This is a genomic window from Pseudomonas sp. PKS, assembly GCF_051913525.1.
GTDB lineage: Bacteria > Pseudomonadota > Gammaproteobacteria > Pseudomonadales > Pseudomonadaceae > Aquipseudomonas > Aquipseudomonas guariconensis_D.
Map to the genome: position 1 here is coordinate 1 of NZ_JBEGDO010000012.1, position 57,487 is coordinate 57,487.

Below are 57,487 nucleotides of genomic sequence, written 5' to 3' on the forward strand. Positions count from 1 at the left end.
ACCTTAAAAGCGACTGAAAAGCAAAGCGGGGAGGCCTGACGGCCTCCCCGCTTCTATAGAGCTTCTTCCAAATAGATAGAAGGCGCCCTTACTCGGTTTTCAAGGTAATGCGTGCGAAAGCTTTCTTACCTGCCTGGCAAACATGGGTCGCGCCGATGGCAAAGACGAAGCCACGATCGACTACCACACCATCCACCTTCACCCCACCGGCATTGAGCAGATCGCGAGCTGCGGCAGAGTTCTTCACCAGGCCTGCCTTGTTCAACACCGCCGCGATCGGCATGTCTTCCGGTGCGACCACCTCGATCTCTGGCAGATCCTCCGGCAGCTCGCCATCCTTCATGCGGTTGCCCGCGGCACGGTGGGCATTGACCGCAGCTTCTTCACCATGGAAGCGAGCCACGATCTCTTCGGCCAGCTTGATCTTGATGTCGCGCGGGTTGGCGCCCTTCTCGACATCGACCCGGAACTGGTTGATCTCTTCCATGGAGCGGAAGCTCAGCAGCTCGAAATAACGCCACATCAAGGTGTCCGGAATGGAGACCAGCTTGCTGTACATCACCCCAGGAGCCTCCTGGATGCCGACATAGTTGCCCAGCGACTTGGACATCTTCTTGACGCCATCAAGCCCTTCGAGCAGCGGCATGGTGACAATGTTCTGCGCCTCCTGACCATAGGCACGCTGCAACTCGCGCCCCATCAGCAAGTTGAACTTCTGGTCGGTACCACCGAGCTCGACGTCCGCTTTGAGCGCAACCGAGTCATACCCCTGCACCAGCGGATACAGGAACTCGTGGATCGCGATCGGCTGGTTGCTGCTATAGCGCTTATCGAAGTCATCGCGCTCGAGCATGCGAGCAACGGTGTACTGGGAGGCCAGACGAATGAAGTCGGCCGGTGTCAGCTTGTCCATCCAGGTGGAGTTGAACGCGACTTCGGTCTTGGCCGGATCAAGGATCTTGAATACCTGCTGCTTGTAGGTCTCGGCGTTATCCAGCACCTGCTCTCGGGTTAGCGGCGGGCGGGTGGCGCTCTTGCCGCTCGGGTCGCCGATCATGCCGGTGAAGTCACCGATCAGGAAAATGACCTGGTGCCCAAGGTCCTGGAACTGCCGCAGCTTGTTGATCAGCACGGTGTGACCAAGGTGCAGGTCCGGCGCAGTCGGGTCGAAGCCCGCTTTGATACGCAGGGGCTGGCCGCGCTTGAGCTTCTCCACCAGTTCCGACTCGACCAATACCTCTTCCGCACCGCGCTTGATAAGCGCCAGCTGCTCTTCAACCGACTTCATAGACAGACCCGCAAGGCTCAGATTCAAGGGGAGCCAACCATACAAGATCGGCCATCAATTACAAGTTTCGCAAAGGAATGTGACCCGGATGACGCATTGCGGCGTCTACGCGCCCTTGCGCGAAACCGGATTTGGTTATATTTTATACAGTTATTTCATCTTCATCATGTCATTCATCTTTTCCATTTCACCTTTTTCAAAGTCACCTCACCTATGACCAACGAGACGCCTAAAGCGCCCCCGCTTTATCCGAAAAGCCATTTGTTGGCCGCCAGCGGCATCGCCGCCTTGCTCAGCCTGGCTTTGCTGGTATTTCCCTCCAGCGAAGTCGAAGCCAAGAAGACCACCCTCAGTCTGGAGCTGGAAACACCGGCTGAGCAGTTGAAGGACGAGTCCAAGGCCGCCCCGCTGGTTCAAGCCGAAAACGACCAAAGCTCTCCTTTTGCCCAGGTGGACGAGGCCGAACCTGCCACCAAGCAGGCTGAGCAACAAGCGCCAGCTGCCGAGGAAAAAGCCAAGGAAACCGCCGAGGCCAAGCTGCCCGGCCATCGTGAAGTCGCGGTCGCGCGCGGCGATACCCTCTCCACACTGTTCGCCAAGGTTGGCTTGCCAGCCAATGTGGTCCATGACGTCCTGGCAAGCGGCAAGCAGGCCAAGCAGTTCAGCCAGCTAAAGCATGGTCAGATCCTGCAGTTCGAACTCGACAAGGACGGCCAACTGGCCAGCCTGCACAGCAAGATCAGCAACCTCGAGACCATTCGCCTGACCAAGACCGCCAAGGGCTACAGCTTCAACCGGGAAATCAGCAAACCGGTGGTGCGTACTGCCTATGCCCATGGCGTGATCAAAAGCTCGCTGTCGGCCTCGGCCAAGCGCGCCGGCCTGTCCCACAGCATGACCATGGACATGGCCCGTGTCCTTGGCTACGACATCGACTTCGCCCAGGACATCCGCCCTGGCGATGAATTCGACGTGGTCTACGAGCAAAAGGTCATGGACGGCAAGGTGGTCGGCACCGGCAACATCCTGTCCGCGCGCTTCACCAACCGTGGCAAGACCTATACCGCTGTGCGCTACACCAACAAGCAGGGCAACACCAGCTACTACACTGCCGACGGCAACAGCCTGCGCAAGGCGTTCATCCGTACGCCGGTGGATTACGCCCGCATCAGCTCGCGCTTCTCCGCCGGCCGCAAACACCCGATCCTCAACAAGATCCGCGCCCACAAGGGTGTGGACTACGCCGCACCACGAGGCACGCCGATCAAGGCCGCCGGCGATGGCAAGGTGCTCCTGGCAGGTCGTCGCGGTGGTTACGGCAATACCGTGATCATCGCCCACGGCAACTCCTACAAGACCCTCTATGGTCACATGCAGGGCTTTGCCAAGGGCATCAAGACCGGAAGCTCAGTCAAGCAAGGCCAGGTGATCGGCTACATCGGCACCACCGGCCTGTCCACTGGCCCACACCTGCACTATGAGTTCCAGGTCAATGGCGTTCACGTCGACCCGTTGAGCCAGAAGGTGCCCATGGCCGACCCGATTGCCCGCTCCGAGCGCCAGCGCTTCCTGCAGCAGAGCCAACCCCTGATCGCCCGCATGGATCAGGAAAAGGCCACTCTGCTCGCCGCCAATAAGCGCTGAACCATGGCGCTTTATCTGGGTGTGATGTCCGGGACCAGCCTCGATGGTTTGGACATCGCACTGATCGAACAAGGCGAGCAGCCCCATCTGCTCGCCACTCACTACACCCCCATGCCTTCTGATCTTCGTCAGGCGCTGCTCGCCCTCTGTGCCAGCGGCCCTGACGAGATCGCGCGTGCCGCCTTGGCGGAGAACTGCTGGGCTAGCCTGGCCGCGGAAGGTGTAAGGCAGCTCTTGGCAAGCCAAGGCCTGGACGCCAGCGCCATCCGTGCAATCGGCAGCCACGGTCAGACCATCCGCCACGAGCCGGCCCGCGGATTCACTGTACAGATTGGCAACCCGGCGTTGCTGGCCGAGCTGACGGGCATCTGCGTTGTCGGTGACTTCCGCCGTCGCGACGTGGCCGCGGGAGGCCAGGGCGCCCCGCTGGTGCCTGCATTCCATGAAGCGCTGTTCAGCCACCTGGGACAACGCGTGGCCATCCTGAACGTGGGCGGGTTCAGCAACCTCAGCCTGATCGAGCAAGACCAACCGGTCCATGGTTTCGACTGCGGCCCAGGCAACGTGCTGCTGGACGCCTGGATCGAACGCAAGCGCGGCCAAACCTATGACGCCGATGGCGCCTGGGCCGCCAGCGGCCAGATCATCGATACGTTGTTGGACAAGCTTCTGGCGGACCCCTTCTTTGCAGGCAGCGGCCCCAAGAGCACCGGCCGTGAAGTGTTCAACCTTCCCTGGCTGGACGCCCACCTGGCAGCGCTGCCGGCCTATCGGGACGAAGATGTACAGGCCACGCTACTGGAACTGACCGCCCGCAGCATCATTGACTCGCTGCTTGGCGCCCAATCAGGCACCGAGGCTTTGCTGGTCTGTGGTGGCGGCGCTCGCAACGGCGCATTGATGGGTCGCCTGGCAGCGCTGCTGCCTTGCGCTCAGGTCAGCAGCACAGCCGCCCATGGAGTGGATCCGGACTGGGTCGAAGCCATGGCCTTCGCATGGCTGGCTCATTGCTGCCTCGAACGCATCCCGGCCAACCGCCCCAGCGTGACCGCCGCCCGGGGACTGCGCGTTCTCGGGGCGATCTATCCAGCCTGACGACTCGGCAGAATGCAAAACGCCGCGCAATTGCGCGGCGTTTTCGTTGCGGGGCTCGGTCTCAGATCGAGAACGAGGAACCGCAACCGCAGGTGGTGGTGGCGTTGGGGTTCTTGATCACGAAACGCGAACCTTCAAGACCTTCCTGGTAGTCCACTTCGGCGCCTGCCAGGTACTGGAAGCTCATCGGGTCCACTACTAGGGATACACCCTCGCGCTCGACAATAGTGTCGTCCTCGGCCACTTCTTCATCGAAGGTGAAGCCGTACTGGAAGCCCGAGCAACCGCCGCCAGTCACGAACACACGCAGCTTCAGGCGATCATTGCCTTCCTCGCTGACCAGGGTCTTCACCTTGTGCGCAGCACCTTGGGTGAACTCCAAAGCCGTGGGGGTGAAGGTTTCGACGCTCATGTTGACTCTCCCGGCGCAGTGTCGCCATAAAACTCGATGACGCGCATTATCCGCTTCTCCGAGAAAATTGGTCAACAATACGAAAGCTGCAAGTGACAAGCTACAAGCTGCAAGCCAATCCCGGCACGCTCATTTGCAGCTTGAGGCTTGCAGCCCACCGCTGCGCTTAGGGCAGCAGACCCGCATGGGAAAGCCCCATGCGCTCGTCCAGGCCGAACAGGATATTCAGGTTCTGTACCGCCTGGCCGGAAGCCCCCTTGACCAGGTTGTCGATGACCGACAGCACCACCACCAGGTCGCCACCTTGAGGACGATGCACAGCGATGCGGCAGACGTTGGCACCACGTACACTGCGGGTCTCAGGATGGCTGCCAGCCGGCATCACATCGACGAACGGCTCATCGGCATAGCGCTTCTCGAACAGCGCCTGCAGATCGACAGAAGTGTCGGCGACGGTCGCGTAAAGGGTCGCGTGAATACCGCGAATCATCGGCGTCAGGTGCGGTACGAAGGTCAACCCGACGTCCTTGCCAGCGGCTTGACGCAGGCCCTGGCTAATCTCAGGCAGATGGCGATGCCCCTTGACCGCATAAGCCTTCATGCTTTCGCCTGCTTCACAGAACAGCGACCCCACGGCTGCACCACGCCCAGCCCCGCTCACCCCGGACTTGCAGTCGGCAATCAGTCGCGATGAATCAGCCAAACCTGCCTCGAGCAGCGGCAAGAAGCCCAGCTGAGTGGCGGTTGGGTAGCAACCGGGCACTGCGATCAGGCGGGCCTGGCGGATCTTCTCGCGGTTGACCTCTGGCAGGCCATACACCGCATCCTTGAGCAGCTCCGGCGCACCGTGGGGCTGGCCGTACCATTTGCCCCACTCCACGGCATCCTGCAGGCGGAAATCCGCGGACAGGTCGATGACCTTGGTCCCGGCAGCCAGCAATTCGCCGGCCAGGGCGTGGGCAACCCCGTGGGGCGTGGCGAAGAACACCACGTCACAGGCGCCCAAGGCCTTGCTGTCCGGCATGCTGAAGGCCAGGCCATCATAATGACCGCGCAGGTTCGGATACATGTCGGCGACCGCGACGCCCGCCTCGGAGCGCGACGTGATGACCGCGACCTCGGCCTGTGGGTGCTGCGCCAGCAGACGCAACAGTTCGACACCGGTGTAACCCGTGCCGCCGACGATACCGACCTTGATCATAACGCTTGCCCCTTATCAACGAGCCCACTGGAAAGCGCACGATAATAGGGGCGCGGGGCCTCTGTAACAACTCTTCGGATGCCCCATTGGACGCTTGACCGTTACTATCTGACGATCGTGAATCCTGAAGGAACTCCCCCATGCTTTATCTATGGATCAAGGCCCTGCATATCGTCAGCGTGGTCTGCTGGTTCGCCGGGCTGTTCTACCTCCCGCGCCTGTTCGTCTACCACGCCCAAAGCCAGGACAGCCTCAGCCTGGACCGCTTCGTCACCATGGAGCGCAAGCTATACCGCGGCATCATGAATCCAGCGATGATCGCCACCTATGTCTTCGGCGTATGGATGCTCTATCTCAATCCTGGCTGGCTGAGCCAGGGCTGGCTGCATGCCAAGCTCACCCTAGTGGCCCTGCTGACCGTCTACCACCACATGTGCGGAGCCCAGCGCAAACGCTTCGCCGCCGGAACCAATACCCGTGGGCACGTGTTCTACCGCTGGTTCAACGAAGTGCCGGTGCTGTTTCTACTGGGCATCGTGATCCTGGTGGTGGTCAAGCCGTTCTGAGCCCGAGGCATCACGCGCTGACAGGCACCCCTGGGGAGCGGGGCTGAGCCGGTAGCAAAAGGCAACACCTTCTCCGACCACGCTGTACACTAGGCGCCCTTTTTCGGCCCCAGGAGCCTTGCATGACCCGTTACGCCATGATTACCGGTGCTTCCAGCGGCCTAGGGCTTGCCCTGGCGGAAGCCCTGGCGCGGCGCGGGCGCAACCTGATCCTGGTGGCACGCCACCGCGAGACCCTGGAGCCGGTCGCCATCGAGCTGACCCAGCGCTTCGGCGTCGAAGTGCTGTTCCGGGCTTGCGACCTGAACCAACCCCTACGCCTGTCGGGCTTCGTGCTGGAGCTCGAAGAGGGCGAGCGGCACATCGACCTTTTGGTCAACTGTGCCGGCCAGCGGACCTATGGGCCGTTCCTCGCCCATGAATGGGCCGACGAACAAGATCTACTGGAAGTCAACGTCCTGGCCCTGAGCCGCCTGTGTCATGCCATTGGCAACCTGATGGCTTTGCACGGAGGCGGACAGATCCTCAATGTCGCAGCCCTGGCCAGCGCCGCGCCCGGCCCCTGGATGGCCACCTACGCAGCCAGCAAGGCCTATGTGGTGAGTTTCTCCGAGGCGCTTCGCGAGGAGCTCAAGCGCACCGGGATCAAGGTCTCGGTCCTGTGCCCCGGGCCAGTGCGATCCTCGCGCCGACGCATCCCTCGACTGGACAACAGCGCACGCTGCCTGAGCCCGGAAGAAGTGGCGCTCTACACCGTACGCGCGCTGGACAAGAATCGCGCCCTGATCATGCCTGGGCGACGCAACCGCTGGCTGGCGGCGATGCCTCGCCTGATGCCGCGCTGGATCACGCGCAAGCTGGCCGGCCTCATCCATCGGCGCTACTGCCCGGTCGGTGTCGAATAGCCACTGGGCGAGCGCCGTCGTGCTGGGTACACTCGGCCCGGACACTCACCATGGAGTACGAGCTGTGGAGACTATCTTCACCAAGATCATCAACCGGGAGATCCCGGCGAAGATCATCTACGAGGACGACCAGGTTCTGGCCTTCCACGATATCGCCCCGCAGGCACCTGTGCATTTTCTGGTCATCCCGAAAAAGCCCATCCGCACCCTCAACGACCTGACCGAGCAAGACAAAGGCCTGGCCGGCCATATCCTGTTTACGGCCCAGCGCCTGGCCAAGGAACTCGGCTGCGAGGATGGCTTCCGTGTGGTCATGAACTGCAATGAGCTGGGTGGTCAGACGGTCTACCACATCCACATGCACGTGCTCGGTCAGCGCCAGATGCACTGGCCGCCGGGCTGATCCAGGGCAACCGCCCCCTTCTCGATTGCGGTAAACTGTCGGGCACACTCTAGCGGAGGTGCCCGATGGCTACCGAACGTCACTACTCGCCGCTCGACCGCTTGTTGCTGCAGGCTGATACTGCCATGCGCACCTTGCTGCCCTTCAGCGGCCAACCTGCCCGTCCATCCCCGGCCATCGTCCAACCCGATGCCGAACTGGACGAAAGCCAAACCCGCCATATTGCCGGCCTCATGCGGATCAACCATACCGGCGAGGTCTGCGCTCAGGCGCTGTACCAGGGCCAAGCCTTGACCGCCAAGTTGCCTCAGGTGCGCAAGGCCATGGAGCATGCCGCCGAGGAAGAGGTCGACCACCTGGCCTGGTGCGAGCAACGCATCCGCCAGCTAGGCAGCCATCCGAGCGTGCTTAACCCGCTGTTCTACGGCATGTCCTTCGGCATCGGCGCCCTTGCGGGCCTGGTCAGCGACAAGGTCAGCCTCGGCTTCGTCGCGGCGACCGAACACCAGGTGTGCAAGCACTTGGACGAGCACCTTGAGCAACTGCCCGAGGCAGATGAAAAGTCCCGGGCGATTCTCGAACAGATGCGTGTCGATGAAGAACAGCACGCCGAGTCTGCACTCGAAGCCGGCGGCTACCGCTTCCCAGCTCCTGTGCGCTTCGGCATGAGCCTGATGGCCAAGGTGATGACCAAGAGCACCTACCGCATCTGAAGGGCACGAACATGACGGAACGTTTCGACGCCAAGGACCTGGCTCGCGCCGTGGACGCAGGTGTTCTCCAACCGGGCCAGGACCAGGCCCTGCTGGCCTTTCTGCGCCAGCAACCGCAAACCCGCGGTACTTTCCAGCTTGCCCATGTGGCGTTCTACTTCGGCGCATTGCTGATCATGGGCGCCATGGGCTGGCTTCTCACCGAAGCCTGGATGAGCATCGGCGACTCAGCGCTGCTGGGCATTTGCTCGCTCTACATCACCCTGCTGACGCTGCTCGCCCTGAAGCTGCAACGCCAGGCGCAACCCATTGCCGCTGGCGTGTTGGCCGCAGTCGCCGTGAGCATCGTGCCCTTGGCGGTGTTCGCCATCGAGCGACTCGCCGGCTGGTGGCCACTCGACGATACCCAGAGCGACTATCACCAGTACTACACCTACGTGCAGGGCGGCTGGGTACTGATGGAGGCGGCCACGGTGGTGGCGGGCCTGTTGATGCTGCGCCTGGTCCCCTTCCCCTTCATCGTGATGCCGATGGCCGTGGCTCTGTGGTTCATGTCCATGGACCTCAGCGAATGGTTCTTCGGCTCACCGTTCAGCTGGGAACAGCGCCGCACGGTCTCGTTGTGGTTCGGTCTGGCGCTACTGGTAGTCTTCATCGTGATCGATGGGCGGACCCGCCGAGACTATGCAGGCTGGGGCTATCTGGCGGGGCTGGCGGCATTCTGGGGCGGTTTGACGCTGATGGACAGCGGCAGCGAGCTGGGCAAGGCGATGTACTGTGTGGTCAATCTTGCCCTGATGGGCTTGGCGGTGCTGTTGCGTCGGCCGGTGTTCATGGTCTTTGGTTCCATGGGCGTGGCAGCCTACCTGGGCTATCTCTCCTACGACGTGTTCGCTGAGTCGCTGCTCTTTCCGCTGGTGCTGACCGTGATCGGCCTGGGCGTGATCGGGCTGGGTTTGCTGTACCAGAAAAAGCGTGAGCAACTGAGCCAGTCACTACGGGCACACCTACCAGGCTGGTTGCAGCACGCGCTGCCCGCACTTCGTAACTGAACAATCTTGGGGCTGCAGAGCAGCCCCCGACCGGCCCTTCAACCCAGCTCGACGATCTCGTAGCCGTGGGTGATTTCCACACCGGCGCGATCGAGCATGATCGAAGCCGAGCAGTACTTCTCCGCCGACAGCTCCACCGCGCGCTTGACCTGGGCTTCCTTCAGCCCGCGCCCCTTGACCACGAAGTTCAGGTGGATCTTGGTGAACACCTTCGGGTCTTCGCTGGCGCGCTCGGCTTCCAGGAAGGCTTCGCAGCTCTCCACGGCCTGGCGAGACTTTTTGAGGATGCTCACCACATCGAAGCTGCTGCAGCCGCCCAGGCCGAGCAGCAGCATTTCCATGGGGCGCACGCCCAGGTTACGACCACCTGCCTCGGGCGGGCCATCCATGACCACGACATGGCCGCTCCCCGATTCGCCGAGGAACATCGCTTCACCGGCCCACTGGATGCGTGCCTTCATGTATCTGGACTCCAAGATGCTTGAGAAAGGTCGTCAGCTTAGTCCTTGTGGCGCTCTCGGAAAAGCGCAATGCGAGCGCCTTTAATGCCATTGCAAGCGGCAGTGTCTGATAAGCTGACGCCAAATGACTGGCGCTTGTCGCCAACGTCCTATAAAAAGTGCAATGCCTCGCCCCGAACAGGATTTCGTGATGGTTGCCTCCGCTCTACCTGCCAAGATCAAGAATATCGACAAGCTGCTCGCCCACTGCCAGCGCCGCCGCTACACCGCCAAAAGCAACATCATCTGCGCCGGTGATCGGGCTGAAACGTTGTCCTTCATCATCAAGGGCTCGGTGACCATCTTGATCGAGGATGACGATGGCCATGAAATGATCATCGCCTACCTCAACAGCGGGGACTTCTTCGGTGAGCTAGGCCTGTTCGAGTCCGCAGGACAAGAGCAACAGCGCAGCGCCTGGGTCCGTGCCAAGACCGAGTGCGAGGTCGCGGAAATCAGCTACGACAAGTTCCGTGAACTGGCCCGCCAGGACCCGGACATCCTCTACGCCCTGGGCAGCCAGATGGCCCAGCGCCTGCGAAATACCACGCGCAAGGTGGGTGATCTGGCCTTCTTCGATGTCACTGGACGCGTGGCCCGATGCCTGCTCGACCTGTGCAAGCAGCCCGATGCCATGACCCACCCGGACGGCATGCAGATCAAGATCACCCGTCAGGAGATCGGTCGCATTGTCGGCTGCTCACGGGAGATGGTCGGCCGCGTGCTCAAGGACCTTGAGGAGCGCAGCCTGGTGCAGGTCAAGGGCAAGACCATGGTGGTCCACGGCACCCGTTAGTCGCGAGGGATCGCCGCGATCACCTCGTTGTAGGCCTGGTTCAGGCGCTCGAACCACGGTGCCTCGGGCACCACTTCGTGCAGGGCGATGTGGCTGTCGGCCCGGCAACGCTGCTCCAGATCGCAGCATTCATTGAAGCGGTTGACCGCCGCGACCATCGACGCTCGCTCGTTGTCCAGCAACAGCGCGCCATGCACCAGCACGACCGCACGCTTGCCGCCCAAGCCCTGGCGCCAGCGCTGGGCAGTGCCGACCAGCTTGCGGCCATTGAGGTTGACGTTGTACCGACCGTCGCAGAACGCGCCATCGATCTCGCCGACCGAAGCCACACCGCCCCACTCGCGCAACACTTCACACAGCGGCAGGCACAGGCGTTCGTAGGCATTTTCGATACGTCCATGATCCCCTTCGCTGCGCGGCGCAACGTAGACCAACGCCACGTTCACCGTCGAATGGGACTGAGGCACCGGCTCACCGCCCGTTTCGCGCAACAGCACAGGCCAACCGGCAATGGCCAGCTCAGAGCAGGCAGCCTCGAAATTGTCCAGGCGGCTCATGCGTCGAGGCATCACCAGAGCGTGGTCAGTCGGGCGCCAGAACAGCACACCCGCGTCACGCTCGCCGCGGCATACCGCAGCCAGCAGCTCCTGCTCGGCGTGTAGGCCTTGTTCGACGGTCAGCGCCAGGGGTTGGTCGGTCATTGATCCACCTAAAGATGTTGTTTGCACAAACCCTGTCACGGGTAAACCCGCTCCCATGGGATTTTCGTTGCGCTCAGACGGCGAAGAGCAGGCACACAAAAAAGCCGGCAAACGCCGGCTTCGATCGATCAGTCCAATTCCTGAATCACGGTTTTCACCGCACGCTCGGGGAAGAACAGTCGCTGCAACTCCAGCCCCGGCTGCTCGGCACGCATGAACGCCTCACCGACCAGGAACGAATAGACCTCGTTGATTTCCATCAACTCCACATCGGCACGGTTGAGAATGCCGCTCTCGGTAATGGCCAGGCGGTCACGCGGAATGCGTGGCAGCAGGTCCAGCGTGGTCTCCAGGCTGACCTCGAAAGTATGCAGGTTGCGGTTGTTGACCCCCACCAGCGGGGTGTCGAGGGTTTTCAGCGCTCGCTCCAGCTCAGCACCATCATGCACCTCGACCAGGACATCGAGCCCGACAGACTTGGCGGTAGCGGCCAGTTCAGCCATGCGCACGTCATCCAGCGCGGCGACGATCAGCAAGACGCAATCGGCGCCCAGTGCGCGAGCCTCGACCACTTGGTAGGGATCGATGAGAAAATCCTTGCGGATCACAGGTAGCTTGCAGGCCGCGCGGGCCTGCTGCAGGTAGGCATCCCCGCCCTGGAAGTAATCCACATCGGTCAGTACCGAAAGGCAGGTGGCCCCGCCCTTTTCATAGCTGACGGCGATGTCGGCCGGCACGAAATGTTCGCGGATCACACCCTTGCTGGGCGAGGCCTTCTTGATCTCGGCGATCACCGCCGGCTGCTTGCGCTTGGCCTGTTCGAGCAAAGCGTTGGCAAAGCCTCGCGGGGCGTCGGCCGCCTTGGCCAGGAGCTCCAGTTCGGCCAGGCTGACCCGGGCACTGCGCTCGGCCACTTCCTCGACCTTGCGAGCGAGGATCTTCTCCAGCACCGTCGGTACGCTCATGCTTCGTTCTCCTGCTTGAATACCGCGGTAAAGGCGCCCAGCTCTTGCAGCTTCTCCCAGGCAAGGCCGGTGTGCAGCACATCATGAGCGAGTTCCACACCGCTCTTGAGGCTCATGGCATGGTCGGCAGCGTACAGCGCGGCGCCAGCATTGAGCACGATCATCTCGGCGGCCTTCTGGCCATTCTCGGTCTTGCGCCGGCCAAGAGCGTCGCGGATCAGCTCCAGCGAGGCCTGCGGGCCTTCGACGGCCAGACCATGCAGGCTCTGGCTCTTCATGCCAAGGTCTTCGGGCTCGACCCAATATTCGGTGATCTGATCATTCTTCAGTTCGGCCACGAAGGTCGGTGCGGCCAGGCTGAACTCGTCCAGACCGTCCTTGGAATGCACCACCAGCACATGCTTGCTGCCTAGGCGTTGCAGCACTTCGGCGAGCGGACGGCACAGGGCCTGGGTGAACACCCCGACCACCTGATGTTTCACACCGGCCGGATTCGTAAGCGGGCCCAGCATGTTGAACAGGGTGCGCAGCCCCAGGTCACGGCGCGGGCCGGCAGCATGCTTCATGGCACTGTGGTGGGTCTGGGCGAACATGAAACCGATCCCCAGGCTGTCGATGCAGCGGGCGACCTGCACGGGCGTCAGGTTGAGGTAGATGCCAGCTGCCTCCAGCAGGTCGGCACTGCCACTCTTGCCGGATACCGCGCGATTGCCATGCTTGGCCACCGGGCAACCCGCAGCCGCGAGGACAAACGCCGACGCGGTGGACACGTTGAAAATGTTCGCACCATCGCCGCCGGTGCCGACGATGTCGACCACGCCGTCGAGGGTTTGCAGCTCTACCTTGTTGCACAGCTCACGCATCACCGATACGGCACCGACGATCTCATCGATGCTCTCGCTCTTCATGCGCATGCCCATCAGGAAGGCACCGATCTGCGCCTCGCTGCACTGGCCCGTCATGATCTGGCGCATGACATCGCGCATTTCTTCGGTGGACAGGTCCAGGTGGCCGACGATACGGCTCAACGCGCTCTTGATATCCATGTTCGCTCCTTAGCGATGGCCGCCGGTCTGCTTGAGGAAGTTGGCGAACAGTTCGTGGCCCTGCTCGGTGAGGATCGACTCGGGGTGGAACTGCACCCCTTCGATGTTCAGCGTCTTGTGGCGCAGGCCCATGATCTCGTCGACAGAGCCATCGGCATGAGCCGTCCAGGCGGTGACTTCCAGGCACTCGGGCAGGGTCTCACGCTTGACCACCAGCGAGTGGTAACGGGTCACGGTGAGCGGGTTGTTCAGGCCGGCGAACACGCCTAGGTCGCGATGGTGAACCGGGCTGGTCTTGCCGTGCATCACCTGGCGGGCGCGGACCACGTCACCGCCGAAGGCCTGGCCGATGGACTGATGACCCAGGCAGACGCCGAGAATCGGCAACTTGCCGGCGAAATGCAGGATAGCCTCGATGGAGACCCCGGCCTCGCTCGGCGTGCAAGGACCAGGGGAGACGACGATGCGCTCGGGGTTGAGGGCTTCGATCTGGGCGATGGTCATTTCATCGTTGCGAATGACCTTGACCTCGGCGCCCAACTCGCCCAGGTACTGGACGACGTTATAGGTAAAGGAGTCGTAATTGTCGATCATCAGTAACATCGGGCTGAACCTCTTGAATCTACTGACTTTGAATTCGAACCTTCCAATGCCGGTGCAAGCGCGGGCTGTCCCGCAGCGAGCGGTGGATGAAGCAACTGGAAGGCAAACGGGGGGGCCGGACGGGCCGGCAGGAGATAAAGTCAGGCGCGCCAACGCCAACGGGCGTGGGCCTTGATTACGCGCATCAAGAGTTTGCTGACGATCAACACAGGATAGGTCTCGCTTATACGTCTCGGCACAGTAGCCTACCGGGGCGACGGGTGCAATATGCCCGTAAATATGGAGAATCGAATCGACGGGCGTTGAATTCCCCTCGCTTCGTCAAGGTCAATCGGGTTGCTCCGAAAAAACAATGGAAAGGATCTTACCCCCCGCGAAAACCCCACTGGGCTCCGCCAACCTTCTCGGCGCGGGCTTGCCTCGCGATGGACTGCAAAACAGCCTCAAAGAGAAACGGCGCCACGTTCGGCGCCGTCCATCCATCGTCCATCAGGCTTGTGGCGTCTGCTCCGCCAGGGCCACCGCGCGGAACATGGCTCGACGCTTGTTGATGGTTTCTTCCCACTCCAGCGCCGGTACCGAGTCAGCGACGATGCCGCCGCCTGCCTGCACATGCAGCTCGCCGTCCTTGATCACCGCGGTGCGGATGGCGATGGCGGTGTCCATGTTGCCGTTCCAGGCCAGGTAACCCACGGCGCCGCCGTAGACACCACGCTTGACCGGTTCCAGCTCGTCGATGATTTCCATGGCACGGATCTTGGGCGCGCCCGACAGGGTGCCAGCCGGCAGGATCGCGCGCAGGGCGTCCATCGCAGTCAGGCCTTCACGCAGTTGGCCAGTGACGTTGGAGACGATGTGCATGACGTTGGAGTAGCGCTCGATGACCATCTTCTCGGTCAGGCGCACGCTGCCGGTGGACGATACCCGTCCCACATCGTTACGGCCCAGGTCAATCAGCATCAGGTGCTCGGCGATTTCCTTGTCGTCAGACAGCAGGTCGTCTTCCAATGCCCGGTCGGCTTCCTCGGTGGCGCCGCGTGGACGGGTCCCGGCGATCGGTCGCACGGTGACCAGGTTGTCCTCGACACGCACCAGCACTTCCGGCGAGCTGCCCACCACATGGAAGTCGCCGAAGTTGAAGAAGTACATGTAAGGCGTCGGGTTGAAGCAGCGAAGCGCCCGGTACAGGTCGATTGGCGCGGCCTTGAAGTCGATGGACATGCGCTGGGACGGCACCACCTGCATGCAGTCACCGGCCAGGATGTATTCCTTGATGCGCCCGACCGCGTTCTCGTAGTCCTCGCGGGTATAGCTGGAGCGGAATGCGGGCTCGGCGGCGAGCGGGCCGCTCAGGTCCAGGCCGCGACGCGGGGTGATCGGCTCGCGCAGCTTGGCCAGCAGATCCTGCAGCCGCGCCTGGCCTTGCTCGTAGGCCTGCTCCTCGGCCGGGTCCACCAGCACGATCGCGTGCATCTTGCCGGCGAGGTTATCGAACACCACCACGGCATCGGAGACCATCAGCAGGATGTCCGGTACACCCAGCGGGTCCGGGTTCGGGCAGGCGCCCAGGCGCTTTTCCACATAACGCACGCAGTCATAGCCGAAGTAGCCGACCAGGCCACCGTTGAAGCGCGGCAGGCCCGGGATGTCAGCGACCTTGTAGCGATCCTTGAACGTTTCGACGAACGCCAGTGGGTCTTCCACGTCGTGGCTTTCCACCTGCACGCCGTCCTGCAGGATGCTGGCGTGGTAGCCATGCACACGCAGCACGGTGCGCGATGGCAGGCCGATCATCGAGTAACGCCCCCACTTCTCACCGCCCTGAACGGACTCGAGCAGGTAGGAGTTGGGTTGGTCGGCAAGCTTCAGATAGATCGACAGCGGCGTGTCGAAGTCGGCCAGGGTTTCGCAGGCCAGGGGGATGCGGTTGTAGCCGGCAGCGGCCAGGCGCAGGAATTCTTCGCGGGTCATGGGTAGCCTCGTGGCAAGCAGCAATGGGGTCGGGCAAGCGGACGGGCCGGCAGGCGCCGGCGGGCAGAAGTCAGGCGCGCCAGCGCCAGCGGGCCAGGGCCTTGATGACTTTCATCCAGAATTTGCCGGTAACCGCCACGGTGGACTCTCTGTCTTGTGAGGCTTGAAGGTCCGCCAACGTTATCCCAGTGGCCGGGACTAAGCAACCTGGCAGCAAGGCACGCAGATCGTCGATGACCAGGCTGGGCGACTCCTCGTCTATCGGCCGGCCATGGTTGTAGCCATAGCTCAGTCCTACGCACTTGACTCCTGCCGCCTTGGCCGCCAGCACATCGCTGCGCGAGTCGCCCACGAACAGTGCCTGTTCGGGGCGCACGCCGGCCATCTTCATGACAAACAGCAACGCGGCCGGATCGGGTTTTTTCTGAGGCAGGGTGTCGCCGCCGATGATCCAGCGGAAATAACGACCGATCTTCATCTGATCGAGCAGTGGCCCGACGAAGCGCTCGGGCTTGTTGGTGATCAGCGCCATTTCCACGCCGCGCTTGCGCAGCCAACGCAGGGTGTCGCGCACACCGGGGTAGATCACCGTCAGGTCATGGCTTTGCCCATAGGCCTCCATGAACAGGGCCAGGCCCTGTTCGGCCAACGCATCGTCGACGGCATCGTGGTCCAGGCCACCGGCCAGGGCGCGGCGGACCAGGACCTGGGCGCCATTGCCGACCCAGTGGCGTACGGCCTCCAGGCCTGCGGGTGGGCGCCCCATCTGGAGCAGCATGCGATCCACGGCGGCGGCAAGGTCAGGGACCGAATCGATCAGCGTGCCATCCAGATCGAACATCACCAGCCTTGGCAGCGCTCCCGGGAACAGCTGCTCGAAGCCGCTCATGGGCGCGCCTGGGCCAGTTCGGCGCGCATTTTGCCGATGACTTCCTGGTAGTCCGGCGCATTGAAGATCGCCGAACCAGCCACGAAGGTATCGGCACCGGCGGCGGCGATCTCGCGGATATTGTTGACGTTGACGCCACCGTCGATCTCCAGGCGGATATCACGGCCGCTGGCGTCGATCAGCGCGCGGGCTTCGCGCAGTTTGTCGAGGGTGCCGGGAATGAACTTCTGGCCACCGAAGCCTGGGTTGACGCTCATCAAGAGCACCATATCGACCTTGTCCATCACGTATTTGAGCGCATCCAGGCTGGTGGCCGGGTTGAACACCAGGCCGGCCTTGCAGCCGCCGTCGCGGATCAGTTGCAGGGAGCGGTCGATGTGCAGGGACGCTTCAGGATGGAAGGTGATGTAGGTGGCGCCCGCTTCGATGAAGTCGCCAATGATGCGATCGACCGGGCTGACCATCAGGTGCACGTCGATCGGCGCGGTCACACCGTACTTGCGCAGGGCGCTGCAGACCATCGGGCCGATGGTCAGGTTGGGCACGTAGTGGTTGTCCATCACATCGAAGTGAACGATGTCGGCCCCGGCGGCCAGCACCTTGTCGACGTCCTCGCCCAGGCGGGCGAAATCGGCGGAGAGGATGGAGGGGGCAATAGCGTAGGGCTGCATGGCGCACCTGTTGGCAGAAATCACGGTGGCGCGCATTGTAACTCAGGCAAGCGAATGAAGGCTGATTGGTATCAATGGGTATCGACCAATTGCTTCAACGCGGTGCAAAACGCTTCGCGGGTCAACCCGCCCCCACAGATTCAGCGTAGCCCTGTGAGAGCGAGTATTGATCCGGGGCGATCAGGTCGGCTGCTGAGTCCGCAACTTCTCGCTGCGCCCGCGCAGCCACTCAAGGGTGAGCAACAGCACCACAGAGAAGGCAATCAGCAAGGTCGCGGCCGCGGCGATGGTCGGGCTGAGGTTCTCGCGAATGCCGCTGAACATCTGCCGTGGCAAGGTCGCTTGCTCAGGGCCGGCCAAAAACAGCGTCACCACCACTTCGTCGAAGGAGGTGGCGAAGGCGAACAGCGCGCCGGAGATCACGCCTGGAGCAATCAACGGCAGGGTCACCCGACGGAAGGTCAGCAGCGGCGAGGCACCGAGACTGGCGGCAGCCCGCACCAGGTTCTGGTTGAAGCCCTGCAGCGTGGCCGACACCGTGATGATGACAAAGGGCACGCCCAGCACCGCGTGCACCAGGATCAACGAAACGAAACTGTTGCCCATGCCCAGTGGCGCGAAGAACAGGTAGCTGGCCACACCGATGATCACCACCGGCACCACCATCGGCGAAATCACCAGGGCCATGACCAACGACTTGCCCGGGAAGTCCCCGCGGGTCAGGCCGATGGCGGCGAGGGTGCCGAATACCATCGCCAGCACGGTGGCGGCCGGGGCGACGATGATGCTGTTCTTGAGTGACCGCATCCATTCGGCCGAGGCGAAGAAGTCCTGGTACCAGTGCAGCGAAAAGCCTTGCAATGGGTACACCAGGAAGCTGCCGCTGTTGAATGACAACGGCACGATCACCAGCACCGGCAACACCAAGAACAGCAGAATCAAACCGCAGAGAATACGCAGGCTGTAGAACCAGACCCGCTCGACGGGCGACATGTAAGGGCTCAGCATGACAGGGCTCCTCAGCTCAGGCGCAGGCGGCTGGCGCCAACCAGCCAGCTATAGATCAGGTACAGCACCACAGTGGCCAGCAGCAACAGTCCGCCCAGGGCGGTAGCCATGCCCCAGTTGATACTGGTGTTGGTATAGAAGGCCACGAAGTAGCTGACCATCTGGTCATTCGGGCTGCCCAGCAGCGCCGGGGTGATGTAGTAGCCGATGGAGATGATGAACACCAACAGGCAACCGGCCCCCACACCCGCATAGGTCTGTGGGAAGTACACGCGCCAGAAGCTGGCGAACGGGTGGCAACCCAGGGAGATCGCCGCACGCATATAGCTGGGCGAGATGCCCTTCATCACGCTGTACAGCGGCAGGATCATGAACGGCAGCAGGATGTGCACCATGGCGATGTACACACCGGTGCGGTTGAACACCAACTCCAGCGGCTCATCGATGATGCCCATGGCCATCAACGCACTGTTGATCAAACCACCGGACTGCAAGAGCACGATCCACGCCGCCACCCGCACCAGGATCGAGGTCCAGAACGGCAGCAGCACCAGAATCATCAGCAAATTGCTCTGCCGGGTCGGCAGGTTGGCCAGCAGGTAGGCCAGCGGGTAGGCCAGCACCAGACAGATTGCGGTGATGACCACCCCCATCCACAAGGTCCGGGTGAAGATGTCCAGGTAGATAGCCTGGTCTGGGGTGGCCTTGGCCAGCTCGCCCAAGTCGTCAATGCGATGGTCCAACGCCGCCAGCAGGTAGAACGGTGTCACTGCGCTGGTGTTGCGACGGATCGCCTGCCAGTACGCAGGGTCGCCCCAGCGCTCATCGAGCGTCTGCAGGGCATCTTTATAAGAAGTGGGCTCGGCCTTGAACGGCAACGCCCGTGCGGTCTTGGCCAGCAGGCTGCGGTAGCCGGCCAACTCCATGTTCAGGCGTTTGGAGAGATCGCCCAGGGTCTGTTTCTTGCGCGACTCCGCCAGGTCCTGGCTGAGCACCTTGTACACGTCCTCGCCCGGCAGCCCCTTGCCATCCCACTGCGCGATGGCCTCGACGGTGCGTGGTAGGCCGTTGACCACCTCGGGGTTGCCGACGCTCTTGTACAGCAGTGCCGCAATCGGCACCAGAAACACCAGCAACAGGAACAGCGCCAGCGGCGCGATCAACGCCTGCGCCTTCCAACGGTTGACCCGCTCGGCATGCTTGAGGCGCTGCTTGAGGCTTTTACCTGCGCCTTCGTTCAGGGGCACTGCAATGGCCATGGCGAACTCCGAAAATCTGGGGAACGATGAGCGCCGCCTTAAAGGCCGGCGCTCCGTCAACGCGGCTTACTTCTTCGCCGCCCAAGCGTTGAAGCGTTGCTCCAGCTGCTCGCTGTTGTCGGCCCAGAAGGCCACGTCGATCTGCACCTGGTTGGCGATGTTCTCAGGCGTGGTCGGCATGTCCTTCTTCACCGTATCCGACAGCAGGCTGACAGCCTTGGTATTGGCCGGGCCGTAGGCGATGTTCTCGGAGTAGGTCTTCTGCTGCTCGGGCTGGACGCTGAAGGCGATGAACTTCTTCGCCAGGTCGGTATCCTTGGCGCCTTTCGGAATGGCCCAGGCGTCGAAGTCGTAGATGCCGCCGTTCCAGACGACCTTGAGGTTGCTCTCTTTCTGCACCGCGGCGATCCGGCCGTTGTAGGCCGAGCTCATGACCACGTCACCGGAGGCCAGGTACTGCGGCGGCTGGGCGCCCGCTTCCCACCACTGGATGCTTGGCTTGATCTGGTCGAGCTTCTTGAAGGCGCGATCCTGGCCCTCTTTGGTGCCCAGCACCTTGTACACATCCTTGGGCGCCACGCCGTCGGCCATCAGGGCGAACTCAAGGGTGTACTTGGCGCCCTTGCGCAGGCCACGCTTGCCCGGGAATTTCTGGGTATCCCAGAAATCAGCCCAGCTGGTAGGCGCGGTCTTGAGCTTGTCGGCGTTGTAGGCCAGCACCGTGGACCACACGAAGAAGCCCACGCCGCACGGCTGGATGGCGCCCGGCACGTAGTCGGCCTCGTTGCCGAACAAGGCCGGGTCCAGCTCCTCGAACATGCCCTCGTCGCAACCGCGGGCCAGTTCCGGCGACTCCACTTCCACCAGGTTCCAGGAGACGCTGTTGGTGTCGACCATGGCTTTGACCTTGGCCATCTCGCCGTTGTATTCACCGGCGACGATCTTGCCTTTGCCTGCCTTCTCCCATGGCTCGTAGAACGCCTTGACCTGGGCAGCCTTGTTGGCACCGCCGAAGGACACCACGGTCAGATCCGCGGCCAGGGCTTGGCCGGCGGCGAACAAGCCGAGGGCCAGGGCGGTCAGTTTCAACTGCTTGTGCATTATTGTTCTCTCCACAGTTAAGGGTTGGTGAAGCAAACCATCAATGGGCTTCGGCAATCGGATCGAGCGCGCGGGCGTGCTCCACCTCCCAGCCAAGCGGTACCACATCGCCCACGGCCAGGGCCGGGTCGAGTTCGGCGATCGGCTGCTTCACGAAGAAGTCACCCTTGCCGCAGACTTCCAGGCGAACCCGCACGTGGTCGCCCAGGTAGATGAATTCGGCCACGCGGCCGGAGAAGCGATTGACGCAGCTTTCGCTGTGGCCATTGAGGCGCACGCGCTCGGGGCGGATCGACAACGTCACAGGATCACCCGCCTCGCCAACGTTCACCGCCAAGGCCTCGACCCGCTCCCCACGGGCCAGCTGGACCTGGCAGCGTTCGCCATCACGGGACAGCAAGGTGCCGTTGAGGCGATTGTTCTCACCGATGAAGTTGGCCACGAAGGTATTGCGCGGCTCTTCATAAAGGGTGCGCGGCGGGGCGATCTGCTGGATCTCGCCTTGGTGGAACACCGCTACCCGGTCGGACATGGTCAGCGCCTCGCCCTGGTCGTGGGTCACGTAGACCACGGTCACGCCCAGACGCTGGTGGATGTGCTTGATCTCCATCTGCATGTGTTCACGCAGTTGTTTGTCCAACGCGCCGAGTGGTTCGTCCATCAACACCAGTTGCGGCTCGAACACCAGGGCGCGGGCCAGGGCCACGCGCTGCTGCTGGCCACCGGACAACTGGCCCGGGTAGCGCTTGGCGAAAGCATCGAGCTGGACCATCGTCAGCACACGCTTGACCCGCTCGCTGATGTCGGTCTTGCTGAGGTTGCGCACAGTCAGAGGAAACGCCAGGTTCTCCTCCACGGTCATGTGCGGGAACAGCGCGTAGTTCTGGAACACCATGCCGATGTCACGCTTGTGCGGCGGCACGTTGTTGATCGAGCGCCCGGCCAGCTGGATTTCACCCGCGGTGGGGGTCTCGAAACCGGCCAGCATCATCAGGCTGGTGGTCTTGCCCGAGCCGGACGGACCGAGCAGGGTCAGGAACTCGCCCTTGCGGATGTCCAGGTTGAGGTCTTTGACGATCAGCGATTCGCCGTCGTAGCTTTTCTGCACACCGCGGAAGCTGACCAGGATCTCGCCGGTGGCAGCGTTCGAATTCGCCTCGCTCATGCCTGCACCTTCTTGTTGGAATGACTGCGTAGGCAAAGACTAGAGAAGGCGCAAGCCCCGGAAAATCGGGGGCGCTGAGAGAATGCCATCATCCGGATGGAAGATTTGTTGTAGGGCGATCCCTACAAGGTTGGCGGGATTGGGATAGCGCACCCGCCCAGCGTCGCCCCCTTCGGGAGCGGGTGTACCCGCGACGAGGTCAGCCCAGGCAACGGGAATCGCAGGGTCGGCCCTTTCGCGGGTAAACCCGCCTCCACAGGTCCACGCCTGGGCCGCCGCTCGCCGTTGTCGCAACCAGAACACTCACACCAGCTTGTGTTCCATGGCGTACTTCACCAATTCCGCCAGGGAGTTCACCTTGAGCTTCTGCATCAAGCGCGCCTTGTGGGTGCTGATGGTCTTGCTCGAGAGCGCCAGCTGCTGGGCGATGTCGTTGACGTTGGCCCCTTGGGCGAGGCGTTCGAACACCGAAAACTCGCGCTCCGACAGCAGCGTATGCAAGGGCCGAGTCTCCGTAAGACCGACCTCGAAGACCATGCGGTCCGCCAGCGCCGGGTCGATGTAGCGTCCGCCAGCGGCCACCCGCCGGATGGCGGTGAGCAGCAGGGCCGGGTCGCTGTCCTTGGTGGCATAGCCTGCGGCACCGGCCTTCAGGGCTCGGGCGGCCATCTGCGCTTCGTCATGCATCGACAGCATCAGGATCGAGGGTGGGTTGTGCTGCGCCCGAATGCGCGGGATCGCCTCCAGGCCATTCACGCCGGGCATGGAAATATCCAGCAGCACCACCTCACAGGGCGTATGCCGCAAGGTCTCGAGCAATTGCTCGCCGTTGCCGGCTTCGCCCACCACCTGCATGTCCTTGGCCAGGCCGATCAGCTGTTTGATGCCCTCGCGGACAATCGTGTGGTCTTCGGCCACTAGCACGCGTATCACGGTCGTTCTCCCCTACCCCAACGGAATGGTCACACTCAGGCTACAACCTTCACCCGGCTCGCTGTCCAGCGTCATGCCGCCGCCCAGCATCAGGACCCGCTCGCGCACGCCCACCAGGCCGAAGGACGTGGGCCTGGCCTGATCGCAGTTGAACCCCACGCCATCGTCGATGACCGTCATGCGCAGACAGCCCTCACCGCACGCCAGCTCGATCTGCACGGTATGGGCCTGGGCGTGACGCATCACATTGGTCAGCGCCTCCTGCAGGATCCGGAACAGGCCGGTGGCCTTGGCGTCACTCAATGCTGGCAGATTGTCCGGCACCTGTACCAGACAGGGGATCTGCGTACGCGCCTCGAAGCGCCGTGCCTGCCATTCGATGGCCGAGGCAATGCCGGCATCGAGAATCGGCGGACGCAAGGCCGTGGCCACATCGCGCACCAGTTGGAACAGCTGCGCGATCAGGCGCTTCATGCTGTCCAGACGCTCATTCAGGCCAGGGTCGAGTTCGGCGTAGGCCAGCTCGCACATGGACACTTCGAGCTTGAGCACCGTGAGCATTTGCCCCAGTTCATCATGAACTTCCCGGGCGATCCGCGCTTTTTCCTCTTCGCGCACGCTCTCCAGGTGCGCCGAAAGTTCGCGCAATTGCTCCTGAGACCGCGCCAGCTCCAGTTCGACTCGTTTGCTCTGGGTGATGTCCCAGACAATGCCGTCCCACACCACCCGGCCGTCGGCCAGGCGCCGGGTACTGGCCTTGATGTCGGCCCAGCGCTGTTCGCCCTGACGGGTGAGGATCCGCCCCTGCCAGGACCAGTCTTGGTCGGTGGCCAGTGCCAAGTCCTGGACCCGGTGGTAATCGGCGCGGTCCTCGGGATGGACCAAGTTGCGAAGGCCCATGTCCGGATGCTGGATCTGGGCCGGCGCATAGCCGACCAGCGCTTCGCTACCCTCACTGATGTACGGGAACTCCAGGTCACCTTCGGCCGGGTCGCGCTCCAGGCGAAACACCAGCCCAGGGACGTTGCCTGCGATGCCCTTGAGCCGCGCGTCACTTTCGCGCAAGGCCGCCAGGGCGCGGCGGCGCTCGGTAATGTCGGTGATGAACATCACCAGGTACTCGGCATCGCGAAAACGCAGAAAACTCAGCGAAAGTTCCACCGGTAACAGGCTGCCGTCGCTGCGCAGGCATTGGGTCTCGAACGGCTCGACCCCTCCTTCGCCGGTGCGCACGCGTTTCCACAACTGCAACCAGCGATCCATGTGCAGGTTGGGCTCGAAGTCGATCAGTGGCCGATCCAGCAACTCACCTTCGCCCCTGCCGAGCATGCGCTCGGCGGCGTGGTTGGCGTAGCGCACATGGCTGTCCCAGTTGACCCAGAGAATGCCGACCGTGCTCTGGTCGATGGAAAACTGGCTCAGGCGCAACGCCTCTTCGCGCGTCTGGCGTTCGACCAGGGTTTCCCGCGTAGCCAGCAGGTTGCGCTCAAGCTGATGCTGCTGACGCCGTTGCCAGAGCAGCGTGGCCACAGCGCAGATCAGCAACAGGCCGAACAACGACGCCAGGTTCTGCCAGAAGCCTGCGGTGTCGCTCAATCGTGGATATTTCGGTTGCAGCCAGCGCTGGTGCAGTTGCTCCAGCTCTTTGGCGGGGATGGCTTGCAGGCCGCGCTCCAGGACATCGGCCAGGATCGGCCAGTCGCGCCGCGAACCGACCCTAAGCAGTTGCGGCAGGCCAATGTCACCGACCACCGCCAGTTCGCCGAACTCACTTTCCCGAGACAACCCGCTCAAGCGCGCTTCGTCCATGACCGCGAAACTGGCCTGGCCGCCCAGCACCAATTGCAGGGCCTGGCGCTCGTTGGGCACGCCCTGCAAGTTGAGGTTGATGTAGTTGGCCCGCAGGTAATCGGCCAAGGCGCTGGGCATGCGCACCGCCACCCGGTCGTTGGCGCCCAGGTTTTCCAGCTCGACCGCCATCGCCCCCGTGCGCGGCCCGACGACCATCTGGGGCACACGCATGTAAGGATCGCTGAACAACCAAAGGCGCAGGCTGGCCGGGGTCTGGGTCAGGCCGGGCGCGAAATCGATCTCACCGGCTTGCAGGGCATGCTCGAGGGCTGCCTGATCCGGGAAGTTGCGCCACGTCAGGTCCAGCCGGAGCAGACGCGCCAGCGCGTTCACGATCTCGACATTGGCACCATAGAACTGCTGAAGCCGACGATCGAACTGGGCATAGGGCGCCTGCAGCACCAGACCGACCCGCAGGTTGCGGTGGTCATCCAGCCATTGCTGCTGAGCCGGCTCCAACACCACCGAAGGCTCAGGCGCGGGCCTTGCCAAGGCGATCAAGGGCAGCAGCAACCAGCCGATAACCAACAGGCAACGCATTCGCTTCATCTATATGCTCGTCTGGGCAAGGACGGCCGACGCGCATGGCCGTCACGGACAAATACTATTAGGCTGCCGGTATCATTCTGGCCTTGGGTTGATTCATGTTCACACTTTATCGCACGACGCTGGCCATTTGCTGCCTGGCCACGATCCTACCGCTCGGCACACAGGCCGCCGAACCTCAAACACCTCCCGCCGCCGAGTCGCCCACGGCGCCCGCGCCTCGCCCCCCCCTGGCCGAACGCAGCCAGGAAGATGCCCAGGCGCTCGAACGTACCGTGCCCAAGGCCGAACAGCAAACCTTGCAGGCGGGCGCCGAACACTTCCTCGCCTTGTGGAAGCCGGCCAACGACGCCGACCCCAAGGGCGCTGTGATCATCGTCCCGGGAGCCGGTGAAAACGCCGACTGGCCCGATGCTGTCGGGCCGCTGCGGCGCAAGTTCCCCGATGTCGGCTGGCACAGCTTGAGCATCAGCCTGCCGGACCTTGTCAGCGACAGCCCGCAGCCGCGAGCCGAGAGCAAGCCTACCCCCGAACCTGAAAAGGGCGAGGGCGAGTCAGCGCCCGCCAAGGACACGCCGGAGGATGCCAACGCCAACGTTGCCCAGGCCACGGCCGCCGAAGCCGATGCGGCCGACAGCACCGATGCCAAGGAAGCCGCCGAGCAAAACGATCCGGCCGACGCCGAGCGCATCTTCGCCCGCCTCGATGCAGCAGTAGTCTTTGCCCAGCAGCACAGCGCGCGCAGCATCGCCCTGGTCGGCCATGGCAGTGGCGCCTACTGGGCCGCGCGCTACCTCAGCGAGCGGCAACCACCCCAGGTGCAAAAGCTGGTGATGATCGCCCCGCAGACACCGGCTCAGGTGGAGCAAGACCTCGTAGCCCTGGCGCCCACCGTGAAAGTGCCGACCGCCGATGTCTACTACAGCACCCAGCCCCGTGACCGCCGTGCTGCCGAGCAGCGCCTGCAAGCCAGCAAGCGGCAGAAGGACAACCAGTATCGGCAGCTGTCGCTGATAGCCATGCCCGGGAATGCGGCGGCGCAGCAAGAGCAGCTGTTCCGCCGGGTGCGTGGGTGGTTGATGCCGCAGGAGTGATTGGGGGGCCTTGCAGCCCATCGCGGGCGCTCGCCCGCTTCCACCAGTCAGAGGCGTTAAAGCCCACGCCGTTTGCGCACCATGGCATAGGCCTGGTGCAGCTCACGGGTGCGCTCGGTCGCCTCACGCACCTGCGCGTCGCTGGCCCCGCTGCCGGCGAGCTTGTCCGGATGATGCTTGCTGACCAGACGGCGATAGGCTTGCTTGACATGCTCGATCTCGCTGTCCGCCTCGACGCCGAGCAGGCGCAGGGCCGCTGCGTAGGTCATCACAGCACCCTCCGGCGCCGCCTTGCGCGGTTCGTATTCAAGGGCCAGCGCCTGGATCTGAGTCCGCGACAGACCTAGCCGGCGACCCCATTCCAGTAGCAGCTCGCGCTCGCGCATCCCCGCCTTGCCGTCCGCCCAGACCATCCGCCAGCAGGCGCGCAGGGTGCCTTCAGCGGCATGGGGCTGTTGCTTGATCCGCTGCAGGTAGCGCCCCACACGAACCTTGCCCGACTTGCCGCGATTGAAAGCAGCGATTGCCCGTAACCGCGCCGGTTCGGCCATATCCAGACGGGTCATTTCATGGCGGGCCTGCTGGATGTGCCCATCCACGACCCGGCCATCGCTCTTGGCCAGTCGCCCGAGCAGGACGAACAGCAATTCCTCGTCACGCAATGCCGGACGCCCACCCAGACGCTCACGCAAGTCGTCCCAGCCCTCCAGACGCAGGCGCCGGTCCATGGCTTGGCCAAGCAGGGCCCCGAGCAACGCACCAGGGATGCTGGCCACAGCGAAACCGGCGCCGGCACCTATCAATGTGCTTGGCCACCACATATCAAAGGCGCTCGCCGATCAAGCGCTCGACCTCGGCCAGGCGCTCAAGGGTGCCGACATCGACCCAGTGCCCCTGGAAGTGCTCACCGCTCACCCGCCCTTCGGCCATTGCATGACGCAGCAATGGTGCCAACTTGAAGGCTCCGGGCTCACAGCCTTCGAACAACGCAGGATCGAGTACGGAGATGCCGCTGAAGGTCAGGGTGCCAGCTGCCTCGTCGCCATCGACGACTCGCTGGCCGTCCAGACGGAAGTCACCACGGCCGTGATGGCCTGGGTTGTCGACCAGTACCAGGTGCGCAAGCCCCTTCAGGGGCGCGCGCAACCGGGCGAAGTCGTAATCGGTCCAGATGTCGCCGTTGACCAGCAGAAACGGCGCATCGCCCAACAACGGCAGCGCCTTGAAGATCCCGCCGCCGGTTTCCAGCGGTTCTCCCTCGGGCGAGTAGCGGATGCTCAGGCCGAAGCGGGCGCCGTCGCCCAGGTGATCCTCGATCTGCTGGCCCAGCCAAGCGTGGTTGATCACCAACTCGGTAACACCTGCCTTGGCCAGCGCCTGCAGGTGGTATTCGATCAATGGCTGGCCTGCCACTGGCACCAGTGGCTTGGGAGTATGCAAGGTCAGGGGACGCATGCGCTCCCCCTTGCCCGCCGCCAGGATCATAGCCTTCATGAACGCGCTCCGGCCTTCAGCTCGGCGATCAGTTGCCCCAGTTCGGCCAGCTCGGGACGACGGCTGATCACTTCATCTATATAGGCGAAGAATCGCGGCACGTCAGACAGATATCGCGGCTTGCCGTCGCGGTGGCAGATACGGGCGAAGATGCCGATCACCTTCAGGTGACGCTGCACGCCCATCAGGTCACTGGCGCGGTGGAAGTCCTCGAAGTCTGCCTGCACGGGGATGCCGGCCGCTTTGGCCTTCTGCCAGTAATCGCGCAGCCAGCCTTCGACACGCACCTGGGACCAGCTGACGAACGCGTCTTTGAACAGGCAGGTGATGTCGTAGGTCACCGGGCCGTAGACCGCGTCCTGGAAGTCCAGCACACCAGGGTTCGGTGTGCTCTGCATCAGGTTGCGCGGCATATAGTCGCGATGTACCAGGACCTTGGGCTGGGCCAGGGCGCTGTCGATCAGCGACTGGCTCACCCGCTGCCAGGTCGCCTGCTGCGCCTCGGAAAAGGTCAAGCCCAGCTCACGCCCCACGTACCATTCGGGGAACAGCTCCACTTCGCGGCGCAACAGGGCGACATCGTAGCTGGGCAGCGGCGCGTCCATCGGCAGGCGCTGGAAGGCCAGCAAGGCGTCGATGGCATCGGCGAACAGGGCATCGGCATTGTCGGCATCGATGATATCCAGGTAGGTCTGCCGACCCAGATCGCCCAGCAACAGGAAGCCGCGTTCCAGATCCTGGCCGTGAATCACCGGGACATGCACGCCGGCGCTGGCAAGCAGATGATCGATATCGACGAAGGGGCGGCAGTTCTCCTGAGGAGGCGGCGCATCCATGATCACGAAGCTGCGCCCATCGGCCTGCCAGCGGAAGTAACGACGAAAGCTCGCGTCGCTGCTGGCGGCGGTCAGGCTGCCTTCGGGCACCTCGCCCCAGGCGTTCTTACGGAAAAGATGATCAAGCTGCTCATCGAGCCAAGCAGTCAGTTGTTGCAGGCGTACATCGTGATCAGGCATTACAAGGGTCTCCGACGGCCCTAGCCGTCAAGCGGGTCATGCTTTATTATCCAGCATCTTTTTCAGACCATCGAGAGGCGTGCGGCCCCACACGCGGGCAGATGGCACGCAGGAAGCCCGGACTAATAAGATGGCATTGAAATCCCCCGCGTTTCGTAGAAAGTTTCCGTTGCTGGTGACTGGCGGTCTGCTGGCCCTGCAACCTCTGGCCACGTCATACGTGGTGGCAGCCGAGCAGTTCGACTGCCAAGTGTCCGCCTCCGGTGGTTGGGACTGCAAGCCCAAGACCACGGCCAACAATCTGCCGCCGCGCCCGGTGCACGAAGGCGCCGCGCTGAGCTCGGGCGGTGACGCCCAGGTCGCCGAGACCGACGCCGATGGCGAACCCAAGCCGGTGCTGGTCACCGAGAGCAAGGGCCGCGGCCTGAAGTCGCGTAGCGAAGACTACAGCCACCTTGACTGGGTTCCCCGCGACAAACTCACCGCCGCCCAATTGGCCGAGACCGGTCCGTACTGCGGTGGTGCATACATCGAGCCGTCGCGTCCTGGCATGGACGACACCACGCCCAAGGACGAGGCGCCGACCTACCTGAACGCCAAGGTCTCCCGTTACCAGCAGGAGCAGCAGATCGCCACCCTCGCTGGTGACGTGGTCATGCGCCAAGGCAGCATGCAGGTCCAGGCCGACGAGGCCAACCTGTACCAGGCCGAGAACCGCGGCGAGCTCAAGGGCAACGTCAAGCTGCGCGACAACGGCTCGCTGGTCGTTGGCGACCAGGCCGAAATCCAGCTGGACACCGGCGAGGCCAAGGTCGACAACGCCGAATATGTGATGCACAAGTCGCACATCCGCGGCAATGCGCTGTATGCCAAGCGCGGTGAAAACGCCATCATCCGCCTCAAGGACGGTACCTATACCACCTGTGAGCCGGGTAGCAACGCCTGGCAACTCAAGGGCAACAACATCACCCTGAACCCGGCCACCGGCTTCGGTACCGCGACCAACGTCACCCTGCGGGTCAAGGATTTCCCGGTGTTCTATACACCGTACATCTACTTCCCGATCGACGACCGTCGCCAGTCCGGCTTCCTGCCGCCGTCGTTCAGCACCAGCAGCGACACCGGCTTCATGCTGGTCACGCCTTACTACTTCAACCTGGCGCCAAACTACGACGCCACCTTGTACCCGCGCTACATGGCCAAACGCGGCATGCTGATGGAAGGCGAGTTCCGCTACCTCACCAAGTCCAGCGAAGGCCAGTTCGGTGCTGCGTACCTGAACGACAAGAACGACGATCGTAAAGAGCAGACCGACTACAAAGAACAGCGCTGGATGTACAACTGGCAGCACAAGGGCGGGCTGGATTCGCGCTTGATGAGCGAGGTGGACTACACCGACATCAGCGATCCGTTCTACTTCCAGGATCTGGATACCGATCAGATCGGTGTCGAAAGTCGGGACGTGATTAACCAGCAAGGGGCGCTCACCTATCGCGGTGATAGCTACCAGGCACGATTGAATTTGCAAGCCTATGAGATGGCAACCATCTCTCGCATCACCCCCTACGACAAGCTGCCGCAGATCACGCTCAACGGCATGCTGCCCTATCACCCGAGCGGGTTCGATTTCTCTTACGACACCGAAGCCGTTCGGTTCGAGCGTGACCTCAAGAGCGGCACCGTATTCAACGAAGATGGTCAGCTGGACACCTCGGCAGGCCCCGATGGACGCAGGCTCGACGAGAACATTTTCGGCGTGGCTCGCTCCAACGGCACCCGTTTGAATGTGGCGCCAGCGATCAGCCTGCCGATGGACGCCAGCTATGGTTTCCTGACGCCAAAGCTCAAGTATGTCTATACCCACTACGACTTGGACCTGGACGGCAAGGGCAAGAACGACTTGGCCAACGCCACACCTGAAGTACGTGACCTACGAGGTGACTTCTCCAGTTCGCAGGACCGTAGCGTACCGGTATTCAGCGTTGACAGCGGCCTATACTTCGACCGCAACACCCAATGGTTTGGCAAGAACTACCGTCAGACCCTCGAGCCGCGCCTGTTCTATCTCTACGTCCCGTATAAGGACCAGAAGGACATCCCGGTCTTCGACACCAGCGAGACCTACTTCAACTACGCCTCGCTGTTCCGCGACAACCGCTTCAGTGGCTCCGACCGCATCGGTGACGAGAACAAACTGTCGCTGGGCGTGACCAACCGCTGGATCGAAGAAAACGGCTTCGAACGTCAGCGCTTCAGCATTGGCCAGGCCCTCTACTTCAAAGATCGTGAAGTGCAGATGCCTGGCATCGACTGGCGCACCCGCGATGACGCTCAGTCGGACGTATCGCCCTACGCGCTTGAGTACCAGTACGCCTTCAACCGCGACTGGCGCTTCAACTCCGACTACAACTGGGATCCGGACAGCCACAAGGCTCGCTCGGGTAGCGCCATGTTCCACTACCAGCCTGAGGACAATCCCAACAAGATCGTCAACATCGGCTATCGCTACCGCAACGACCTGATCATTTATGACCAGCTAAGCGGTACCTGGAAGACCGGCGGTGACTACGGCGTTCCAGGCGACCCCAACTACATCAAGGACTATTACAAGATCCAGCAGCACGACTTCTCGGTTATCTGGCCGATCGTGCCGCAATGGAGCGTTATCGCCCGCTGGCAACATGACTACAACCGCAATCGCACCTTGGAAGCCATGGGCGGTTTCGAGTATGACAGCTGCTGCTGGAAGCTGCGTCTGATCAACCGTTACTGGATCGACTACGACGATTTCAGCCAGGCAGTGCCAGATAACGAAAAAGGCGACCACGGCATCTTCCTGCAAGTGGTGCTCAAAGGCCTCGGCGGTGTCGTGGGCAACAAGGTCGAGTCGTTCCTCGACGAAGGCATTCAAGGTTATCGTACACGTGAAGACCAAGCTTATTGATCGCCTGCGCCCGCTGATGCTGGGCGCCGTATTGCTGAGTGGCGCGGTGCATGCCGCGGTACAACCCCTGGACCGCGTGGTGGCCATCGTCGACAACGACGTGGTCATGCAAAGCCAGCTGGACCAGCGCATCCGCGAAGTGCAACAGACCATCGCCAAGCGCGGCGGCGGCGTGCCGCCTGCAGGCGTCTTGGAACAGCAGGTGCTGGAGCGCCTGATCGTCGAGAACCTGCAACTGCAGATCGGCGAGCGCTCCGGCATCCGCATCACCGACGAGGAACTCAACCAGGCCATCGGCACCATTGCCCAGCGCAACGGCATGAGCCTCGATCAGTTCCGTGCCGCCCTGGCCCATGACGGTCTGTCGTTCGACGATGCCCGTGACCAGGTCAAGCGCGAGATGATCATCAGCCGCGTGCGCCAGCGCCGTGTGGCCGAACGCATCCAGGTCTCCGAGCAGGAGGTTAAGAACTACCTCAACTCGGACCTGGGCAAGATGCAGTTGTCCGAAGAGTATCGCCTGGCCAACATCCTGATCCCGACCCCGGAAAGCGCCAACTCCGAGGCCATCCAGGCGGCCGCCCGGCAAGCCGGTGAGGTTTACCAGCAGCTCAAGCAAGGTGCGGACTTCGGTCAGATGGCCATCGCCCGTTCCGCCAGCGAGAACGCCCTGGAAGGCGGCGAGATGGGCTGGCGTAAAGCCGGCCAACTGCCGCCTGATTTCGCCAAGATGCTGAGCAGCATGGCCGACGGCGACATCACCCAGCCAATTCGCATCCCCAACGGCTTCATCATCCTCAAGCTCGAGGAGAAGCGTGGGGGCAATGCCAGCGTGCTGCGTGACGAAGTCCACGTGCGCCACATCCTGATCAAGCCGAGCGAGATCCGCAGCGATGCAGCCACCGAGCAACTGGCCGAGCGTCTCTACGAGCGCATCAAGAATGGCGAAGACTTCGGCGAGCTGGCCAAGAGCTTCTCGGAAGACCCAGGTTCGGCCCTCAACGGCGGCGACCTCAACTGGGTCGACCCTAATAGCCTGGTGCCGGAGTTCCGCGAGCAGATGGCCAACGCCCCTCAGGGCGAAGTGACCCGTCCGTTCCGTACCCAGTACGGCTGGCACGTGCTGGAAGTGCTGGGCCGCCGCGCCACTGACAGCACCGAGCAAGCGCGTGAACAGCAGGCCCTGAGCGTGTTGCGCAACCGCAAGTACGACGAAGAGCTGCAGACCTGGCTGCGTCAGATCCGCGACGAAGCCTACGTTGAAATCAAGCTGCCTGGCGCCGACCAGGCCGCCCAGTGAAGCCCCTGCGCTTCGCCGTCACGCCCGGCGAGCCGGCCGGCATAGGCCCCGACCTGTGTCTGCTGCTGGCCGCCGAGGCCCAGCCCCACCCCCTGATCGCCATCACCAGCCGTGACCTGCTCGTAGAGCGGGCCAAGCAGCTGGGGCTGGCTGTCAATCTGCTGCCGGTCATCGAAGGCGCCTGGCCCGACCAGCCCGCCCCCGCCGGTAGCCTGTATGTCTGGGACACGCCATTGGCCGTCCCGGTGATGCCCGGGCAGCTGGACAAGGCCAATGCCGCCTTCGTGCTGCAGACCTTGACCCGCGCTGGCCAAGGCTGCCTGGATGGGCATTTCGCCGGCATGATCACCGCACCGGTGCACAAGGGCGTCATCAATGAAAGCGGCATCGCTTTCTCTGGCCATACAGAATTCCTGGCTGACCTTACCCACACCAACCAGGTGGTGATGATGCTGGCCACCCATGGTTTGCGCGTGGCCCTGGTGACCACTCACCTGCCCCTGCGCGATGTCGCCGACGCTATTACCGCCGAGCGCCTGGAGCGGGTCACGCGGATCCTGCATGCCGACTTGCGCGACAAGTTCGGAATCGCCCAGCCCCGTATCCTGGTTTGCGGCCTCAACCCGCATGCCGGCGAAAGCGGACACCTGGGCCGCGAAGAAATCGACATCATCGAGCCCGCCTTGCAGCGCCTACGCAGCCAAGGCATGGACCTGCGCGGTCCGCTGCCGGCCGATACCCTGTTTACCCCCAAATATCTGGAGCACTGCGATGCGGTGCTGGCGATGTACCATGACCAGGGCCTACCGGTACTCAAGTACAAAGGCTTTGGCGCCGCAGTCAACGTGACCCTGGGCCTGCCGATCATCCGCACGTCGGTCGACCACGGCACCGCCTTGGACCTGGCCGGCAGCGGCAAGGTCGACACCGGGAGCCTGCGCGTCGCCCTGGAAACCGCCTACCAGATGGCCGAGAACCGACCATGAACGAGCAATACCAACACCGGGCCCGCAAGCGCTTCGGCCAGAACTTCCTGCACGACGCGGGCATCATCGACCGCATCCTACGCGCCATCAACGCCAAGCCCGGCGAGCATCTGCTGGAAATCGGCCCGGGCCAGGGTGCCCTGACCGAAGGCCTGCTGGGCAGCGGCGCCCAACTGGACGTCGTCGAACTGGACAAGGACCTCGTGCCGATTCTCCAGCACAAGTTTGCAGGCCGGGACAATTTCCGCCTGCACCAGGGCGATGCCCTGAAGTTCGACTTCAATCAGTTGGGCGTGCCCGAGCGCAGCCTCAAGGTGGTGGGCAACCTGCCCTACAACATCTCCACCCCACTCATCTTCCACCTCCTGGAACACGCCAACCTGATCCGCGACATGCACTTCATGCTGCAAAAGGAAGTGGTCGAGCGTCTGGCCGCCGGCCCAGGCGGCGGTGACTGGGGCCGCCTGTCGATCATGGTGCAGTACCACTGCCGCGTGGAACACTTGTTCAACGTCGGCCCTGGCGCCTTCAACCCGCCGCCGAAAGTGGACTCAGCCATCGTCCGCCTGGTGCCGCACGAAACCCTGCCACACCCGGCCAAGGATCCACGCCTGCTCGAACGCATCGTCCGCGAAGCCTTCAACCAGCGTCGCAAGACCCTTCGCAACACCCTGAAGGGCCTGCTTGACAGCCAGGCCATCGAGGCAGCAGGCGTCGATGGCAGCCTGCGTCCGGAACAACTGGACCTGGCGGCATTCGTACGCCTGGCCGACAAGCTGGCCGAGCAGCCCAGCGCCAGCTAGGCACACGCTAGTACTGTGGCCCCATCGCGCAGGCAAGCCCGCGATGGGGCCGAAAATGTCTACCAGCGACGCCAGGCCCTGCATAACTGGCCTCCAGCCCCGTCCATGGCCTAGACTGCAACCATTGCAGTATTTGCGTCCGCTCGTCCAAGGCCTTTGCATGTCAGACCCCCGCTATCAGATCGACGTCAGCGTCGTGACCCGTTACCTCAAAGAACAATCCGATCCCGACAACGACCGTTTTGCCTTCGCCTACACCATCACGGTACAGAACAACGGCACACTCAAGGCCCGGCTGGTCTCGCGCCACTGGCTGATCACCAACGGTGACGGGGAAGTCGAAGAGGTTCGCGGAGCGGGCGTGGTCGGCCAGCAGCCGCTCATCGAGCCCGGCGACAGCCACACCTACAGCAGCGGCGCGGTGCTCACGACCCGCGTCGGCACCATGCAGGGCAGCTATCAGATGTTCGCCGAAGACGGCAAACACTTCGATGCGCCCATCGCGCCGTTCCGCCTGGCCGTGCCTGGAGCACTGCACTGATGGCGGTGTACGCCGTCGGCGACCTGCAGGGCTGCCTGCAGCCGCTCAAGTGCCTGCTCGAACGCGTGCACTTCAACCCCGCCGTGGACCGCCTGTGGCTGGTCGGCGACCTGGTCAACCGCGGCCCCGAGTCGCTCGAGACCCTGCGCTTTCTGTATTCGATCCGTCAGTCGCTGGTGTGTGTGCTGGGCAACCATGACCTGCACCTGCTGGCCGCCTGGTACAACGTCGAGCGTCTGAAGAAGAGCGACACCCTGCGCGAGATCATAGAAGCACCAGATGCCGACCAGCTGTTCGACTGGCTGCGCCAGCAGAAGCTGCTGCACTATGACGAATCACGCGGCATCGCCATGGTCCACGCCGGCATCCCACCCCAGTGGACCCTGGGCAAGGCGCTCGAACTGGCGGCTGAAGTGGAGGAGGTGCTGCGCGACGACACCCGTCTGAAACTCTACCTCGACGGCATGTACGGCAACGAGCCGAACAAGTGGAGCAAAAACCTGACCGGCGTCGAACGCCTGCGGGTCATCACCAACTACTTCACCCGCATGCGTTTCTGCACCGCCGAGGGCAAGCTCGACCTCAAGAGCAAGGAAGGCCTGGACAGCGCTCCCAAGGGCTACAAGCCCTGGTTCGCCCACAAGGACCGCCGCTCACGTCATGTGAAGATCCTCTTCGGCCACTGGGCCGCCCTGGAAGGGCGTGTCGATGTTCCCGATGTCATCGGCCTGGACACCGGTTGCGTCTGGGGTGGCGCCATGACGCTGTACAACGTCGACAGCGGCGAATTCCACCGCTGCGAGTGCGCCGACGACGGCACCCCACGCCAACCGGCATAACCGACTAGACTTAACGATCAGCCCCGAAGGAAACCGCCCCATGAGCGAATTCAAGCGCATCCCTCCCGAGCAGGCCCTGGCCTTGCGTGAGCAAGGTGCGGTGGTCGTCGACATTCGCGACCCACAGGCGTTTGCCGCCGGCCATATCAGCGGCGCCACGCACCTGGATAACCATTCGGTCGCGGAGTTCATCCGCAATGCCGACCTCGACGCCCCGACCCTCGTGGTCTGCTACCACGGCAATTCCAGCCAGAGCGCCGCGGCCTATCTGGTGGGCCAGGGCTTTTCCGAGGTGTACAGCCTCGATGGCGGCTTCGAGCTGTGGCGCAGCACCTACCCGGCCGAAACCGCCCAAGGCAGCGCCGAATAAAATTTTTCATTTTCCCGCAGCCCGCGCCACGTGCGGGCTTGGGCCTTTCCTGACGAACGGTCGTGAGTATCTTCTCGGCCTCGCGCCCTTGACCTCCCGTATAACCAACTATCCTTAAGCCCAGGCCATCCAAAAAAGGGGAGAGCCGGTACACCGGCGTGCGGGTCATCGGTAGCGTTTCTACGGGTGTTCTGGGGGGTATACAGCAATCGGCCAGCCCGGTTGCATGCCAGCATCATGCTGACTGATCCGGCGTCGGCTCCAACGTATCGAGCGAGGTGACGTCATGAGCATTTTTAGCCACTTCCAACAACGTTTCGAGTCAACCCGCCAGGAAGAATTCTCGCTGCAGGAGTACCTCGAGCTGTGCAAAGAGGATCGCAGTGCCTATGCATCGGCGGCCGAACGGCTGTTGCTGGCCATAGGCGAACCAGAGCTGGTCGATACCTCAACGAACTCCAGGCTGTCGCGAATCTTCTCCAACAAGGTAATAAGGCGCTACCCGGCCTTTGCCGACTTCCACGGCATGGAAGAATGCATCGACCAGATCGTGTCGTACTTCCGCCATGCCGCACAGGGCCTGGAGGAGAAGAAACAGATCCTGTACCTGCTGGGCCCGGTGGGTGGCGGCAAATCGTCCCTGGCCGAGAAGCTCAAGCAGCTCATGGAGAAGGTCCCCTTCTACGCCATCAAAGGCTCTCCGGTGTTCGAATCGCCCCTGGGGCTGTTCAATGCCAGCGAGGACGGCGCCATTCTCGAAGAAGAATTCGGCATTCCGCGGCGCTACCTGAACACCATCATGTCCCCGTGGGCCACCAAGCGCCTGCAGGAGTTCGGCGGCGACATCTCCAAGTTCCGGGTGGTCAAGCTCTACCCCTCCATCCTCAACCAGATCGCCATCGCCAAGACCGAACCAGGTGATGAGAACAACCAGGACATTTCCGCTTTGGTCGGTAAGGTGGATATCCGCAAGCTCGAGGAATTCCCGCAGAACGATGCCGACGCCTACAGCTACTCGGGTGCGCTCTGCCGGGCCAACCAGGGCCTGATGGAGTTCGTCGAGATGTTCAAGGCGCCGATCAAGGTCCTGCACCCGCTGCTCACCGCCACCCAGGAAGGCAACTACAACAGTACCGAAGGCCTCGGGGCGATCCCCTACTCCGGGATCCTGCTGGCCCACTCCAACGAATCGGAATGGCACACCTTCCGCAACAACAAGAACAACGAAGCGTTCATCGACCGGATCTACATCGTCAAGGTGCCTTACTGCCTGCGTGTCAGCGACGAAGTGAAGATCTACGACAAACTGTTGATCAACAGCTCGCTGGCCAAGGCCCACTGCGCACCGGACACCCTCAAGATGCTTGCGCAGTTCACCGTACTGTCGCGCTTGAAAGAGCCCGAGAATTCCAACATCTATTCGAAGATGCGCGTCTACGACGGCGAAAATCTCAAGGACACCGACCCGAAGGCCAAATCGATCCAGGAATACCGCGACGCCGCCGGTGTCGATGAAGGCATGAACGGCCTGTCGACCCGCTTCGCCTTCAAGATCCTCTCCAAGGTGTTCAACTTCGATCCCCACGAAATCGCCGCCAACCCGGTGCACCTGCTCTATGTGCTCGAACAGCAGATCGAACAGGAGCAATTCCCTGCCGAAGTACGCGAGCGCTACCTGCGCTACCTCAAGGAATACCTGGCTCCGCGCTACATCGAGTTCATCGGCAAGGAGATTCAGACCGCCTATCTGGAGTCCTACAGCGAGTACGGCCAGAACATCTTCGACCGCTACGTGCTGTACGCCGACTTCTGGATCCAGGACCAGGAGTACCGCGATCCGGAAACCGGCGAGATCCTCAACCGCATCGCTCTCAACGAAGAGCTGGAGAAGATCGAGAAGCCGGCCGGTATCAGCAACCCGAAAGACTTCCGCAACGAGATCGTCAACTTCGTGCTGCGGGCACGGGCCAATAACAACGGCAAGAACCCGAGCTGGCTGAGCTACGAGAAGCTGCGCGTGGTGATCGAGAAGAAAATGTTCTCCAACACCGAAGACCTGCTGCCAGTCATCAGCTTCAACGCCAAGGCTAGCAAGGAGGACCAACAGAAACACAACGACTTCGTCACCCGGATGGTGGAACGTGGCTACACCGACAAACAGGTTCGGCTGCTGTCGGAATGGTATCTGCGGGTCAGGAAATCGCAATAAAGCGGCAAGCGACAAGCCGCAAGCTGCAAGCTGTCCGGCGCCAGGCCACGTCTCGCGCCACAGCTTGCGGCAGCGGTGGCTGCTCATTCTTGCAGCTTGAAGCTTGAGGCTTGCAGCTGCATCCAGTCACCGGAGGGACCATGAGCTACGTAATCGACCGACGCCTGAACGGCAAGAACAAGAGCACGGTCAACCGCCAGCGCTTCTTGCGGCGGTACCGTGAGCACATCAAGAAAGCCGTCGAAGAGGCCGTGAGCCGCCGCTCCATCATGGACATGGAGCATGGCGAGCAGATCAGCATTCCGGGCCGTGATATCGACGAGCCCGTGCTGCACCATGGTCGTGGCGGTAAACAGACCATCATCCACCCCGGCAACAAAGAGTTCACCGCAGGCGAGCACATCCCCCGGCCGCAAGGTGGCGGAGGGGGTGGCGGTCGCGGCAAGGCCGGCAATTCCGGTGAGGGCATGGATGATTTCGTGTTCCAGATCACCCAGGAAGAGTTCCTCGAATTCATGTTCGAGGACCTGGAACTGCCTAACCTGGTCAAGCGTCACCTGACCGGCGCCGACACTTTCAAGACAGTGCGCGCAGGCATCGCCAACGAGGGCAACCCCTCACGCATCAACATTGTCCGTACCCTGCGCTCGGCCCATGCCAGGCGTATTGCCCTGACCGGCAGCAGCCGTGCCCTGCTACGCGAGGCCCAGGCCGAGCTCGCCCGCCTCAAGGTCGAGGAGCCGGACAATTTCACCGATATCCAGGCCACCGAGGCCGAGATTGAACGCCTGAAGGCACGCATCAACCGCCTGCCCTTCCTCGACACTTTCGACCTCAAGTACAACCTGCTGGTCAAGCAGCCCAACCCCAGCTCCAAAGCGGTGATGTTCTGCCTGATGGACGTGTCCGGCTCCATGACCCAGGCCACCAAGGACATCGCCAAGCGGTTTTTCATCCTGCTGTACCTGTTCCTCAAGCGGAACTACGATCGCATCGAGGTAGTATTCATTCGCCACCACACCAGCGCTCGCGAGGTGGACGAAGAAGAGTTCTTCTACTCCCGGGAAACCGGCGGCACCATCGTCTCCAGCGCACTCAAGCTGATGCAGGAGATCATGGCCGAACGCTACCCGGCCAGCGACTGGAACATCTATGCCGCCCAGGCCTCGGACGGCGACAACTGGAACGACGACTCGCCGATCTGCCGTGACATCCTCTCCAAGCAGATCATGCCGCATGTGCAGTACTACACTTACGTCGAGATCACCCCTCGCGAACATCAGGCGCTCTGGTATGAATACGAGCGCATCGGCGAGGCTTTCCCAGATACCTTCGCCCAGCAGCAGTTGGTATCGGCCGGTGATATCTACCCGGTCTTCCGTGAACTCTTCCAGCGCAGGTTAGCCACATGACCGCCAGAGAGCAGAGACGCCAACCCATTTCCACCGGGTCCGAGTGGACGTTCGAGCTTATCCAGGCCTATGACCGCGAAATCAGCCGCCTGGCCGAGCGCTACGCCTTGGACACCTACCCCAACCAGATCGAGGTGATCACTGCCGAGCAGATGATGGACGCCTATGCCTCCGTCGGCATGCCGCTGGGCTATCACCATTGGTCCTACGGCAAGCAGTTCCTCAGCACGGAGAAGTCCTACAGCCGTGGCCAGATGGGCCTGGCCTACGAGATCGTGATCAACTCCGATCCGTGCATCGCCTATCTGATGGAAGAAAACACCATGTGCATGCAGGCGCTGGTGATCGCCCATGCCTGCTATGGCCATAACAGTTTCTTCAAGGGCAACTACCTGTTCCGCACCTGGACCGACGCCAGCTCGATCATCGATTACCTGGTGTTCGCAAAGCAGTACATCGCCCAATGCGAGGAGCGCCACGGCATCGATGCCGTCGAAGACCTCATCGATTCCTGCCATGCCCTGATGAACTACGGCGTCGACCGTTACAAGCGCCCCTACCCCATTTCTGCCGAGGAAGAACGTCGCCGGCAGAAAGAGCGCGAGGAGCACCTGCAACGGCAGATCAACGACCTGTGGCGCACCATTCCCAAGGGCTCGGAAAAAGGCAATGAACGCGATGATGTACGTTTCCCCGCCGAACCGCAGGAAAACATCCTCTATTTCATCGAAAAACACGCGCCGCTGCTCGAGCCTTGGCAGCGCGAAGTGGTGCGCATCGTGCGCAAGATTGCCCAGTACTTCTACCCGCAGCGCCAGACCCAGGTCATGAATGAAGGCTGGGCGACGTTCTGGCATTACACCCTGATGAACGACCTCTACGATGAAGGCCTGGTGACCGAAGGCTTCATGATGGAGTTCTTGCAGTCGCACACCAGCGTGGTGTTCCAGCCGGGCTTCGACAGCCCTTACTACAGCGGCATCAACCCCTATGCCCTGGGCTTTGCGATGTACACGGACATCCGTCGCATGTGCGAACACCCAACGGAAGAAGATCGACGCTGGTTCCCTGACATCGCCGGCAGCGACTGGCTTTCCACACTCAAGTTCGCCATGAGCAGCTTCAAGGACGAAAGCTTCATCCTGCAATATCTCTCGCCCAAGGTGATCCGTGACCTCAAGCTGTTCAGCATCCTGGATGACGACCAGCGCGACGACCTGTTGGTACCGGCGATCCACGACGAAGCTGGCTACCGGATCATCCGCGAGCAACTGGCCGCCCAGTACAACCTGGGCAATCGCGAACCCAACGTGCAGATCTGGAGCATCGACCGTCGCGGCGACCGCTCCCTGACCCTGCGCCACCAGCAGCACAATCGCAAGCCGCTGGGCGACTCCACCGAGGAAGTGCTCAAGCACCTTCATCGCCTGTGGGGCTTCGATATCCACCTGGAAACCGTGCAAGGCGACCAGGTGATGAAGACCCATCACATGCCTCCCCGGGGCGACCAGAGCGAGACGGGTGAATACGGTCGCATGGACCTGGCAGTGGTCCACCACCTCTAGAGCCCCCCTTCGTAGCTGTCGACAGGTTATCCTGTCGGCAGTCACGGAGGTTTTTAATGCAAATCTACAAAGTCGGTGGCGCGGTGCGCGACCGCCTGCTCGGGCGCTCGGTCAGCGATATCGACTGGCTGGTGGTCGGCGCCACGGTCGAACAGATGCAGGCCCTGGGTTACCGTCCGGTCGGGGCTGATTTCCCGGTGTTCATTCATCCGCATACGGGCGAGGAGTACGCCTTGGCGCGTACCGAACGCAAGAGCGGGCGGGGCTATGGTGGCTTTACCTTCCATGCCAGCCCCGAAGTGACCCTCGAAGAGGACCTGATCCGTCGGGACCTCACCATCAACGCCATGGCCGAAGACGAACAGGGCAACCTGTACGATCCCTATCATGGCAAAAATGATCTGGATCAGCGCTTGTTACGTCACGTTTCTCCGGCATTCGCCGAAGATCCCCTGCGCGTGCTGCGCGTGGCCCGCTTCGCCGCCCGCTATGCACCGCTGGGGTTTAAGGTCGCCGACGAAACGCTCGAGCTGATGCGCCAGATCAGCGCATCCGGCGAACTGCAGGCGCTGACCGCCGAGCGCAGTTGGAAGGAGATCGAGCGCGCGCTGATGGAGGATCAACCCCAGGTGTTCATCCAGGTGCTACGCGACTGCGGCGCCCTGAAGGTCCTGATGCCAGAAGTGGACGCACTGCTGGACAAGCAGCAAAGCCATACCCTGCAAGCACTGGAGCAGGCCGCCCGCGAGCAGCTACCGCTCCACGTACGCTGGGCCTGCCTGCTGCATGAACTTGCCGACCTGAACCAGGCCAAGGCACTCAACCAGCGGTTCAAGGCGCCCCGGGAGTCCCAGGAACTGGCCTTGCTGGTCGTGGAATGCCAAACCCTGTGCCATGGTGCCCTGGAACTGAGCGCTGCCGGCCTGCTGGAGTTGCTGCAGAAATTCGATGTGTACCGTCGCCCCCAGCGTTTGGAGGACTTCATTGCCGCCTGCCAGGCACAAGCGCGCAGCCGAGGCGAGAACCAGGCCTATCCACAAGCCGACTACCTGCGCGGCGCGGCGGCAGTGGCCAAGGCGGTCGATGTGAAGGGATTGGTGGAGAAAGGCCTGACCGGGCAGGCACTGGGCGAAGCGCTGAAGGAGGCCCGGCTGACGGCACTCGAGATCTATAGGCAACGCTGAATTGCTCTCCATGGGAGCGGGTCATCGATGAGCGGTGGGTTCACACCGCATTCACCGGCGCCCCCGCTCCCACAGAGGCGCCTTCAGATGGTCTGCCGTGGCGTCAGCTGCAACCCACGCCACTCGAACGGCACCGGCGCCAGCACCTGCTCGATCCGCGCCTCCTGCCACAGCTGAGCCATGTTTTTACCTTCGCCGGGATGCACCAGTTGCGGCGCGATCAGCGACAGCGGCCACAACACGAACGCGTTCTTCAGAATCTCGGCCCGTGGCAACACCAAGCCGTTGAAAGTCCCCAACAAGTCGTCGTACATCAGCACATCGATGTCCAGCGGCAGGCCTTTGCGCTCAGGCGCATAGCGACCATTGTCCGCCTCGATGAACTTGAGCCGACGGTCCAGCTCCAGCAGCGGCAGGTCCGTCTTGCCGGTCACCACCAGGTTGTAGAAAGGCCCACTCTTGATGCCCACCGCTTGGCTCTCGAACACTGGAGAGCAGTGCATGCCCTGCAGAACGCTCGCCAGGGCATCGAGCCCGGCGCACAGGTGCGCCTCCCGGTCGATATTGCTGCCCAGGCCTAGGTAAACCGTGCTCAAAGACATCCGCGCTCGATCTCCACACCGACACCACCGCGGGCAGCCGGCACGGCGCCGGGCTTGGTCAGCTTCAGGCGTACCCAAGGGATGTTGAACTCTTCCATCAGCGCCGCAACCAAGCGTTCGGCGAAGGTCTCCACAAGCTCATAGCGGGACTGTTCGGCGAACGCCTGGATACGCGCGCTCACACTGGCATAGTCCAGGGCCAGGCTCAGGTCGTCACCTGCCGCCGCCGGGCGGTTGTCCCAGGCAAAACTCAGGTCCAGGCGCAGGCACTGGCGAATATCCCGCTCCCAGTCATAGGCACCGATGACGGTCTCGACTTCCAGGCCTTCGATGAACACTCTGTCCAAGCACTTCTCTCCACAGCACGACAAGGGCGACTGGCGCCGTTAGAATCAAGGCGTCCTCGCCCGGAATAGTTAGCATGTTTTGGTTATTGGCGCTGCTTGCCTACCTGCTCGGCTCTCTGTCCTTCGCCATCGTCCTCAGCCGCATCAGCGGCAGCCCGGACCCGCGCTCGAGCGGCTCAGGCAACGCCGGAGCGACTAACATGCTACGCCTGGCGGGCCGCAAGCTGGCGATCCTGACCCTGCTCGGCGACCTGTGCAAGGGGCTGTTGCCCGTGCTGTTCGCCCAGCTGGCCGGCCTCGGCCTGCAGGAGCAAGCCTGGATCGGCCTCTGTGCAGTCATTGGCCACCTGTTCCCGCTTTACTTCTGCTTCAAGGGCGGCAAGGGGGTGGCCACCGCAGCCGGCATGCTCATGGGGCTGTACTTTCCGGCCGCCTTGCTGGCCATCGCCGCCTGGCTGCTGACCTTCTACCTCACCCGCACCAGCTCCCTCGCCGCATTGATTGCCACACCGCTGACGCTGCCATTACTGGCCTGGCGCGAACCCGAGGCACTGCTGCCAATCACCGTGCTTACAGTACTCATCGTCTGGCGCCACCGCAGCAATCTACGCGACCTGTTTGCCGGGCGCGAACGACATTTCTGAATGCCCTGCCCGGCAATACCTCGCCTCATACGGCCGACAACTGCTCCATCGGCCAGCGCGCCTGCACGCTGATCGCCAGATCCTGTCGTTGCCCGGCCAGCAGCCGCTGGCAACCGGCATAGGCGATCATCGCGCCGTTGTCGGTGCAGAACTGGGGACGCGCGTAGTAAACATTGCCATGGAGACTGGCGAGCATGGTTTCCAGCGAGGCGCGCAAGGCCTTGTTGGCACTCACACCACCCGCGATGACCAGGCGCTTGAGGCCGGTCTGCTTGAGCGCGCGCTTGCACTTGATGGTCAACGTCTCGACCACCGCCTGCTGGAACGCCAGCGAAAGGTCGCAGCGGGTCTGATCGCTATCATCGCCGGCGTCCCGGCATTGCTGCCAGGTATTCAAGGCGAAGGTCTTCAGGCCACTGAAGCTGAACTCCAGGCCCGGACGGTCGGTCATTGGCCGTGGGAACACGAAGCGGCCCGGCACGCCTTTTTCGGCCAAACGGGCGATTTCCGGGCCACCGGGGTAATTCAGGCCGATCAGCTTGGCCGTCTTGTCGAACGCCTCGCCTGCCGCATCGTCCAGACTTTCGCCTAGCAGCTCGTACTGGCCGATGCCATCGACCCGCACCAGTTGGGTATGGCCGCCAGAGACCAACAATGCGACGAACGGAAACTCTGGCGGGGTTTCCTCCAGCATGGGCGCCAACAAGTGGCCTTCCATGTGGTGTACGCCGATCGCCGGGATGTCCCAGGCGAACGCCAGCGCCTGGGCGCAGGAAGCGCCGACCAGCAGCGCGCCGACCAGCCCGGGGCCAGCGGTGTAGGCGATCGCATCGATCTCGGTGGCGACACAGTCGGCCTCGGCCAGCACCTGGCGGATCAAGGGCAGCATGCGCTTGACGTGATCACGCGAGGCCAGCTCCGGCACTACGCCGCCATAGACGCGGTGCAGGTCGATTTGACTGAACAGGGCATCGGCCAACAGGCCGCGCTCGCTGTCGTATAATGCGACGCCGGTTTCGTCGCAGGATGTTTCCAATCCCAGTACTAGCATGGGTCCGTGCCTTGTCGAGGCTGAATTCGAAGGCGCGCATGATAGTCCTCGTACCCCATGCCGACCAGCGGTTTTCGATCAGAGGCTTTGCATTCCGGCCAGCTAAGGGTTAACATCCGCAACCCTTGAAAACCGACGTTCTCCAGCACACCTTTTTGTTTTGCCAGGAGCACGTCTACCCCGGTAATGAATGAAGGTAGCCCTGGATGCCAGCCGTCAAAGTTAAAGAGAACGAACCCTTCGACGTAGCTCTGCGTCGTTTCAAGCGCTCCTGCGAAAAAGCCGGTGTACTGGCTGAAGTTCGTAGCCGCGAGTTTTATGAGAAGCCGACTGCCGAGCGCAAGCGCAAAGCTGCTGCCGCTGTAAAGCGTCACGCCAAGAAGGTTCAGCGCGAACAGCGCCGCGCCGTTCGTCTGTACTAATACAGACGTTCTACGCAAAGCTTCTGCCCCGCCCGGCCCTGTGCCGGGTTGATGGCAGCGGTTGTTTCAAACCTCAGACTCACGTCCGAGGCGCCCCTTGCAACAACTCCGGGGCAACCTGCCTGACACGTCAGAGCTGGTCTTCGACCAGTCGTGCACGTCCTGACTGACGAGCCCTCCGTGGCTGACGAGCACATTTTTCTCACTCTTCCTGCACCGCACTACTCGCCCCGAACCCGCGCGTAGCGATTAGACTTGCCAGCTGCCAGATGACGAGACTGCCATGGCCGGGCTGATTCCCCAAAGCTTCATTGATGACCTGCTCAACCGCACCGATATCGTCGATGTGGTGAGTTCGCGCATCCAACTGAAGAAAACCGGCAAGAATCTCTCCGCCTGCTGCCCGTTCCACAAAGAGAAGACCCCCTCCTTCACCGTCAGCCCCGACAAACAGTTCTATTACTGCTTCGGCTGCGGCGCTGGCGGCAACGCGCTCGGCTTCGTCATGGACCACGACAACCTGGACTTTCCCCAGGCCGTGGAGGAATTGGCCCGTGCCGCAGGCATGGAAGTGCCGCGAGAAGAAGGCCGCCGAGGCCAGAAGCCCCGTCAGCCCACTGATTCACCACTCTACCCACTGCTGGAAGCCGCTGCCGAGTTCTATCGCCAGGCCTTGCGCGCTCACCCGACCCGCAAGGCGGCAGTGGACTATCTCAAGGGTCGCGGCCTGTCCGGCGAGATCGCCCGCGACTTCGGCCTGGGCTTCGCGCCGCCGGGCTGGGACAACCTGCTCAAACACCTGGGCGCCGACAGCCTGCAACAGAAAGTGATGATCGACGCAGGCCTGTTGGTCGAGAACGCCGAGAGCGGCAAGCGCTACGACCGCTTCCGCGACCGGGTGATGTTCCCAATCCGTGACAGCCGCGGCCGGGTCATCGCCTTTGGCGGCCGGGTCCTCGGTGATGACAAGCCCAAGTACCTGAACTCCCCGGAAACCCCGGTCTTTCACAAAGGCCAGGAACTCTACGGCCTGTTCGAAGCGCGAAAGCACAACCGCAACCTTGATGAAATCATCGTGGTCGAGGGCTATATGGACGTCATCGCCCTGGCCCAGCAAGGCCTGCGCAACGCGGTGGCAACCCTAGGCACCGCGACCAGCGAAGAGCATCTCAAGCGCCTGTTTCGCGTGGTGCCGAGTGTCCTGTTCTGCTTCGACGGCGACCAGGCTGGCCGCAAGGCTGCCTGGCGCGCCCTGGAGTCCACCCTGGCCAGCCTGCAGGACGGGCGCCGGGCGCGCTTTCTGTTCCTGCCCGAGGGCGAAGACCCGGATAGCCTGGTCCGCGCCGAAGGCACCGACGCTTTCATGGCCCGCATCAACCAGCACGCCCAACCGCTGGCGGACTACTTTTTCGAGCAATTGAGCAACGAGGCAGACCCTCGTTCGCTGGAAGGCAAAGCGCACATGGCCACATTGGCCGCACCGCTGATCGAAAAGATTCCGGGCGCCAATTTGCGTCAGCTCATGCGCAATCGCTTGAAGGAAATAACCGGCCTCGACCCTCAGCAGGTCGAGCAGCTGGCACAGCACGCGCCGGCACCGAACGTGCCCGACTACGACCCAGGCTATGACTATGACGCCATGGCCAGCTACGCTCCTGACTACAGCGACGCGCATCAGCCCGACTACGCGCCTGCCCAGCAGGAGCAGCGCCCATGGACCCCGAACAAGGGCGCAAAGAAACCGTGGGATGGCAAGCCCTGGGACAAAAAAGGCGGCAAGCCCTGGCAACGCGACGGCCAGCGAGGCGAAGCACCACCGCGCGTCCCGGCCCCGGTCGAGCCGCCGACGCTGTCGGCCCTGCGCACCCTGCTGCATTACCCGCTGCTGGCAGGGAAGGTGGAAGATGCCAGCCATTTTGCCGACGAAGAACATATCTACAGCCAGTTGCTGGTGGCCCTGATCGAGGCCGCACAGAAGAATCCTAAGCTAAGCTCAATGCAGTTGATTGCACGTTGGCACGGCACCGAACAAGGCCGCCTGCTGCGGGCCCTGGCGGAAAAGGAATGGCTGATCGATGCCGATAACCTTGAACAACAGTTTTTCGACACTATAACTAGCTTGTCCGCCCGCCAACGCGAGCGCAGCCTGGAACATCTGCTCAGGAAAGCACGTCAAAGCGAGTTGAGCACCGAGGAAAAATCGCAGCTCCTCGCACTGCTGAGCAGGAATGTTCCCGCACAAACCCCGACCTCATCTGGCGCGTGAGGTCCATGCTCGGGTATAATCCTCGGCTTGTTTTTTGCCCGCCAAGACCTTCAGTGGATAGGGTGTTATGTCCGGAAAAGCGCAACAGCAATCTCGTATCAAAGAGTTGATCACCCGCGGTCGTGAGCAGGGCTACCTGACTTACGCGGAGGTCAACGACCACCTGCCTGAGGATATTTCAGATCCGGAACAGGTGGAAGACATCATCCGCATGATCAACGACATGGGGATCAACGTATTCGAGAGTGCTCCGGATGCGGATGCCCTGCTGTTGGCGGAAGCCGACACCGACGAAGCCGCAGCCGAAGAAGCCGCCGCAGCGTTGGCGGCAGTCGAGACCGATATCGGCCGCACGACCGACCCGGTGCGCATGTACATGCGCGAAATGGGTACCGTCGAGCTGCTGACCCGCGAAGGCGAGATCGAAATCGCCAAGCGTATCGAGGAAGGCATTCGCGAAGTCATGGGCGCCATCGCCCATTTCCCGGGGACTGTCGACTACATCCTCAGCGAATACGATCGTGTCACCACCGAAGGTGGCCGTCTGTCCGATGTCCTCAGCGGTTACATCGACCCTGACGACAACATTGCCGCGCCGACCGAAGAAGTGCCGATCCCGGGCGCCAAGGCCGCAGCCGCCAAGGAAGAAGAGGACGACGACGAAGAAAGCGAAGAAAGCAGCGACGACAGCGAGGACGAGGGCGAAAGCGGCCCGGATCCTGAAGTCGCCCGCCAGCGTTTCGGCGCAGTCGCCGACCAGCTCCAGGCCACCGGCAAGATCCTGAAGAAACACGGCCGCAGCGGCAAAGAGAGCATCGAAGCCCTCCAGGCCCTGGCTGATCTGTTCATGCCGATCAAGCTGGTGCCCAAGCAGTTCGACGTTCTGGTCGAGCGCGTGCGCAGTGCCTTGGATCGCCTGCGTGCCCAGGAACGCGCCATCATGCAGTTGTGCGTACGTGACGCCCGCATGCCTCGCGCCGACTTCCTGCGTCTGTTCCCAAGCAACGAGACCGACCAGACCTGGAGCGGTGACCTGTCCAAGCGCAACACCAAGTGGGCTGCCGCCCTGGGTGAGAAAGACGCTGCGATCGTCGCCTGCCAGCAAAAGCTGATCGACCTTGAGAACGAAACCGGTCTGACCGTCGCCGAGATCAAGGAAATCAACCGCCGCATGTCGATCGGTGAGGCCAAGGCCCGCCGCGCCAAGAAAGAAATGGTCGAGGCGAACCTGCGTCTGGTGATCTCCATCGCCAAGAAGTACACCAACCGTGGCCTGCAGTTCCTGGACCTGATCCAGGAAGGCAACATCGGCCTGATGAAGGCGGTGGACAAGTTCGAATACCGTCGCGGCTACAAGTTCTCGACCTACGCCACCTGGTGGATCCGCCAGGCGATCACCCGCTCGATTGCCGACCAGGCACGCACCATCCGTATTCCGGTGCACATGATCGAGACGATCAACAAGCTCAACCGTATTTCCCGTCAGATGCTGCAGGAAATGGGTCGCGAACCGACGCCGGAAGAGCTGGGCGAGCGCATGGAAATGCCTGAGGACAAGATCCGCAAGGTGTTGAAGATCGCCAAGGAACCGATCTCCATGGAGACGCCGATCGGTGACGATGAAGATTCGCATCTGGGCGACTTCATCGAGGACTCGACCATGCAGTCCCCGATCGACGTGGCCACGGTCGAAAGCCTCAAGGAAGCCACGCGTGACGTGCTCTCGGGCCTGACCGCACGCGAAGCCAAGGTGCTGCGCATGCGTTTCGGTATCGACATGAACACTGATCACACCCTCGAAGAGGTAGGCAAGCAGTTCGACGTGACCCGCGAGCGGATCCGTCAGATCGAAGCCAAGGCGCTGCGCAAGCTGCGCCACCCGACGCGAAGCGAGCACCTGCGCTCCTTCCTCGACGAGTGATGACAAACCCCGGCCCAGGCCGGGGTTTTTCTTTTCAGGCACGTGACCATCCCCACACGATCGCCACTCCCCTTGGCCATTGCCCGTCTACACTCGATTCAGACCACCTGAATGAGAGGCCGCTATGTCCTTTGTGCCGGCCCTTCTGTTGCTGATCCTGCTTGCGTGGAACACAACGGCCGGCGCCCTGACCCTGACTGATGAAGAAAAAGCCTGGCTCAGCGCTCACCCACACCTGCGCCTGGGCGTCGATGCCTCCTGGCCGCCATTCGAGTTTCGCGACCAGAACGACCGTTACCAGGGATTGGCCGCCGATTACATCGCCCTGATCCAAGAGCGTCTGGGGATATCGCTCAAACCGATCGAGCCCAGCAATTGGACCGAGGTATTGCAGCAGGCGAGGGAAAAACGCATCGACCTGCTCCCCGGCATCATGTCGACCCCCGAACGCCAGCAATACCTCGCCTTCACCCGCCCCTACCTGGACTTTCCCATTGTCATCCTGGCCCACAAGGGCGGCCCACAGCCCCGTACCCTCGAAGACCTGTATGGGCTGAAGGTTGCCGTGGTGGAAAACTACGCACCCCATGAGCTGCTGCGCACTCACCACCCGGACCTGAACCTGGTGGCACTGCCCAACGTCAGCTCCTCCCTTCAGGCCCTGGCGACAGATGAAGTGGACGCCGCGGTCGGTGACCTCGCCTCGAGCATCTGGGCCCTGCGCCAGCTAAAACTCGACGGCCTGTACGTCAGCGGTGAGACGCCCTATCGCTATCAACTGGCCATGGCGGTCCAGAAGGACAACAAGGTACTGGTCGGCCTCCTCGACAAGGTCATGGCCGACATGACCACGGCAGAAATCAGCCACATCCAGCAACGCTGGGTCGGGAACGTCGTCGACCAGCGGTCGTTCTGGAGTGACATGCTGCTCTACGGCCTGCCAGCGGTCTTGCTGCTGCTTGCCGGCCTGGCGGTGGTCATTCGTATCAACCGACGCCTGAGTTCGGAAATTTCCCGACGCATCGCCCTCGAACAGGAACTGCGCAGCAGCGAGTATCACTACCGCAGCCTGGTCGAAAGCCTGTCCGCCATCGCCTGGGAAGCCGATGCCAACGACTTCACGTACAGCTATGTCTCTCCCCATGCCGAAGACCTGCTCGGCTACCCCTTGAGTGATTGGCTGCGCCCCGGCTTCTGGCGCAGCATCCTGCATCCTGAGGACGCGCTCTGGGCCCAGGCCTATTGCGACAGCGAAACCGCCGCCGGGCGCGACCACAGCCTCGACTATCGGGTGATCCGCGCCGACGGTCACGCCCTCTGGGTGCGCAATATCGTCAGCATGATCGAACACGGCCACCGCCCGTTGCTGCGGGGCTTGATGATCGACATCAGCGAAACCAAGCGTACGGAAGACGCCCTGCGCCTGTCGGAACAGAAGTTCGCCTCGGTGTTCCAGCAGTGCCCGGATATCCTGGTGATCGCCCGCCATAGCGACGGCTGCCTGCTGGAAGTCAACGAAGCCTTCGAGGAGCAGATTGGCCTGAGCCCAGGCCAGGTGATCGGTCGCACCGCCACCGAACTGGACCTGTGGGCCGTGGCCGGGGCGGGCCCCGCTCTGCTCGAGCGCCTGCAGCAAGGCGGTATCCGCAACCTGGAAATGAGCTTTCGCCGCAGCAACGGCCAGGTATTCACCGGCCTGACCTCTGCCGAGACCTTCGACCTCGACGGCACCCGGGCCATGGTCGTGGCGGTGCGCGACATCAGCCAACTGAAGGAAACCCAGCAACAGTTGCAGACCTCCGAAGAGAAGTTCGCCAAGGCCTTCCATGCCTCCCCCGACGGCCTGTTGCTGTCGCGCCAAAGCGACGGTTTGTTGCTCGAAGTGAACGAAGGGTTCTGCCGCCTTACCGGCTATGACATCAATCCGGCCCTGGACCAGACCTCCCTGGACCTGGGCATCTGGGTCGATCTCAACGAGCGCAAGCGCCTGATCGAGCAATTGCAGCGCGACGGCTTCGTGCGCGACTTCAGTTGTCATATCCGGCGCAGCGATGGGCAGATCCGCCTGTGCGAGCTCTCCGCCAGGCCGCTGCCGATCGAAAGCACCGACTGCATGCTGACCATCGCCCGGGACATCACCGAGCGCCATCTGATGCAGGAAAAACTGCAACTGGCCGCCACGGTGTTCGAGAACACTGCCGAAGGGGTGCTCATCACCGATCCCGACCAGCGCATCAACGCCGTCAACCGCGCCTTCAGCGAGATCACCGGCTACAGCGAGATCGAAGCCCTTGGGCAAACGCCGCGCCTGCTCGCGTCCGGGCAGCACGACAGCGCGTTCTACGCGGCCATGTGGCACCAGTTGACTGCCGAAGGCCATTGGCAAGGCGAGATCTACAACAAGCGCAAGAATGGCGAGTTCTACCCCGGCTGGCTGACCATCAGCGCCGTGCGCAACCGCGACCATGAGATCACCCACTTCGTGGCAGTGTTCGCTGATATCTCCAGCCTCAAGCTGGCCCAAGCCAAGCTCGATTACCAGGCCCACCACGACCCGCTGACGGGCCTGCCCAACCGTGCGTTGTTCGAAAAACGCCTGCAGGCTGCCCTCACGTGCCCGCAAGAGGCCAACCGCCAGGGTGCGGTGCTGTTTCTCGATCTGGACCGCTTCAAGCACATCAACGACAGCCTCGGCCATCCGGTCGGCGACCTGCTGCTCAAAGGCATCGCCCAACGCCTAAGAGAGCAGGTACGCGACTTGGACACCGTGGCGCGGCTGGGCGGCGATGAGTTCATCATCCTCCTGCCCGGTCTGCATCGCCCAAGCGATGCCAGCGCCATCGCCAATAAGCTGCTGGCCTGCTTCCACGCCCCGTTCGAAGCCGGTGAACATGAGTTCTTCACCAGTGCCAGCATCGGCATCAGCCTTTATCCACAGGACGGTACCGACGTCGCCAACCTGATTCGCAACGCCGACGCGGCCATGTACCGCTCCAAGGCCAAGGGCCGCAACCGGGTCGAGGCCTACACCCGCGACCTGACCGCCCAAGCCAGCGAGCGTATCGCCCTGGAGCACGAACTGCGTCGCGCCATCGAGCGCAACGAAATGAGCCTGTGCTTTCAGCCTAAGTTCAGCCTCAAGACCCAGAACCTGGTGGGCGCAGAGGCCTTGATCCGCTGGCGCCATCCAAGCCTTGGCGACGTCCCGCCAGAGCAGTTCATCCACCTGGCCGAAGAGAACGGCACCATCTTGCAGTTGGGCGACTGGGTACTGGAGCAGGCCTGCCGGCAGATGTACGGCTGGAAGAACACCTACGAGCCGTTCGGCCCCTTGTCGATCAACCTCGCCGGCGCCCAACTGCGCCAGCCCAACCTGGCCAGACGCATCGAACACCTGCTCAAGACCTACCAGCTCAAGGCCGGGGACCTGCAGCTGGAAATCACCGAGAACTTCATCATGAGCCAGGCTGAGGAAGCCTTGGCCATCCTTCATCAGCTCAAGGCTCTCGGTGTCCAATTGGCCATCGACGACTTTGGCACCGGCTATTCGTCCCTGAGCTACCTCAAGCGTCTGCCCCTGGACATTCTCAAGATCGATCAGTCATTCATTCGCGGCCTGCCCAGCGATCCCCATGACGTCGCCATCACCCGCGCGATCATCGCCCTGGGGCGCAGCATGCAGTTGACCATCATTGCCGAAGGCGTCGAGAACCAGGCGCAGCAAAATTTTCTCGCCTGCGAAGGCTGCGAACAAATCCAGGGCTACATCGTCAGCCTGCCTCTGCCTGCGGAGGAGTTCGCCGCCACCTTCCTTCGCATAGCACTATCAGATCTTTCAGATGGCACCCACCTCAAACCCTCGTTATAATCCGGGCCACCTCTGGGGCCTATAGCTCAGTTGGTTAGAGCAGAGGACTCATAATCCTTTGGTCCACGGTTCGAGTCCGTGTGGGCCCACCATACTCAAAGCCGCGCACTGCGCGGCTTTTTGCTGTCTGGATGTTTGGCGGGTGCTCCCGAGGTTATGTAACACCGAGCGTGCCGATCCGGCGCCCTGGTTTTTCTTGTTGACACTTCTGCACACCAGCACTCAAGCAGCGCTTCAAAACTCACTTTCCGCCCTGCTCGATCATTCCAAGATTCCCCTCACCGCCAACTGCTGGTCAGCGTAGCGGCTGCGCTCTTATGATAACGGGCGGCCCAGGCAGGCACGCTTCCTCCTGCATAACACTCCCACCCCGCTGAACCGACTATCAAAGAGATTCGCCATGCCCGACGCCCGCTCCATCACCCTCGATGAAATCGACCGCCAGTTGATCTCCCTGCTGCAGATTAACGCCCGGGAAAGCGTCGCCACCCTCGCCCGGCACTTGGGTATTGCCCGTACTACCGTCAATTCCCGTCTGGAGCGGCTGGAGAAGAGCAAGATCATCACCGGCTACGGTGTGCGTCTGGGCCAGCGGATGCGTGGAGGGGGCCTGCAGGCCTATGTGGGCATCAAAGCACAGCCGCGTTCGGGCAAGGACATCGTGCGACGCCTCAGCGCCATGGGCCAGGTTCAGCAGTTGTGCGCGGTCAGTGGCGAATTCGACTATGTGGCCTGGCTGAGCAGCGACTCGCCAGAACAACTGGACCAGTTGCTTGATCAGATCGGCAGCCTGGAAGGGGTCGAGAAAACCACGACCTCCATCATTCTCAGCAGCAAGGTCGACCGGGGCCAACCGGGCTGATCATTCAGCCTCGAAACGAAGGCGGCGTTGCTCCTGGTGAAAAGTATTCGTCACTCTGCACGATCAAGCAGTCATTAAGACGATAAATTTCACATAACGACGCCACTCTGCACCTTAATTACGAACGTCCCGCTTCATAAAATGGCCTCCAGACATTTTCTATACTCAGGCTCCGCCTTCTGCGTAGCCTCCCTGGCAAGGTCATCACATGAACAAGAAAAACCGCCACCCCGTCGACGGCAAGAAACCTGTCACCATCTTCGGCCCGGACTTCCCCTTCGGCTTTGACGACTGGCTGGAACACCCGGCCGGCTTGGGCAGCATTCCAGCCGAGCGTCATGGCGAAGAAGTGGCGATCGTCGGTGGTGGCATCGCAGGTCTGGTGGCGGCCTACGAGTTGATGAAGCTGGGCCTCAAGCCGGTGGTGTACGAAGCCTCGAAACTGGGTGGGCGTCTGCGCTCGCAGGCCTTCAACGGCACTGACGGCATCGTCGCCGAACTGGGCGGCATGCGCTTCCCGGTCTCGTCCACGGCGTTCTATCACTATGTCGACAAACTGGGCCTGGAAACCAAGCCTTTCCCCAACCCGCTGACCCCAGCCTCCGGTAGCACGGTCATCGACCTGGAAGGCCAGACCTATTACGCCGAGAAGATTTCCGACCTGCCGGCATTGTTCCAGGAAGTGGCCGATGCCTGGGCCGACGCCCTGGAAAGCGGCGCCCAGTTCAGCGAGATCCAGCAAGCCATCCGTGACCGCGATGTACCGCGCCTGAAAGAGCTGTGGAACACCCTGGTTCCGCTGTGGGACGACCGCACCTTCTATGATTTTGTCGCCACTTCGCGCTCCTTCGCCAAGCTCAGCTTCCAGCACCGCGAAGTCTTTGGCCAAGTCGGCTTCGGCACCGGTGGCTGGGACTCGGACTTCCCCAACTCGATGCTGGAAATCTTCCGCGTGGTGATGACCAACTGCGACGACCATCAGCACCTGGTGGTCGGCGGCGTCGAGCAAGTGCCTCAGGGCATCTGGCGTCACGTACCCGAGCGTTGCGCCCACTGGCCAGCCGGCACCAGCCTAAGCTCGCTGCATGGCGGCGCGCCACGCGGCGGGGTCAAGCGCATACACCGCGCGGCCGATGGCAGCCTGGCGGTCACCGACACCTGGGGCGATACCCGCAATTACGCCGCAGTGCTCGCGACCTGCCAGACCTGGCTGCTGACCACCCAGATCGACTGCGAGGAGTCGCTGTTCTCGCAAAAGATGTGGATGGCCCTGGACCGCACCCGCTACATGCAGTCGTCGAAGACCTTCGTCATGGTCGACCGGCCGTTCTGGAAGGACAAGGACCCGGAAACCGGGCGCGACCTGATGAGCATGACGCTCACCGACCGCCTGACCCGTGGCACCTACCTGTTCGATAACGGCGACGACAAGCCGGGGGTCATCTGCCTGTCCTACGCGTGGATGAGCGATGCCCTGAAGATGCTGCCGCACCCGACCGAAAAACGTGTGCAGCTGGCCCTCGATGCACTGAAGAAGATCTACCCGAAAACCGATATTGCGGGGCACATCATCGGCGATCCGATCACCATTTCCTGGGAAGCCGACCCTTACTTCCTCGGCGCCTTCAAAGGCGCGCTGCCAGGGCACTACCGCTACAACCAGCGCATGTACGCGCACTTCATGCAGCAGGACATGCCTGCCGAGCAGCGCGGCATCTTCATTGCTGGCGACGATGTGTCGTGGACCCCAGCCTGGGTGGAAGGCGCGGTGCAGACATCGCTGAACGCGGTGTGGGGTATCATGAACCACTTCGGCGGCAAGACCCATCCTGAAAACCCGGGCCCAGGCGATGTCTTCCATGACCTCGGCCCGATCGCCCTGCCGGACTGACACGAGGACGCACCATGCGCATCGCCCTGTACCAAGGCGCGCCAAGGCCACTGGACGTACCCGGCAACCTCGAGCGCCTGCAACAGCAGGCGCAACTGGCCGCCGCTGGCGGCGCGCAGTTGCTGGTATGCCCGGAGATGTTCCTGACCGGCTACAACATCGGCCTGGGCGCCGTACAGCGCCTGGCTGAGCCCAACGACGGCCCGTCGGCCATGAGCGTGGTCGATATCGCCCAGGCCCATCGCATCGCCATCGCCTATGGCTATCCGGAGCGAGGCGAGGATGGCGCGCTGTATAACAGCGTGCAGTTGATCGACAGCCACGGTCGCAGCCTGTGCAACTACCGCAAGACGCACCTGTTCGGCGAACTGGACCGTTCGATGTTCAGCCCGGGCCCTGATCACTTCCCTGTGGTCGAGCTGGAGGGCTGGAGGCTGGGTATGTTGATCTGCTACGACATCGAGTTCCCGGAAAACGCCCGGCGCCTGGCGCTGGGCGGCGCCGAACTGATCGTGGTGCCGACGGCTAACATGCAGCCCTACGACTTCACTTGCCAGGTCACCGTGCGCTCG

51 protein-coding genes and 1 tRNA gene (1 of these 52 cut by a window edge) are annotated in these 57,487 nt (G+C 62.4%); 29 read left to right on the forward strand and 23 right to left on the reverse strand.

Going from position 1 to position 57,487, the window contains the following annotated elements:
• Positions 1-88: 88 nt before the first annotated feature.
• Positions 89-1,288 (reverse strand): tyrosine--tRNA ligase, encoded by a 1,200-nt coding sequence (gene tyrS, locus ABOA88_RS13880; RefSeq protein WP_367850679.1) that lies wholly within the window; start codon positions 1,286-1,288, stop codon positions 89-91.
• A 213-nt stretch (positions 1,289-1,501) separates the two neighbouring features.
• Between tyrS and ABOA88_RS13885 the strand changes: the two genes are divergently transcribed.
• Together ABOA88_RS13885 and ABOA88_RS13890 are read left to right on the forward strand one after the other, a co-directional pair.
• Positions 1,502-2,932, forward strand: a complete 1,431-nt coding sequence (locus tag ABOA88_RS13885) for a peptidoglycan DD-metalloendopeptidase family protein (protein ID WP_196167807.1) — start codon at positions 1,502-1,504, stop codon at positions 2,930-2,932.
• 3 nt (positions 2,933-2,935) lie between these two features.
• The gene (locus ABOA88_RS13890) at positions 2,936-4,027 is read left to right on the forward strand and encodes an anhydro-N-acetylmuramic acid kinase (protein ID WP_367850678.1); all 1,092 of its coding nucleotides are present in this window, start codon (positions 2,936-2,938) and stop codon (positions 4,025-4,027) included.
• A 61-nt stretch (positions 4,028-4,088) separates the two neighbouring features.
• On the opposite strand, the gene erpA is transcribed toward ABOA88_RS13890, so the two are convergent.
• A complete protein-coding gene (erpA, locus tag ABOA88_RS13895) occupies positions 4,089-4,439 on the reverse strand; it encodes an iron-sulfur cluster insertion protein ErpA (RefSeq protein ID WP_196167809.1) in 351 nt (116 codons plus the stop codon).
• A gap of 166 nt (positions 4,440-4,605) precedes the next feature.
• On the reverse strand, positions 4,606-5,640 hold the full coding sequence (gene argC / locus ABOA88_RS13900) for an N-acetyl-gamma-glutamyl-phosphate reductase (RefSeq protein WP_196167810.1): 1,035 nt from the start codon (positions 5,638-5,640) through the stop codon (positions 4,606-4,608).
• Positions 5,641-5,780: 140 nt separating this feature from the next.
• Between argC and hemJ the strand changes: the two genes are divergently transcribed.
• The 5 genes from hemJ (at position 5,781) to ABOA88_RS13925 (ending at position 9,279) form a co-directional block, all read left to right on the forward strand.
• Positions 5,781-6,206: a protoporphyrinogen oxidase HemJ gene (gene hemJ, locus ABOA88_RS13905; protein WP_367850677.1), complete on the forward strand. Its 426-nt coding sequence runs from the start codon at positions 5,781-5,783 to the stop codon at positions 6,204-6,206.
• Between the two features lie 122 nt (positions 6,207-6,328).
• Complete coding sequence (locus tag ABOA88_RS13910; protein WP_367850676.1) at positions 6,329-7,111, forward strand: SDR family NAD(P)-dependent oxidoreductase; 783 nt, start codon at positions 6,329-6,331, stop codon at positions 7,109-7,111.
• Positions 7,112-7,175: 64 nt separating this feature from the next.
• Complete coding sequence (locus ABOA88_RS13915; protein WP_070571919.1) at positions 7,176-7,514, forward strand: histidine triad nucleotide-binding protein; 339 nt, start codon at positions 7,176-7,178, stop codon at positions 7,512-7,514.
• 65 nt (positions 7,515-7,579) lie between these two features.
• Positions 7,580-8,227 (forward strand): 2-polyprenyl-3-methyl-6-methoxy-1,4-benzoquinone monooxygenase, encoded by a 648-nt coding sequence (gene coq7 / locus ABOA88_RS13920; protein ID WP_367850675.1) that lies wholly within the window; start codon positions 7,580-7,582, stop codon positions 8,225-8,227.
• Positions 8,228-8,238: 11 nt separating this feature from the next.
• Complete coding sequence (locus ABOA88_RS13925; RefSeq protein WP_367850674.1) at positions 8,239-9,279, forward strand: DUF2157 domain-containing protein; 1,041 nt, start codon at positions 8,239-8,241, stop codon at positions 9,277-9,279.
• Positions 9,280-9,317: 38 nt separating this feature from the next.
• Here the strand turns inward: ABOA88_RS13925 and ABOA88_RS13930 are convergent, their stop codons facing one another.
• The gene (locus tag ABOA88_RS13930; protein ID WP_028689009.1) at positions 9,318-9,740 is read right to left on the reverse strand and encodes an OsmC family protein; all 423 of its coding nucleotides are present in this window, start codon (positions 9,738-9,740) and stop codon (positions 9,318-9,320) included.
• 190 nt (positions 9,741-9,930) lie between these two features.
• Here ABOA88_RS13930 and crp point away from each other — a divergent pair, with 190 nt between their 5' ends.
• Positions 9,931-10,575, forward strand: coding sequence for a cAMP-activated global transcriptional regulator CRP (gene crp, locus ABOA88_RS13935; protein ID WP_196165410.1), 645 nt, complete (start codon positions 9,931-9,933; stop codon positions 10,573-10,575).
• Here the strand turns inward: crp and ABOA88_RS13940 are convergent.
• From ABOA88_RS13940 to ABOA88_RS14000, 13 genes are all read right to left on the reverse strand, one after another.
• On the reverse strand, positions 10,572-11,276 hold the full coding sequence (locus ABOA88_RS13940; RefSeq protein ID WP_367850673.1) for a lipoate--protein ligase family protein: 705 nt from the start codon (positions 11,274-11,276) through the stop codon (positions 10,572-10,574). The two genes, crp and ABOA88_RS13940, sit on opposite strands and share 4 nt — an antisense overlap.
• Positions 11,277-11,404: 128 nt before the next feature.
• On the reverse strand, positions 11,405-12,241 hold the full coding sequence (trpC, locus tag ABOA88_RS13945; protein ID WP_196167815.1) for an indole-3-glycerol phosphate synthase TrpC: 837 nt from the start codon (positions 12,239-12,241) through the stop codon (positions 11,405-11,407).
• Positions 12,238-13,287: an anthranilate phosphoribosyltransferase gene (gene trpD / locus ABOA88_RS13950; RefSeq protein ID WP_196167816.1), complete on the reverse strand. Its 1,050-nt coding sequence runs from the start codon at positions 13,285-13,287 to the stop codon at positions 12,238-12,240. Before trpD ends, trpC begins: the two co-directional genes overlap by 4 nt.
• Positions 13,288-13,296: 9 nt before the next feature.
• Entirely contained in the window at positions 13,297-13,890 is a 594-nt protein-coding gene (locus ABOA88_RS13955) for an aminodeoxychorismate/anthranilate synthase component II (RefSeq protein ID WP_196167817.1), read from the reverse strand.
• Positions 13,891-14,379: 489 nt separating this feature from the next.
• On the reverse strand, positions 14,380-15,861 hold the full coding sequence (trpE, locus tag ABOA88_RS13960) for an anthranilate synthase component I (protein ID WP_196167818.1): 1,482 nt from the start codon (positions 15,859-15,861) through the stop codon (positions 14,380-14,382).
• A 70-nt stretch (positions 15,862-15,931) separates the two neighbouring features.
• Entirely contained in the window at positions 15,932-16,750 is an 819-nt protein-coding gene (locus ABOA88_RS13965; RefSeq protein ID WP_196167819.1) for a phosphoglycolate phosphatase, read from the reverse strand.
• A complete protein-coding gene (gene rpe, locus ABOA88_RS13970) occupies positions 16,747-17,421 on the reverse strand; it encodes a ribulose-phosphate 3-epimerase (protein ID WP_090346373.1) in 675 nt (224 codons plus the stop codon). Before rpe ends, ABOA88_RS13965 begins: the two co-directional genes overlap by 4 nt.
• A gap of 180 nt (positions 17,422-17,601) precedes the next feature.
• Positions 17,602-18,429: an ABC transporter permease gene (locus tag ABOA88_RS13975; RefSeq protein WP_043210420.1), complete on the reverse strand. Its 828-nt coding sequence runs from the start codon at positions 18,427-18,429 to the stop codon at positions 17,602-17,604.
• An 11-nt stretch (positions 18,430-18,440) separates the two neighbouring features.
• Positions 18,441-19,688 carry an ABC transporter permease gene (locus tag ABOA88_RS13980; RefSeq protein ID WP_196165401.1) on the reverse strand — a complete coding sequence of 416 codons (1,248 nt, stop codon included), beginning with the start codon at positions 19,686-19,688 and terminating at the stop codon, positions 18,441-18,443.
• A 66-nt stretch (positions 19,689-19,754) separates the two neighbouring features.
• Positions 19,755-20,789, reverse strand: a complete 1,035-nt coding sequence (locus tag ABOA88_RS13985) for an ABC transporter substrate-binding protein (RefSeq protein WP_102081039.1) — start codon at positions 20,787-20,789, stop codon at positions 19,755-19,757.
• A gap of 40 nt (positions 20,790-20,829) precedes the next feature.
• Entirely contained in the window at positions 20,830-21,954 is a 1,125-nt protein-coding gene (locus tag ABOA88_RS13990) for an ABC transporter ATP-binding protein (protein WP_043210413.1), read from the reverse strand.
• 303 nt (positions 21,955-22,257) lie between these two features.
• Positions 22,258-22,887 (reverse strand): response regulator, encoded by a 630-nt coding sequence (locus ABOA88_RS13995; RefSeq protein WP_043210412.1) that lies wholly within the window; start codon positions 22,885-22,887, stop codon positions 22,258-22,260.
• Between the two features lie 12 nt (positions 22,888-22,899).
• A complete protein-coding gene (locus ABOA88_RS14000; protein ID WP_367850672.1) occupies positions 22,900-25,287 on the reverse strand; it encodes a PAS domain-containing sensor histidine kinase in 2,388 nt (795 codons plus the stop codon).
• Between the two features lie 95 nt (positions 25,288-25,382).
• On the opposite strand from ABOA88_RS14000, the gene ABOA88_RS14005 reads away from it, so the two are divergent.
• Positions 25,383-26,378 carry an alpha/beta hydrolase family protein gene (locus tag ABOA88_RS14005; RefSeq protein WP_367850671.1) on the forward strand — a complete coding sequence of 332 codons (996 nt, stop codon included), beginning with the start codon at positions 25,383-25,385 and terminating at the stop codon, positions 26,376-26,378.
• 56 nt (positions 26,379-26,434) lie between these two features.
• Here ABOA88_RS14005 and ABOA88_RS14010 read toward each other — a convergent pair whose 3' ends face one another.
• From ABOA88_RS14010 to ABOA88_RS14020, 3 genes are read right to left on the reverse strand one after another with little or no spacing between them, the layout of a single operon-like run.
• Positions 26,435-27,199, reverse strand: a complete 765-nt coding sequence (locus ABOA88_RS14010; RefSeq protein WP_367850670.1) for a TerB family tellurite resistance protein — start codon at positions 27,197-27,199, stop codon at positions 26,435-26,437.
• Position 27,200: 1 nt separating this feature from the next.
• Complete coding sequence (murU, locus tag ABOA88_RS14015; RefSeq protein WP_367850669.1) at positions 27,201-27,872, reverse strand: N-acetylmuramate alpha-1-phosphate uridylyltransferase MurU; 672 nt, start codon at positions 27,870-27,872, stop codon at positions 27,201-27,203.
• Positions 27,869-28,888, reverse strand: a complete 1,020-nt coding sequence (locus ABOA88_RS14020) for an aminoglycoside phosphotransferase family protein (RefSeq protein WP_367850668.1) — start codon at positions 28,886-28,888, stop codon at positions 27,869-27,871. The genes murU and ABOA88_RS14020 overlap by 4 nt, the downstream gene beginning before the upstream one ends.
• A 130-nt stretch (positions 28,889-29,018) precedes the next feature.
• Between ABOA88_RS14020 and ABOA88_RS14025 the strand changes: the two genes are divergently transcribed.
• From ABOA88_RS14025 to ABOA88_RS14075, 11 genes are all read left to right on the forward strand, one after another.
• Entirely contained in the window at positions 29,019-31,832 is a 2,814-nt protein-coding gene (locus ABOA88_RS14025; RefSeq protein ID WP_367850667.1) for an LPS-assembly protein LptD, read from the forward strand.
• On the forward strand, positions 31,813-33,132 hold the full coding sequence (surA, locus tag ABOA88_RS14030) for a peptidylprolyl isomerase SurA (protein ID WP_196167827.1): 1,320 nt from the start codon (positions 31,813-31,815) through the stop codon (positions 33,130-33,132). The genes ABOA88_RS14025 and surA overlap by 20 nt, the downstream gene beginning before the upstream one ends.
• Positions 33,129-34,118 carry a 4-hydroxythreonine-4-phosphate dehydrogenase PdxA gene (gene pdxA / locus ABOA88_RS14035; RefSeq protein ID WP_367850666.1) on the forward strand — a complete coding sequence of 330 codons (990 nt, stop codon included), beginning with the start codon at positions 33,129-33,131 and terminating at the stop codon, positions 34,116-34,118. Before surA ends, pdxA begins: the two co-directional genes overlap by 4 nt.
• Positions 34,115-34,921, forward strand: a complete 807-nt coding sequence (rsmA, locus tag ABOA88_RS14040; protein ID WP_070571939.1) for a 16S rRNA (adenine(1518)-N(6)/adenine(1519)-N(6))-dimethyltransferase RsmA — start codon at positions 34,115-34,117, stop codon at positions 34,919-34,921. Before pdxA ends, rsmA begins: the two co-directional genes overlap by 4 nt.
• A 160-nt stretch (positions 34,922-35,081) precedes the next feature.
• Positions 35,082-35,462: a Co2+/Mg2+ efflux protein ApaG gene (gene apaG / locus ABOA88_RS14045; RefSeq protein ID WP_043210391.1), complete on the forward strand. Its 381-nt coding sequence runs from the start codon at positions 35,082-35,084 to the stop codon at positions 35,460-35,462.
• Complete coding sequence (locus ABOA88_RS14050; protein ID WP_196167829.1) at positions 35,462-36,301, forward strand: symmetrical bis(5'-nucleosyl)-tetraphosphatase; 840 nt, start codon at positions 35,462-35,464, stop codon at positions 36,299-36,301. The genes apaG and ABOA88_RS14050 overlap by 1 nt, the downstream gene beginning before the upstream one ends.
• Before the next feature lie 40 nt (positions 36,302-36,341).
• Complete coding sequence (gene glpE / locus ABOA88_RS14055) at positions 36,342-36,671, forward strand: thiosulfate sulfurtransferase GlpE (protein ID WP_367850665.1); 330 nt, start codon at positions 36,342-36,344, stop codon at positions 36,669-36,671.
• 286 nt (positions 36,672-36,957) lie between these two features.
• Positions 36,958-38,880 (forward strand): PrkA family serine protein kinase, encoded by a 1,923-nt coding sequence (locus ABOA88_RS14060; protein ID WP_043210384.1) that lies wholly within the window; start codon positions 36,958-36,960, stop codon positions 38,878-38,880.
• A gap of 140 nt (positions 38,881-39,020) precedes the next feature.
• The gene (locus ABOA88_RS14065; protein WP_043210382.1) at positions 39,021-40,292 is read left to right on the forward strand and encodes a YeaH/YhbH family protein; all 1,272 of its coding nucleotides are present in this window, start codon (positions 39,021-39,023) and stop codon (positions 40,290-40,292) included.
• On the forward strand, positions 40,289-41,857 hold the full coding sequence (locus tag ABOA88_RS14070) for a SpoVR family protein (protein WP_367850664.1): 1,569 nt from the start codon (positions 40,289-40,291) through the stop codon (positions 41,855-41,857). Before ABOA88_RS14065 ends, ABOA88_RS14070 begins: the two co-directional genes overlap by 4 nt.
• Before the next feature lie 56 nt (positions 41,858-41,913).
• Positions 41,914-43,041: a multifunctional CCA addition/repair protein gene (locus ABOA88_RS14075; RefSeq protein ID WP_367850663.1), complete on the forward strand. Its 1,128-nt coding sequence runs from the start codon at positions 41,914-41,916 to the stop codon at positions 43,039-43,041.
• 83 nt (positions 43,042-43,124) lie between these two features.
• Here the strand turns inward: ABOA88_RS14075 and folK are convergent, their stop codons facing one another.
• The gene (gene folK / locus ABOA88_RS14080; protein WP_196167832.1) at positions 43,125-43,643 is read right to left on the reverse strand and encodes a 2-amino-4-hydroxy-6-hydroxymethyldihydropteridine diphosphokinase; all 519 of its coding nucleotides are present in this window, start codon (positions 43,641-43,643) and stop codon (positions 43,125-43,127) included.
• Complete coding sequence (folB, locus tag ABOA88_RS14085; RefSeq protein ID WP_043210375.1) at positions 43,634-43,990, reverse strand: dihydroneopterin aldolase; 357 nt, start codon at positions 43,988-43,990, stop codon at positions 43,634-43,636. Before folB ends, folK begins: the two co-directional genes overlap by 10 nt.
• A 74-nt stretch (positions 43,991-44,064) precedes the next feature.
• Between folB and plsY the strand changes: the two genes are divergently transcribed.
• Entirely contained in the window at positions 44,065-44,634 is a 570-nt protein-coding gene (plsY, locus tag ABOA88_RS14090) for a glycerol-3-phosphate 1-O-acyltransferase PlsY (RefSeq protein ID WP_196167833.1), read from the forward strand.
• Between the two features lie 25 nt (positions 44,635-44,659).
• Here plsY and tsaD read toward each other — a convergent pair whose 3' ends face one another.
• Positions 44,660-45,685, reverse strand: coding sequence for a tRNA (adenosine(37)-N6)-threonylcarbamoyltransferase complex transferase subunit TsaD (tsaD, locus tag ABOA88_RS14095; RefSeq protein WP_196167834.1), 1,026 nt, complete (start codon positions 45,683-45,685; stop codon positions 44,660-44,662).
• A gap of 206 nt (positions 45,686-45,891) precedes the next feature.
• Between tsaD and rpsU the strand changes: the two genes are divergently transcribed.
• The 8 genes from rpsU to ABOA88_RS14135 all read left to right on the forward strand — a co-directional run.
• Positions 45,892-46,107, forward strand: coding sequence for a 30S ribosomal protein S21 (gene rpsU, locus ABOA88_RS14100; RefSeq protein ID WP_003255575.1), 216 nt, complete (start codon positions 45,892-45,894; stop codon positions 46,105-46,107).
• A gap of 283 nt (positions 46,108-46,390) precedes the next feature.
• Complete coding sequence (gene dnaG / locus ABOA88_RS14105; RefSeq protein WP_367850662.1) at positions 46,391-48,373, forward strand: DNA primase; 1,983 nt, start codon at positions 46,391-46,393, stop codon at positions 48,371-48,373.
• 67 nt (positions 48,374-48,440) lie between these two features.
• Positions 48,441-50,294 (forward strand): RNA polymerase sigma factor RpoD, encoded by a 1,854-nt coding sequence (gene rpoD / locus ABOA88_RS14110; RefSeq protein WP_196167835.1) that lies wholly within the window; start codon positions 48,441-48,443, stop codon positions 50,292-50,294.
• Between the two features lie 124 nt (positions 50,295-50,418).
• Positions 50,419-54,162, forward strand: coding sequence for a bifunctional diguanylate cyclase/phosphodiesterase (locus tag ABOA88_RS14115; RefSeq protein WP_367850661.1), 3,744 nt, complete (start codon positions 50,419-50,421; stop codon positions 54,160-54,162).
• A gap of 15 nt (positions 54,163-54,177) precedes the next feature.
• Positions 54,178-54,254, forward strand: a tRNA-Ile gene (locus tag ABOA88_RS14120).
• A 308-nt stretch (positions 54,255-54,562) separates the two neighbouring features.
• Complete coding sequence (locus ABOA88_RS14125) at positions 54,563-55,024, forward strand: Lrp/AsnC family transcriptional regulator (RefSeq protein WP_196167842.1); 462 nt, start codon at positions 54,563-54,565, stop codon at positions 55,022-55,024.
• Between the two features lie 208 nt (positions 55,025-55,232).
• A complete protein-coding gene (locus ABOA88_RS14130; RefSeq protein ID WP_043210361.1) occupies positions 55,233-56,915 on the forward strand; it encodes a flavin monoamine oxidase family protein in 1,683 nt (560 codons plus the stop codon).
• Positions 56,916-56,929: 14 nt separating this feature from the next.
• A protein-coding gene (locus ABOA88_RS14135; RefSeq protein ID WP_196167843.1) for a carbon-nitrogen hydrolase family protein crosses the window boundary here: on the forward strand, positions 56,930-57,487 show its 5' portion. 237 nt of this gene lie beyond the right edge of the window; the window shows 558 of its 795 coding nt (coding positions 1-558); its start codon is at positions 56,930-56,932; its stop codon lies beyond the right edge, outside the window.

Excerpts from the sequence above, each read along its gene's own strand:
- ABOA88_RS13885 (WP_196167807.1), top strand. The coding sequence starts at position 1,502 with ATGACCAACGAGACGCCTAAAGCGCCCCCGCTTTATCCGAAAAGCCAT.
- ABOA88_RS14130 (WP_043210361.1), top strand. The coding sequence starts at position 55,233 with ATGAACAAGAAAAACCGCCACCCCGTCGACGGCAAGAAACCTGTCACC.
- ABOA88_RS13910 (WP_367850676.1), top strand. The coding sequence starts at position 6,329 with ATGACCCGTTACGCCATGATTACCGGTGCTTCCAGCGGCCTAGGGCTT.
- ABOA88_RS14020 (WP_367850668.1), bottom strand. The coding sequence starts at position 28,888 with ATGCCTGATCACGATGTACGCCTGCAACAACTGACTGCTTGGCTCGAT.
- ABOA88_RS14070 (WP_367850664.1), top strand. The coding sequence starts at position 40,289 with ATGACCGCCAGAGAGCAGAGACGCCAACCCATTTCCACCGGGTCCGAG.
- trpE (WP_196167818.1), bottom strand. The coding sequence starts at position 15,861 with ATGACCCGCGAAGAATTCCTGCGCCTGGCCGCTGCCGGCTACAACCGC.
- ABOA88_RS13925 (WP_367850674.1), top strand. The coding sequence starts at position 8,239 with ATGACGGAACGTTTCGACGCCAAGGACCTGGCTCGCGCCGTGGACGCA.
- ABOA88_RS13985 (WP_102081039.1), bottom strand. The coding sequence starts at position 20,789 with ATGCACAAGCAGTTGAAACTGACCGCCCTGGCCCTCGGCTTGTTCGCC.
- ABOA88_RS14075 (WP_367850663.1), top strand. The coding sequence starts at position 41,914 with ATGCAAATCTACAAAGTCGGTGGCGCGGTGCGCGACCGCCTGCTCGGG.
- ABOA88_RS14010 (WP_367850670.1), bottom strand. The coding sequence starts at position 27,199 with ATGTGGTGGCCAAGCACATTGATAGGTGCCGGCGCCGGTTTCGCTGTG.
- ABOA88_RS13955 (WP_196167817.1), bottom strand. The coding sequence starts at position 13,890 with ATGTTACTGATGATCGACAATTACGACTCCTTTACCTATAACGTCGTC.
- crp (WP_196165410.1), top strand. The coding sequence starts at position 9,931 with ATGGTTGCCTCCGCTCTACCTGCCAAGATCAAGAATATCGACAAGCTG.
- tsaD (WP_196167834.1), bottom strand. The coding sequence starts at position 45,685 with ATGCTAGTACTGGGATTGGAAACATCCTGCGACGAAACCGGCGTCGCA.
- tyrS (WP_367850679.1), bottom strand. The coding sequence starts at position 1,288 with ATGAAGTCGGTTGAAGAGCAGCTGGCGCTTATCAAGCGCGGTGCGGAA.
- ABOA88_RS13930 (WP_028689009.1), bottom strand. The coding sequence starts at position 9,740 with ATGAAGGCACGCATCCAGTGGGCCGGTGAAGCGATGTTCCTCGGCGAA.
- dnaG (WP_367850662.1), top strand. The coding sequence starts at position 46,391 with ATGGCCGGGCTGATTCCCCAAAGCTTCATTGATGACCTGCTCAACCGC.
- murU (WP_367850669.1), bottom strand. The coding sequence starts at position 27,872 with ATGAAGGCTATGATCCTGGCGGCGGGCAAGGGGGAGCGCATGCGTCCC.
- trpD (WP_196167816.1), bottom strand. The coding sequence starts at position 13,287 with ATGGATATCAAGAGCGCGTTGAGCCGTATCGTCGGCCACCTGGACCTG.
- ABOA88_RS14000 (WP_367850672.1), bottom strand. The coding sequence starts at position 25,287 with ATGAAGCGAATGCGTTGCCTGTTGGTTATCGGCTGGTTGCTGCTGCCC.
- argC (WP_196167810.1), bottom strand. The coding sequence starts at position 5,640 with ATGATCAAGGTCGGTATCGTCGGCGGCACGGGTTACACCGGTGTCGAA.
- ABOA88_RS13890 (WP_367850678.1), top strand. The coding sequence starts at position 2,936 with ATGGCGCTTTATCTGGGTGTGATGTCCGGGACCAGCCTCGATGGTTTG.
- ABOA88_RS14060 (WP_043210384.1), top strand. The coding sequence starts at position 36,958 with ATGAGCATTTTTAGCCACTTCCAACAACGTTTCGAGTCAACCCGCCAG.
- rpe (WP_090346373.1), bottom strand. The coding sequence starts at position 17,421 with ATGCAGCCCTACGCTATTGCCCCCTCCATCCTCTCCGCCGATTTCGCC.
- erpA (WP_196167809.1), bottom strand. The coding sequence starts at position 4,439 with ATGAGCGTCGAAACCTTCACCCCCACGGCTTTGGAGTTCACCCAAGGT.
- ABOA88_RS14115 (WP_367850661.1), top strand. The coding sequence starts at position 50,419 with ATGTCCTTTGTGCCGGCCCTTCTGTTGCTGATCCTGCTTGCGTGGAAC.
- ABOA88_RS13975 (WP_043210420.1), bottom strand. The coding sequence starts at position 18,429 with ATGCTGAGCCCTTACATGTCGCCCGTCGAGCGGGTCTGGTTCTACAGC.
- ABOA88_RS13940 (WP_367850673.1), bottom strand. The coding sequence starts at position 11,276 with ATGACCGACCAACCCCTGGCGCTGACCGTCGAACAAGGCCTACACGCC.
- apaG (WP_043210391.1), top strand. The coding sequence starts at position 35,082 with ATGTCAGACCCCCGCTATCAGATCGACGTCAGCGTCGTGACCCGTTAC.
- rpsU (WP_003255575.1), top strand. The coding sequence starts at position 45,892 with ATGCCAGCCGTCAAAGTTAAAGAGAACGAACCCTTCGACGTAGCTCTG.
- rsmA (WP_070571939.1), top strand. The coding sequence starts at position 34,115 with ATGAACGAGCAATACCAACACCGGGCCCGCAAGCGCTTCGGCCAGAAC.
- ABOA88_RS13965 (WP_196167819.1), bottom strand. The coding sequence starts at position 16,750 with ATGAGCGGCTTCGAGCAGCTGTTCCCGGGAGCGCTGCCAAGGCTGGTG.
- ABOA88_RS14025 (WP_367850667.1), top strand. The coding sequence starts at position 29,019 with ATGGCATTGAAATCCCCCGCGTTTCGTAGAAAGTTTCCGTTGCTGGTG.
- ABOA88_RS13990 (WP_043210413.1), bottom strand. The coding sequence starts at position 21,954 with ATGAGCGAGGCGAATTCGAACGCTGCCACCGGCGAGATCCTGGTCAGC.
- ABOA88_RS14005 (WP_367850671.1), top strand. The coding sequence starts at position 25,383 with ATGTTCACACTTTATCGCACGACGCTGGCCATTTGCTGCCTGGCCACG.
- plsY (WP_196167833.1), top strand. The coding sequence starts at position 44,065 with ATGTTTTGGTTATTGGCGCTGCTTGCCTACCTGCTCGGCTCTCTGTCC.
- coq7 (WP_367850675.1), top strand. The coding sequence starts at position 7,580 with ATGGCTACCGAACGTCACTACTCGCCGCTCGACCGCTTGTTGCTGCAG.
- glpE (WP_367850665.1), top strand. The coding sequence starts at position 36,342 with ATGAGCGAATTCAAGCGCATCCCTCCCGAGCAGGCCCTGGCCTTGCGT.
- ABOA88_RS14125 (WP_196167842.1), top strand. The coding sequence starts at position 54,563 with ATGCCCGACGCCCGCTCCATCACCCTCGATGAAATCGACCGCCAGTTG.
- rpoD (WP_196167835.1), top strand. The coding sequence starts at position 48,441 with ATGTCCGGAAAAGCGCAACAGCAATCTCGTATCAAAGAGTTGATCACC.
- ABOA88_RS14065 (WP_043210382.1), top strand. The coding sequence starts at position 39,021 with ATGAGCTACGTAATCGACCGACGCCTGAACGGCAAGAACAAGAGCACG.
- ABOA88_RS14050 (WP_196167829.1), top strand. The coding sequence starts at position 35,462 with ATGGCGGTGTACGCCGTCGGCGACCTGCAGGGCTGCCTGCAGCCGCTC.
- ABOA88_RS13980 (WP_196165401.1), bottom strand. The coding sequence starts at position 19,688 with ATGGCCATTGCAGTGCCCCTGAACGAAGGCGCAGGTAAAAGCCTCAAG.
- hemJ (WP_367850677.1), top strand. The coding sequence starts at position 5,781 with ATGCTTTATCTATGGATCAAGGCCCTGCATATCGTCAGCGTGGTCTGC.
- trpC (WP_196167815.1), bottom strand. The coding sequence starts at position 12,241 with ATGAGCGTACCGACGGTGCTGGAGAAGATCCTCGCTCGCAAGGTCGAG.
- folK (WP_196167832.1), bottom strand. The coding sequence starts at position 43,643 with ATGTCTTTGAGCACGGTTTACCTAGGCCTGGGCAGCAATATCGACCGG.